Here is a 56468-nt window from a genome sequence, read left to right on the forward strand (position 1 = left end):
CGCTGGGGAACTCGTGACCGCCGATCAGCTGGCGGATAAGCATCTGGGAAAAGACGCGCGTAGCAAGGAAAGCCTCACGAATTACTTCCGGGATATCATGACCACCGAATCGCTTTATATGCGCACCCGTTGATCGGTGCAGGGGAAGCTTTATGAAACACCGTGATTTTCGCCTCTCGCGCCGCTCCATCTTGAAAAGCATCGGAGGACTTGCGATTTCCATGCCTCTGGCGCGAAGCCTCGCCATGGCTCAGAGCGAAACCGCCACAGGTCCGATCAAACGCGTGGTCTTCATCTGCGGTGAATCGGGAGGCTCCAGTCTCTGGTGGCGTCCACGCGGTGGGGAAACCGACTTCAGCATGGAATTCGATGGGGCTGTTCTGAAACCTTTGGCTCCTCTTCGCTCGAAACTTTTAATCCTGAATGGTGTCGGCAACTATGCGGCCGCCTTCGGTGTCGAAAATCACGAGGCGCGATCCACGACATTCACCGCCTGGGCCAATTCCAAACCGGGTGAACCCAACTTTGCCCGCGGTCCTTCGGTGGATCGGGCGATCATACGCGAGCTGCAGGAAACAAGGCCGCTTTACGCGATGATCGGTGGCGACGGTGGTCCGGGAAGTGAATACTATTATGCGGGACCGGGTTATCCCATCAGTGCAGTGGGAACGCCGGGCCGTATCTTCGATGCGCTGTTCGGTGATTACGCGCCGCCGACGCAGGATACCTCGCTCCTGGCTCTGCAGGAATACCGAAGGTCCCTCGTTCAGCAGCAGATCGCCGATGCCAAACTCCTGCGGCAAAGGCTGGGGGCTGATGCCCAGATGCGACTCGATCAGTATCTGATGACCCTGGAAGGGCAGCTCGATGCTTTGGCTGTGAAACCGATCGTGACGCTGCCGATTCCTGTTCCCACCCGCCCGCTGGGTCTGCCTGACTATAAAAAGCATATCGCGATCGAAGGGCCTTACGATCATTATACGAAGGACCTGGATCTGATCGCGGATGGACTCATCCTGGGTCTGACGCAGGTCGCCTGTCTTAAAATCCATCATGGTAATGTCGAGGATGGTTTTGTCGGCAAGCCGGTCGATACCTACGATAATCGCGGCGGCCGCATCGGTTCGATGACCATCATGGATTATCATCAGCATGTGGCCCATGCGCAGCTGGTCGGGGATCAGTACGCGGGACTTGCCCCGCAGCTTATGGTGCGCGATTGTCAGACCGTGGTGGCCAAGGCTGTCGCCCGTTTTCTTTTGCGCCTGGATGCCACGCGGGAAGCGGATGGTTCCACTGTTCTGGATAACACCCTCGTGGTTTGGACAACGCAGCTCGCGGACCAGGCCTCGCACTTCAGTGGTCGGCTTCCTTATGTTTTGGCCGGCGGTCTTGGGGAAAAGATGGGAACCTTCAAGATGGGCCGCTTCGTGGATTACGCGCCCGGTGGGATTCAGGAGATCACGCAGCTTCGTGCGGAGAACTGTCCGGTGGCCCATCATCGCCTGCTCAACAGCATTCAGAAAACCTTCGGGGTGCAGCAGGACGTCTTCGGCGAAAACTTGAACCAGGAACGCTGCATGGGTTATCTGCCCCGGGCGACGGGCTGAATCCAGGCGTTTCTGACGCATTGACGGACCTTGCGCCCGTCCTCTCCTTCTCACATCAAATCACGTCAGCACCCAACAGTTGCTGGAAGTGGATCTTCGGCGGGCGATCGCCTAGTTTCGGACCTGCCTGATAGGGCAACTCATCTCGAAATAAAAGGATAGCCTTATGAAAACACGTCTTTCCATGATCGCCGCCGCCGTCTCCTTGTTCTTCGCTGCAAACGCCGCCATGGCCCTCACCATCGCCCCCACCTTCTTCAAGGTCAAAGGCGACGACGCCAAGGTCATGATCACCGCTCTGGAAAATTCCGGTCTGCAGGAACAATCCTCGATCGAATCGTCCTTCTTTCAGGCCGATGAAGCTTTCTGTGAAAACTCGACCCGCCTGAAGACTTGTCAGTTCTCGGTTGGCGGCGGGCTGTTCGTGGCGACGGATGTGGATGATACCGATGCGTTCATCAAAGTCCTGCGGAAAAACGCGGCTCTGTCACGCGCAGTGGAAGGCGGTCGCCGCTGGGAACTCCGCAACCTGGAATGCTCGACCCGCTTTGACCTTGTGAAGAGACAACTCGTGAGCACCTGTACGTTCGAACAATAATCCCGGCTTCAAAACTCCAAAGCGAATCGGAAGGAGTCAAGGCTCCTTCCGTTTCCGTTCGTCCTCAATTCGGCACGAAGACATCATAAAGAGCGCGCAGCGCTTTCTCATAATCATCCGGCATGACACCGACGATAATATTCAACTCGCTGGCCCCCTGATTGATCAGCCGCACGTTCACGCCGGCATCACGCAGAGCCACGAAAACCTTGGCCGCAATCCCGATGGTTTTGGCCATGCCTTCACCCACGACCGCAATCAAAGCGATCTGAGGCTCCAGATCCAGGCGATCAGGACGCAGGGTATTGCGAATTTCATCAAGGACCTGCTCGGTTTTGCCTTCAAGCTGCGAGGCTTCGACGATCACGCTCATACTGTCGATCGCGGAAGGGCAATGCTCGAAACTCACGCCATGACGATCGAGGACCCCGAAGAGACGGAAGGCGAAGCCGACCTCTTTATTCATCAGGTTCTTTTCGATGTTGATCATCACAAAGTTTTTCTTGCCGGCAATCCCCGCGATCTCGGTGGACTTATCCACTTCGGGACTCAGCTTGTTGACGATGCGCGTGCCGGGATGATCAGGCGCGTTGGTGTTTTTGATCGCAATGGGAATGCCCACTTCGCGGACGGGAGAGATGGCTTCGTCATGCAGCACGGTCGCGCCCATATAGGAAAGCTCGCGAATTTCAGCATAGGTGGCCTCTTCCATCGGCTTGGCATTATGCACGATCCGAGGATCCGCCATCAAAAGTCCGGACACATCGGTCCAGTTCTCATAAAGCTCCGCGTCCGCCGCGCGGGCCACGATAGCCCCGGAAATATCCGAGCCGCCGCGCGAGAAGGTCTTGACCTGACCCTGCGCATCGCGGCCGTAGAAACCAGGAACCACGTAACGCTTTTCCTTCTGAGAAAGACGCTCGCCCAGCATGCGGTAGGTATCCGGATGTACGCCGCCGTTGGCCGTCAGCAGTATGCAGTCCTGGGGATCAACGAATTCCGCGCCCAGGTATGCCGCCATCAGAAGACCGTTCAGATATTCACCGCGGGAGGCGACGTAATCCTTGCTCACCCCGCCCGTGATAGCATCGCGCAGCTGCTCCAGGTGCATCGTCATATTCGCTTTCACGCCGAGTTCACGCTCGATTTCCAAAAAGCGTTCGCTCACACGGGCGAACACGGGCGTGAAATCACTGCCGATGGAAGCACTCTGCTGGCAAAGATACAGAAGATCCGTAAGCTTGGCATCGCTTGGCACCCGTTTACCGGGGGCGGACGGCACCACGATCGTGCGGCGTTTGTCAGACTCAACGATCGCGCGGACTTTTTTGAATTGATTGGCATCTGCCAGACTTGTACCGCCAAACTTGCTTACTATGCGCGACATATCTTTCACCTTCGTTGATAGAGGCTTTCAGGGTGGAGGCGATTCTATTGAAGGCCTTGGGAATGGCAAGATTAAAGAGGGGAGCGCGATGAAACACGAAAGGAATGACGACGCGAGGGAATCCATCGTGAGCTTCATTCTGACCCGGTTGACCCAGGCTTTCTATGGATGCATGCTCCCTCTACAAAAAGGGAGAGTCTATGCTTGGAAATAAGATCGTAAATGCGTTGGTTTTGGGTTCCTTGGCTCTGGCCGTTCCGGCTCTCGCCAGGGCCGAGTCCGAGGACGATCAGCTCATTGAATTTCAATACAGGGTTCAGGTCCCCGCGATCAAAGCCAGCGATCTGCCGGTGCAGATCATGGTGCCTTTGCCTCCTTCGAACGATCAGCAGTCGATCATCAGCCGCAGCATCGATCTGAAGCCGGACCTCGCACGGAATCAGATCGAGATTCGCAAAGAAAGCAGCTATGGCAACGAATTCTGGGCCTGGACGATCGACAAGCCCCAAACCCTTCCAACGACCGTGACCTTCCGCTACAAGGTCCTGCGGCGCTTTCATAGCGTCGGACCCTGGCAGAAGGCTGAAAAGCTTGATTACAAAGTCGGCGAGACGGCTCCCTTCCAGCAGTTTTTGAAAGCGGATGAACGCGTGCCGATCGATGGGGAGCTGATCCTCAAACTGAAGCAGGAAATTCCCAAAAGTGCGGTCACGCCGGTTCAGAAGGCCAAGGCCATCTATGATTATGTCGTCGATAACATGGAATACAAAAAAGTGGGGACGGGCTGGGGCAACGGTGACACGTACTGGGCCTGCAGTCAGAAATATGGCAACTGCACCGACTTCCATGCGCTCGTCACCTCGATGGCCCGGGCCGAGGGCATTCCCGCTAAATTCGCGATCGGATTTCCCATCCCGGAAGGCAAGAGCGAGGGTGAAATCGCCGGCTATCATTGCTGGCTTGAACTTTATCTGCCGCAGCTCGCGTGGATGCCACTTGATGCTTCAGAAGCGAAGAAGAATTTGAAAAAGCGTGAATTTTTCTTTGGGCATCATCCTGCGGATCGCATCCTTTTCAGCGTCGGGCGTGATCTGAGACTGCCGGGCATGAAGGATAGGCCTTTGAACTTCTTTATCTATCCCTATGTGGAAAAAGAGGGGAAGGCGAGCAAGGATTTTGTGAAGACGGAATTCACATTCCGTCTTCTCAAGCAGGAGCCGATGAAGGCCAGCAATGATTAGATAGGATCAGCCGCCCGCAGAGGCGCTCCGTAGAGACTGCGGATCGCTTCAAAATCCCAGGCGGAAATGCTGGTCGTTCCCTGGCTGTAACCCATGATGCTGGGGTGCAGCGCCTTGTCGTTTTCATCCTTGCGGAATTCATGGCCGAGGCCCAGGAAATGGCCGATTTCATGAACGAGGGTCTCGCTTTCGCCGAAGATCAGCTGCTGACGCACGGGAGCATGATCGACGAAAAGGAAGATATCGCTGTCGATCAAAGCCTTGCTGGCCGTGTTCACAGACGATGCGGCCAGTCCAGCCACAAAGAAATCATCCGAACTTTCCGCCTTGAAGTTCCGAACCAGATGGATGCACTGCTGATTCAAATCAGAGAAGGGTGCATAGCTGGTGGCGAAGCTGAAAGCCAAAGGCGCAGGCACGAGGGAATTGATCGGAGTCTGGTCTTTGAACCAGGACTGAACGCTCTGTTCAATCGAGGCTTTTTCATTCGCATTGAAGGTACCGCAGGCCTGGAGTTTCATCGGCTCTTTCCAGGCGACTTTCGCGCTGCCATGAAGGAAGGAGTAACCTTCCGGAGCGAAGACCAAAGGTTCTTCCTTGGCATTCGATGCAAAGCTCAGGGTCAGAAGAGCGTTGCCTTGATTGGATGTGGGAAGGGTGAAGAGCACGCTGAAGGCGCTGCCGTCTTTTTTCAGACTGTAGTGCTGCACCTGAACGGGATAATCATTGAAGGTCTTGAGTTCAAGGACGCCGTCCTTGTCCACGAAGCCGAGTTTTTCACCCTCGGGATCGCTGCTTTCATAGGACCAGCTGGTCTCGGTCCGCTTCACGAATTTATAGTCGCTCAGCTTGAAGGCTTCGCGAATCTGATCCTCTTCGGATTCGGTGCTGTTGGCGTCTTCGACGTCATCCCAGTTCTTGGGGGGATCCTTCAGGGATTTTTCGACGAAGCCCGTATAACCGGATAGGGTGAAGTTCGCATAGCTCTCCACGTCCGCTACCTTCAGGAAGCTTTGCTTATTCTGGACAGAACCCTGAATCAAAATCAAAGGGTTGCCATGGACAAAGTATTCGACCTTTGTCGCGGGACCGGAAACGTCACGTTTTTTACTCTTTTTAGCGCCGCAGGCTGGCAGGGCCAGAAGGCTTAGAATGGCTGGAATGATGGCAAGTTTGGTCAAATGCATGTTGGATTTCCTTTGCGATAAAGATCAAGCTGCAAGCCTTGACGTTTCCCCATCAGATTTATTGCAAAAAATCAGATCTATCACTATTGGCGTGCCAGGGAAGATAGACCATGACGCCGTCCGGCGTTGAACCCGGATTGTGGCCGAGGCCAGGACTTTCAGCAATCCTTCATCGAAATGGAATAAGGTAAAGCATGTGCAGAACATCATGTATCGCTTGCGCCGCAAAGTTTTGTGAACATTCGCCCTGATTGACAGCACAGATTGTGAACGCTAAAACTAAAAGGCATAAAGATTTCCCAGTTAAAATTGTTTCCATTTCAGGACAGCACGCACTCGCGGAGCGAGTGTCGCGGCATTCTCTCACCAGTAAGGAGTAAAGTGCATGAAGAGGCTTCTATGCTTAACGGCAAGTCTGGCATTCTGGGGCTGCGGAAACCAGGGCGCGAACGAAACCGAAAACACAGCGCTGCAATCCCTCACCCGCACTCAAGAGTCCAGCGTGGATGCTGTCACGCCACGCGTCATCAATGGTTCGATTCCCAAAGCAGGCAGCTACGAATCGGTGGCTCTTTTGCTTTCCGAAGCGGATGTTTCCGTCGCCGGCGCACCGGCCGCGCGCCGTCAGCTCAGTATCTGTACTGCGACTCTGATTTCGCCGACCGTTCTGCTCAGCGCCGCGCACTGCGTGAATGAGATGCTTCTGAAAACAGCCATCGAGAGAGCCACGGGTCCGGACGGCAAACCCTTGAATGCCAAGATCGTGGGTTCGGTGAAATTCCGCGTGGCCTTCGTCCCGAGCATCGGTGCCTTGACGGCCAAGCCTGAATTGGCTCTTGAAGTCAAACGCGTCGAAGAGCATGAGGACTTTGCTTTGACCAAGCGCCCCTGGGTGGCCTTCCAAAAAAATCCCGGCCGCTGGGATGATGTGTCGCTCGTTTATCTTGCCAGTCCTGTCACCGGCCGCCGCGTTCAAAAGCTTGCCACCGCCGATCAGATCAATGCTCAGGCCAGCAATCCTTCGCAGGGCCATCAGTTCGCTGGCTACGGACTTTCCGATGAAAAAGATCCGAAAAGCGCCGGCACCTTGATGGAAGGAACAGCCCGCCTGGGTGAAATCGGCGGCAACGAATTCACTGCCGGCGCCAATGATGACCAGGTTGCCTGTCATGGTGATTCGGGCGGACCCATCTTCCTCGATGGCACCGACGGCTATCAGATCGGGATTGCCTCACGCATCAACAAACAGGTCGGCCTCGGCGATCTGTGGGGCGGAATCAGCGGCAATGTCAAGGCTCCTTCCTGTGAACTGGGCCTTGTCTATACCCGCGTCGATGTTTACCTGGATTGGATTAAAAAGCGGGTTCCGGATTTGGGAAAAGCCGTCCTTTGATGATATAAGGTCAGGGGAAAACACGAGGGACCCGTTCAAGGGTCCTTTTTTTATGGCAGAGGAGGCCGTTATGAAACCTTGGGATGTGGGTTTGGAATCAGTCATTCGCGTGGAAAAGGTTTCACTGGTCGGCCCTGGCGTTCTCATTCTGACAGGTCCATCGAGCTGTGGCAAAGGGCAGGTGGCCAATGCCATATGCAAGCTCCTCTCGGTTGATCAGAAACATCACCTTTCGATGGGCGAGATTCTGCGCAGTTCCACGGCACTCTACCGCCAGGGCGAATTCCCCGCGCATCTGGAAGCGGACATCGAGGATTATTTTCGCTTGTCGATGGCAGGCATGGAACGGGAGAACGAGTCCCTCCGCAGTAAGGTCGTGCAGAACCTCGAAGGTCTTTCCTCTTACTTTAAAAAGGCCGTCGACCTCGATCAGCTGCGCGGCATGGATTGGCTGGAATACAGCACCTACAACGGGCTTTTGATTCCCAATCACTGGACCGAGATCCTGCTTGAGCATCACATAGATCAGCTGCTCGCTTCCAATCCCCGCAGCACGCTCATCCTCGATGGCTATCCGCGGACCATCGAAGCCGCACAGCATCTGATCGCCTATTTCAAGCGCGTGAACCTTCCCATCCTGAAGGTCATCCACCTCAGCATCAGCCGCGAAGAGATGCTGCGCCGGGCGACGATTCGCGGGCGTGAGGATGATTCGATCGCCGCCATCTATCGGCGCTTTGAATTCTATGTGGAGAAGGTGCATCCTTCGATCGACTATCTGAAAGAAGTCCTCGGCAGCGATAAGGTGGCTCTGGTCGATGCGCACCAGCCTGTCTATGAAACCAAAGGCAACGGCGAAAAAGAACTCGATGTGAAGAAAAGCATCCTGCGCATCTGTGTGAGCAGTCTAAGAGCCCTTGGTGTGCCGCGGATTGTGATCGCCGACCTGCTTGCGACCTACGAAATTTAAAAAAGATTCGGGAAGAACAGGTCATCTGCGTCTTGTGTGACGCTCTTGACTTGGATTTTCAAAAGGGGTGTAGTCGCATGTGGATGAACGATGCGAAAGGATCAACTCGTGAAAATGCTTCCCGTCCTGATTTTGACCTTAATGACTTTCGCGGCTTGCAGCACGGCACCCGATACGCAAGTCGCTCCCCCCGCTGCAGGTCTTGCGGATAACCAGCTTCCCGTGGGTGGAAGTCGCCCGGTCGACGTGAAGACTCCCGCAGGATTCAATCCCAAGTCGGGTCAGACCTATCCGCTCCTTCTTTTACTTCACGGCTATGGTTCGAGCGCCGCGCAGCAGGATCGCTATCTGGGCCTGAGCGAGGTCGCACTCAAGCGAGCTTACGTCTTTGCCGCTCCCAATGGAACGGTCTCAGGTTCCAGTCGCCGCTTTTGGAACGCGAGCGAGGCCTGCTGTAACTTTGAAGCGAATACCATTGATGATGTCGCTTATCTCAGGAAGTTGATTGAAGATATCACAGCCCGCTATGCGATCGATCCCAAACGCGTCTATGTCTTCGGTCACTCCAATGGCGCGTTCATGGCGTATCGTCTGGCCTGCGATGCCAGCCCCATCGTGACGGCCGTGGCCGGACTCGCTGGCAGTCTGCGTTCCGATCCGCAATCCTGCAAGCCCGAGCGTCCGGTTTCGGTTCTCGCCATCCATGGCACTGACGATCGCGTCGTATCGTATCGAGGCGGGCAGTTTTCCAAGGGCGGTGCGACCTATCCTTCGGCGGAAAAGACCATAGCCCGCTGGGCCGAGCTGAACGGCTGCCAGCCCCAGGCTGTGAGCAGCGCGCCCATGAAGCTTTTGCGCCTGACCCATAAGCCCGAGACGACAGCGCTTCGTTATTCCGGCTGCAAGGACCAGGCTCGTACCGAGCTTTGGAAAGTGGAGGGCGGCAGTCATATTCCGATCTTCACGGCCGATTTTGTGCCCAAGGTCCTGGATTTTTTTGAGGGCCGTTGATGTCACGCCCCAGCTCGCCGTTTCCTTCCACAAGGCCGACAATTTTGGAACTCGATTTGCATGCCCTCTGTGCCGGTATCGTCCCCGCGCCGGACAAGGAGGCACATCATGCAGAGCCCAAGCAGAACAGTTGTCGGTGTCACAGTTGTCGGTATCTTCCCTGATATTGCCGATGCCCGCAGAGCCACAGATGACCTGCATAGTCAGGGCATTTCCACAGCCCGCCTGGTCGAAAACGAGCTGGCTGTGACATTCACCGGAACTGCGGAGCGCGAAGGCGCCAGCAGCGGCGATCACGGTAAAGGCATCAAGGGATTCTTCGCCCGGCTCTTCGGATTGAATGATCATCGTTCCGATTGGAAGCTGAGTGAAGACACGGAATCCTATTTCAAGGATGCTTACGATAAAAAGCATCATCTCGTGATTATTGAAGACTGCAAAAACGTCAGCCTCTGCCGCGAAATCATTAAGGCTCACGGCGGCATCTCGGAAGAGCAGGGTGGACATCACTATCAGGCAGGCGCCCGTGCTCGCATCACAGGCGAAAACGCCACCGATTCAGGGTTCGGCGTGGATGTCGATCGCATGCCTTTCTCTCATACTCAGGAGCATCACAGCCGACCCGAGACCGATCGCGCGCTGTGATGGTCAGGAGCTGATTGCAGGTGAACGCAGCTCCTCTGAAAACCTTGGCAGCCCTGCAGTTACGCCTGGACCTTGAGCAGAAAACTTCGGAAGGATCCGTGTCTCTGCGGATCCTCACTGTCTCCTCCGCCCGACTCCAAGGCCTTGTCCCTACCCACCGACAGTTGATTTTGCAGTCCATCCGATGCGATAAGGGCTTGGGATTTCAATGGACAGCACATGAGGGCCTTTATGCTGGAAGATCTTGTGATCAATTTTAGCCAACAAAGCCGTGCAGCAGAGATTCAGCAGATGATACAAAACAAGCTGATGAATTTTGATCTGCCCGCTCATCTGCGGCAAGCAGCCATTAAAATCGCCCTGGTGCAGAATCGTGAGAAACCGTTTCTGACCCAACCCATGATTTATACCTTCTTTGGAGACCATGGCATTGCCGAAGCAGGACTCTGCAAACGCAGCAGCATGCCGCGCATCGAACTTGTGCGGCATTACCTGTCGGGAAGCAGCGCCCTCAATATTTTCAGTCGGCAGAATCGCATCGAACTGCGGCTGGTGGACTCTGGACTGGCCTTTGATTTGAATGATCCGAAGCTGATTCAACGCAAAATCGGCCAAGGCACGCGGAATTTTTCCCAGGACCAGGCCATGTCCCAGCTGCAGCTCGAACGCTGTCTGAAGAGCGGTCGTGATCTGATACGCACCCGCCGCAATCAGGCGAGCAACACGGTCGGCATCGGCATCCAGTCGGTCGGTTCGGAATTCGCGGCCCTGATGCTGCTCTGCCGCCTTGGGGGACTGGCGCCGGAAACCTGTCTGCAGGATCATCCGGCCTTCAGTCCCACGGATTTCCCCTGGATCTTGAAAAAATTCCGCAGCGTTTTGAACGCCAGCGGACCTGTGCAGAGTCCTTTGATCGAGCTGCAGAATTTCGGTGGCCTTGAAATGGCCACGGCCCTGGGCGCGATTCTTCAGGCCTGTCATCAGCGCTGCATTGTGCTGGTGGATGGCCTGGTCGGCAGTTGCCTCGCGTGGCTTGCGACGCTGCTTTTTCCCGCCTGCGCCCTGCCCATCATCATCGCCCAGAATAGTCCCAGCTTCGCCGACACTTTCCTTGCCGAGCAATTGAAGACGGAGCCCCTGACCCAGTTCAACAGCTATGTGAGCGATGGCAGCGGCATTGCCCTGAGTTTCCCCCTGATCCAGGCGGCGTGCAGTTTTCTGAATGAGAGCACGGCCTATGGTCTGCAGTCCGGAGCTTCGTAAAACCCCAAGCCACAGCACCATTCTAGCGCAATAAATAAGGATTGTTCCTGAGCCTGCTCGCGGCTACCTTGGGCGTCAGAAATCTGAAAGGAGTGTTGCCCATGGTCACGTTTTCCAAGTGCCTCAGCGCCGGCCTTCTGGCCCTGGTCCTGACGGCCTGTGCGTCAGACGGAGGAAACAAACGTATGACGGATTCCGCTTTGAGTGCTGAAGCCCAAAAAAATAACGCCCTGCTGGCCCCATGGTCTGGACCGCATGGCGGAGTTCCTCCCTTTGATCAGGTCAAGCTTGCCGATTTTAAACCGGCCTTGGAAGCCGGCATGGCACAAAAAAGAGCGGAAATCAAAGCCATCGCCGAGAATTCCGAGGCCCCGACGTTTGAAAATACGGTCGCCGCTTTGGAAGACAGCGGCCGCACCCTGGATCGCGCGATGACCATCTATTCGATCTGGGCCGGGACGATGAGCAGCCCGGAATTTCAGGCTATTGAAAAGGAAACGTCAGCACCCCTGGCTGCATTTGAAGATGAGATCATTCAAAACGAGAAACTTTTCAAACGTCTGGAAACCGTCTATCAATCCCCTGCATACAAAACGCTGACGCCCGAGCAGCAGCGTTTGACCTGGAAATATTATACCGACTGGACCAGGGCCGGTGCCAAACTCAATGCCAAAGACAAGCAGCGGCTCAGCGCGATCAATCAAAAGCTGGCCGATGTCTTCACAAGCTTCCGCCAGAACCTCCTGGCTGATGAATCCACTTTTATCCTGCTCGAAAGCGAAAAAGATCTGGCCGGCCTTCCCGAGGCTCTCGTCAAATCCGCCGCCGCCGATGCCGCCACCCGCGGCGCGAAAGGCAAGTGGGCCATCAGCAACACGCGATCGTCGGTCGATCCTTTCCTGACCTATTCCAGTCGCGCCGACCTTCGCGAAAAAGTCTGGCGGGCCTTCGTCAATCGCGGGGATAACGGTGACACGCATGACAACAACCGTTTGATTACCGAGATCCTGCAGCTGCGTGCGGAAAGGGCCAAACTCCTCGGCTATGAAACGCATGCGCACTGGCGTTTGGAAAATGCCATGGCCCGCACTCCCGATGCCGCGATGGCTTTGATGGTGGAAGTCTGGAAACCCGCCGTCGCACGCGTGCAGGAAGAGGTGAAGGACATGCTGCCTCTTGCGACCCGTGAAGAAGGCAAAAAGGCGATCGAGCCCTGGGATTACCGCTACTATGCGGAAAAAGTGCGGAAGCAAAAGTACGATCTGACGGAAAATGAAGTGAAGCCTTATTTCCAGCTGGAATCCTTGCGTGAAGGCATGTTCTGGGTGGCGGGCGAGCTGTTGAATTTTGCCTTTACCCCGGTCACGGGTTTGCCCGTGGTGCATCCCGATGTTCGCGTCTGGGAGGTGAAGGACAAAACCAGCGGCCGTTCGATCGGGCTTTGGTACTTTGATCCTTATGCTCGTCAGGGCAAGCGCTCGGGAGCCTGGATGAATGCCTATCGGAACCAGGAACGATTCCGCGGTGAGGTCACCACGATCGTTTCCAATAATTCCAACTTCATCCAAGGCGCTCCCGGCGAGCCGGTCTTGATCAGTCTCAGTGATGCGCGGACTCTCTTCCACGAATTCGGTCATGCCCTGCATGGTCTGGCCTCGAACGTCACCTATCCCGGGCTTGCTGGTACAGCTGTGCCGCGTGATTACGTGGAATTTCCTTCGCAGCTTTTGGAAGAGTGGCTTTTGACTCCCGAAGTTCTGAGCCGCTTCGCTTTGCATTATCAGACCAAAAAGCCGATGCCCCAGTCACTGGTCGCGAAGATCGACAAGGCTTCGAAGTTCAACCAGGGCTTTGAAACCGTCGAGTATCTGTCCAGTGCGCTGGTCGATATGAAATTCCACCTGAAGAAGGCCGATAGCATCAACCCGGATGCCTTCGAACGCGAGACCCTGGCCGAACTCGGCATGCCGAAGGAAATCGTCATGCGCCACCGCTCGCCGCAGTTCGCGCACATCTTTGCCAGCGATGGCTATTCAGCCGGATATTACAGCTATCTGTGGTCGGATACCCTGAGCGCCTCGGCCTATGAAGCGTTTCTGGAAGGAAAGGGGCCCTATGATAAAACCGTGGCGCAGCGCCTCGTCAAGCATGTTCTTTCCGTCGGCAACTCGGTGGATCCTGCCGAAGGATTCCGGGCGTTCCGCGGCAAGGCACCTGGCAGTGAAGCCCTGATGCGTAAACGCGGTTTCCCCTTGAGTAAGAAGTAAAATGTCAAAGTCATGGCCTGCCCCCAGGGGGATTGGCACGAAATCTGAACCGGAGACTTTCGGTTGATCAAACCAGGAGACAGGTCATGACCCAGGATCGCCTTCGTATTCGCAATGTCCAGGTCCTTTCAAGCGACTACTACACGCTGCGGAAAACCACCTTCGATTTTCTCCGCAGCGATGGTACCTGGCAAACCATGAGCCGCGAGAGCTACGATCGTGGCAACGGCGCCGCGATTCTGCTCTATAATCGCCGCAAAAAGACCGTTATTCTTACAAGGCAGTTCCGCTATCCCGCCTTTGGGAATGGCAGTGATGGCTTTCTGATTGAAGTCTGTGCCGGGGTTCTGGATGAAAACGATCCCGAGGGCGGCGGCAAGCATGGCGAAGGCGAGGATATCGAGGTGCTGGAAATGCCGCTGGCCGAGGCCCTGCAGAAGATCCGAACCCGCGAGATTATGGATGGCAAGACCATCATGCTCCTGCAGCACCTCGAACTGTCCGGACGTATGAAGGACTGAGCCCAGCCGTTACTGATGCTGGCTGATGACCTGGGAATCTCTGATGTAAAAAAGGATCTCCTTGGGATAAATGAGAGAACCATTTCCCAGATGATTCAGATGAGCCAGTTCCATCCAGCGGCCCGGGGTGCCGTAAATCTTTTTTGAAATCGTCCCGAGCGTGTCACCCGGTACGACTTCATAGGTGTTCATCGCACTGCCGACGGGACTGCCCACGGGAACAAGGCTTCTGGCCTGGAGTCCAACTGTGGCTTGAAATGAAGGAGCGTCGAGACTTCCTGCCTCCACTCCAAATTGCGAACGGGCAAAGAGCGGTTTTCTCCTCTCGACGTTTTTGGCTTCCCGCGTATTCCGCGGCGCAAAATATTCGCGCTGCAAAAGTTCCGGCACGAAGACCTGAGTTTGACCGAGCGCCCAATTCTTTTGATCCAGGGGCAGGTGCATGCCTTTTTCCATGTCTTCAAGCGAGGATCCTCGTGCGGCCAAAAGCTGAGCATCATTCTCCTTCATGGCCAGCAAGGCTTCCTCGGAAGCCTGTCGGGGCGAAGGCAGGCTGTCTTCCGGTGCCGCATCCCAGAATGTGAGGCGCGTGGTTGCGCAGTCATCATCCAGGATGGTTTTTTGAATCGACTGACAGCCGATGGCTCCCGAAAAAAGACCGATTAGGACAAGGAACGAAAAGCCGGGTTTTCGCACGAATGATCCTCCACGAATATTTTTAAAACGTCATGGTGTACACTGAATACGGGCTGACTTGTTTTTCAAGAGCGCCTCGCTGCAATGAGAAGCGCTGACTCCTTTGATGCTCAGACCCGGAGAGTGGCCGCTCATTTCAATACGACTGCTTCCCAGCGAAGCCTCACTGATTTGAATGTCACCCTTCGATTCATCCCCTGCTGCAAGGTAGACGAGCTTTTTCACATCACTGGCGGTGGTGAACTGCGCGAAGCTCTCATGACCACGCATGACAAAGCAAATCCCGGCCAGAGGATGACCGGCACCCAGGTTCAGGCTCAGCTGCGATTGACGACCAGTCAGGCGAACGGCGATGGCCGTGTCGGGACCGATATTCAGAGAGGTTAAAGCCTCGCCGGCACTGATCACCCGGATGCGGGTGGCAAAGCCTTTCAGATGACGACCACAGGCTGCGGCTATGCCAGCGGCATCGTCCGCTACGACAGCAGTTTTCACGGGCCTGGATGGTTCAGGGCGCGCGGTCCTGCCTTTGTCTTCTTCCATTGCAACGCTGTCATCTTCGGCTTCATCGTCCGCGGTCTCGGCATCGTCCGAGCCCATGCTCTCCTCATCAGTCATACTGGAATAACCAAGGGAACGAACCTGAGCCCCGGCCTCTGACTCTGCTTCTTCGTCATTGATAATAAACTCGCTGCCTCTAGGACCTTCTTCACCGACTTCGGAAACGGTCAGAATAATGGGTGTAAGTCCTTGCTCTATGAAGGCAGGCGGTTCATTCTGACAAGCAGTAAGACTGATCGGGATAAAGGCATAGAAGGCGAGACGACGCATGTTGCGATGCATGCAGATCCTTTCTTCATCTAACGATGAAATTTTTGTGTCTTAAAAGTAAAGATCGGCACATCTTTGCAGGTAAAAAATAATCATCAAATCCTCTGGGATTTACGGGCTCTAGCCTGGTCATTAAAGATCGGCAAACGTCGGGAAACGAAGGCGTCTCAGGCGATTCCCGCCTTTTGCCCGCTTTTTCTGTGTAAATCGTGATCTTAGGGCAGATCTCGTTGAGAGCTGCGGGTATTCCCGGCACTCAGGGGACGAGTGTGCTATGCTCAGTCGGAACCAGGAAAGAAAAGGCGGATTGTTCCATGCCAGTCTATGATGTTGCTTGCTCCTTATGCGGATATGCCGGTACAGCCACGATCAAAATCAATGATCTATCCAGCTGGGATGCCGAGGCTCTTTGTCCCAACTGCAAAAAAGGTGATTCCAGTTTTCGGCGTATCATCAAGTCAGCGCCGGCCACGACCGGATCGGCCGCTCATAAGGCTGAGTTCAAATCCAGCGATCGCGATGATATGCGGCATAAGGAATTTCAGAGACGTAATCCGGATCAGGTTGCGGCCGCGATCGAAAGCGTCCGCAAAGGGGAAAACGAGGGTTTCACGTGATGCCCTTGGCATTCACCTCGAAATCTATCTGCTTTTGAACCATATCTCGGAAAACATGCAGAAGCCGATGATGCTCCCCCGATGGGTGAGTTCCCATCAGCTCGATGATGTGATGAATCGTTTCAATGGTGGAAAAGCAGTCGATGTGCGGCTGCTTGCGAATGATAAACTCCGAAGGCTTCGGCGGATGGAACATGACCTGGGGCAAAGCCTGAAGGCACCGGCTCTTTCTATACATCGACCCGGCCATGCTCCAGGTGGCATCCAGGATAATGAAAACGTCCTCCTGCGCCGCGGATGACTCGGGTTTCTGCCAGGTGGCGATGTCCTGGGCCATGGGGCCGGGGAAGAGCAGAAAGCAGCGTTTTCCCGGATCTTTCAGGAGTTTTTGCAGGGGCTCGTGATCATCGAAGCTGCTGTCGGTCATGAGCCTCGCGTTTTTCAGGTGAAGAAAGGCCATGCGGCCCGTATTGATGGCTTTGCGCGACTCCTTGGGATGCAAAAGAATAACGAACTGCGGCTGGCTACTGAAAGGCTCGATGTCCTTGCAATAGCACATGATTTCCGCCTTGCGGCAGGTCAGGCAAAGAAGTCGCGACATGGTCCAGCCCTTCTATCGAACAGGAAAAAGCTCACAGTGGCCGGGAAATATACTGTATTTGCCCGCCCAGGTGAAGCCAAGGATCCGCTTCGGTAGGACGCGCCCTTAAAAGTCAGTTTGACATAAAGCCTTGCCCAGAAGCCTGTGCTAGAGAATTTCTGGACACTTTGCGTAAAGGCTTCACGCTTTGCTTCTTCGCCTGCCTCATCGCTACTTTATGTGCCCCTGGACCAATCCATTGGTTGCGGGGGAAGAGTCGTTACAGCGGTGTTCACGCTCACTCTTCTGAAGAATCAGGTCCAGGGGAAAATTTCCAAAGGGCACTTCAACGTCCGGAGATTTCCATGGAATCACGTGATCCGATCCATCTTGATCCTATGATTCAGCAGCTGCGCACTCATATTTTAAACCTCTGGCCCTGCCAGTCCCTGCAGCTCAACCTTCATCCCATGCTGGCTCTTAAAGAACTCTACGCGCATTCCTGCAGCCCCCGGCATGTCAGTGAAGAGGAGCATCGTCATAACCTTGTCGCGCCTGATCGCATTCTGCGGCGGCAGATGGCGGATTCCATCACCCCTTTTCTGAAAACACTCGCAAAAAATCCGCCTGAAGACCTGCTTCTCGTCTGTCCTGGTCTCGTTTATCCGCATGATGCCGCCGGTCTCCTGCAGCCGCGCAATGAAATCGCCCTATGGCGTCTGACGGCTCAGAACATTCCCCTCAGCTCACTCGATGATCTTCGGGAAGCAGCTGCAGGCATTCTGCCTCGCGGCATGCGCCTTCGCACTCGTCGCACGAGCCAGCCTTATCTGGTTTATAGCCAGGGTCTTGAAGCCTACTGCGGCGGGTGGAGATGGATCGGGCACTGTGGACTGCTCAATCCCATGCTGCTGATCGAATGCGGTTTCGATCCGGTCACCACGGAGGGACTGGCTTTAAGCCTGGACCTGGATCGTTGCCTCGCGCTTCGGGATAAATGGGACGAAATCTGCTTAAGGCGTCGATCCTGAAGCCTCTATCATCTGGGGAGCCAGCGTCGCGGCGAGTTTTTTATGCCCATCGACGCCCGGATGAAAGCAGTCAGCGGCAAGGAGGGACTTGTCGATGGTCAGGTCCTTCGGCAGGCTGATGAATTTCATGCGAGTGTCCTTGTCCTTGGATTCGGTGACCAGTTTTTTGAGCCCCTCATTATAGTCCTGAAGAATAGCGCCCGCATTGTCCGCATAAATGCGGTCGCAGTAAAGCCTTTGCACGCTTTCGCAGGTCACCTGGCCCAAGAGGGGTTCGGCTCCAAGTTTTTTAAGCTGATCGATCGGAGGAACGGCGGCCATAAATAATTGAGCCTTGGGAAATTCAGCTTTCAAAAGTTTCAGCGCGCCCGCTGTCGCTTTTAGAAAGTCATCCGGGCTTTTGCCCTGACAAAAATCGTTGCTGCCGAGCATCAGAAGGATGACCTGCTCCGCCTCTTTCTTGCTGGCGCTTTTCATCCGCTGAACAAAAGGCGCTGTGACTTGACTCATCATGCGCCCAGGTGCGGACTCATTATTCAGAGTCAGGTTCGCGGGAGACAGCCCTTTTTGAGCGAGAAGCTGGGCTCGAAGGCTCCAGCTCCCGTCACCTTCTGGATAGGCCGCCTGGGGATTCAGCGTGGCGTTCAAAAACTCGCCGATATCCCGGGTAAGAACAGCCCCGACGATACCTGCGATCAGCTCCGGCGATGGCGAGCCGAGCCTGGTTCCCGCCAGAGCGCCTGCAGAAATACTGTCGCCTATGATGGTCAGCTGAAGGCTCTTCGGAGTCGACGGACTGGTCTTTTCTATACGCTTTTTCACGTCAGCGCTGGAAGGCAGCGCAGGCGCCTTGTGAGAAGCGAGAACCACAGCGCAGGCCATCAGCTGTTTCATTCGAATCGGCATGGCAAACCCCCATGAAGGTGAACAACAGCAGGCCATCGTTTGTAACATCAGGAGGGTCGTGGAAGCAATGAGCTAAGGACAGCAAAAGGCCAGGACAGCAAAAAGCCAGGACAGCAAAAAGCCAGGACAGGATGCCCTGGCTCTTCATGCACTCTCACATTCGTTTTTCAGAGCTGGTGCGGGTGGACCGGTGATCATGCCGGCCCGCTTTCTTCAGAGACCCCGCTGCAGGGTGATCGCGCCCCAGGTGTTGAACTGCCCCGCGGAGCTGGCATTTTTCGCCGAAAACTCCAGGGTTTGCGTGCTGTCCACGGCCGCCGTCGGATCGAGCTTATAGATGGTTCCTACGAGGCCGCTGCCGTCTGGATCCAAAAGATTATAGGTGAGCGTCCAGGTTCCATCTGCATTCACGGTCAGATCCGAACTCTTGATCGCGCCTGGATTCGCGCTATCGTAGTTGCCTCCCTTCATGATGGTCCAGGCATTGTCATCATCCGGCATGACACTGATGGCCAGCGGTTTGCCGCTCGGATCCTCGATTACGGTCAGCCAGCCATTCACATAGTTGCAGTCATCAACCGTAGGCGTGCAGGTCAGGCTTCCCTGGGCCGGCACGGCGTCGGTCATGCTCTTATCTTTGATCGCACGCAGACCATAACGGTAGCCACGGATGCCGCCCGGCTGTCCGACGAAGACGAAGGTGGAATCTTCAAAGACGGTCGAGAAAAAGTAGGCCTTATTCCCGGGCAGTCCGGGCATCGGGTTCGGACCCTGGGATGTTTCTCCATCAAAAAAGCGAAGCATGCGGCCCTGGTCGATCACCATCGTCAGCTTCGGAGATTCTCCATCGGCTGTGATGCTGATCGTCGAGCCGATGGGATAGGTCTTGGAAAAGCTGGCATTCGTGCTCTTGCCCTCTTTCGACCAATAGATGGTCGCGGCTGTTGCGCCGGTGGATGGATAATCAGCCTTGGTAAAGCTGCCGGCCGCGTCCAAATCCTGACCGCTTTTGGTGCAGAACGTCGTCGCACCATACGAGAATTTTCCAGACACGCAGCCTCTTGCCTCGCCCTTATTCAGATACTCCACAGTCAGCTGATCAAAGTCACCTTCCTGATCCACCTCCATCACACCAAACGGAGGGGTTTCCCCTTCCTTGAGAGGCGGACAGGCCATGGATTTCGTGCCATCTTCCGCGGTGACTTCTTCCTGCTGGATCAGCTCGCCATTGCCATTCACCCCGCATTTGCAGGTCTGGCCCTCGGGCGGATCTATGACCGTTCCGTCCTGCTTAATGCATTCGATCCGCGTGAAGAAGCTGGAGACATCCACGCTGGATCCTTTGATATCGATCGCTTTGCCCTCGGGATCGCTGAAAATCGGCAGGTTTTTGCTGTTATCGGCCTTGGAAAGAGTCATTTTGGTGATCAGGACTTTCATGGAATCCGGCGTTCCCGCTGCGATATGGCCGTTCGTATAGTTGGAAAAGTTGACCGGATCCACAAGGCGGCTGCGAAGACCTGCTCCCGCGCCGGCAACATCACCCGCGGCCACCAGCGATATCCGTAACGTGCCGGTCGCCGTTTCTTTGGAGTCGCTGGTCGTGGAATCGTCTTTCTTGCAGGCTCCTGTTAAAAGGCCGCAAAGCAGGGACGAGGCAAGGAACGTTTGTTTCAAAGTGATTCGCATGGGCAGCTCCCGAGAGGATTTCGATTTACGAAAGTTGTCGGCAGGAATCTGCAAATATGAAGGCGAATGGGAGTGAGGGATTTGGCTTTCCTGAAAAAAAATCCGAGAGGTCCAGTCATAACCCAATGATATGGGGGGAGGCTCGGCCCTGCTTCGGGCCGAAACCATGCGGCTTTCCCTTAGAATGCAGTCGAGGCGCTGACCGTTTCCTTTTGAAAGCGGATCTTAAGCTCCATTTCCTTGATCTCGGCTTTAATGGAATCTTCGTCAATATCGCTCGGCAGATCGAAGGAGCTCAGAAAGCACGCCGGCTTCCAGCCTTTCGACGAACCAGGCGCGCGTTCATAAGCGCTCAGTGTCAGTTGATGATCTTCAACCCAAAGATCAAGACTGGTTTCATCCAGATGGCTGAAGTTGACCGTAATCACGAATGCTGCCGCCGTGTCTTCAACGGAGACTTCTCTTGAATGAGAAACCTTAGAAAAACCGGATTCATACGAAGCAAATCTGTTGAGATTCTGGCGAGAAAAATCATCTGTCCCATGGCGAAGCATAATCATTCCTCTGTTGCCTGCATTCCCGGCAACTCATTGATTGTGAAAAGTGCTGACACGATCCGCTCAACTGACTCCATAAATTTAGCACGGAGTCAGAAAAAACAAGAGAAAAAATTTGATGAGAAAAAACTTAAGATTTTCGCGGCGGGATGCAGGAAAAAAGATACAGTGCAGAGTTTTTGCTGTTCAGGTTTTCTTCCGGTTCCGAACTTGAGCGGCGATGATCTCGCGCAGCTCATCCGAGCGAATCGCAGTCACCCGATTGGAGGGACGTGCATCAATGCGATTGCCACAGAGTGGACACGCGAGAAGTTTATCGTCCACTTTATCGTGCGTAACGAAGCTGAGGCACTTGTAGCAAACGCGTTGGCGCTGGGCAATTTTTTCATCATAATAGCCGTTACCCATCCCATCTCTCCTGAGTGTACCCTTGCGATTATGACGCCAAAGTGAATTGGGGACAAGGTCTGGCTTTTTTCAGAAAAAACTGGATGAGCGCCGGCTGCGTGTTTTCTCGTATCAAAACACTCTTCGCTTTCGTGAGGCTATCGTATTATGCTGCCCTATCGTGAACAGAGCCGGAGACAGCAGCCATGAAAACCATTATCGAGACCATCGGCAGCATCGGGAATTTGAAAGTTCTGGCCCAATCTCTTGAGTCCGCAGGTCTGGTCGATGACCTGAACGAGGCCGGACCCTTTACCATCTTCGCACCCAGCGATGAGGCCTTTGCCAGCATGCCCCCGCACAGCATGGAAGCCTTGCTCAAAAACATTCCCTATCTGCAGCGCATCCTTTGGAATCATGTGGTCCGGGAGAAATATGATTCCAATCACTTCGTCAAACTCAAGGATACGAAGACCATGGCAGATTCCGGTCTGCATGTGGTATCCAAGCCCAAGGTCACGATCAACGGAGCCAAGGTCGTGAAACCGAATCTGATCTGCAGCAATGGAATCATCCATATCATCGACCATGTTCTGATGCTCAGTATGAAAGCCCCGGCCACGGGAACCTACTGATGGACCTGACCTGAATTGACATAGTCTTCCCCCAGGCTGCTCGGGAAGGTGCAGAGCCAACTGTCGCTCGAATGCATTTCATGCTATGACTCGTGTGTAGCCTTTTTTTGACCCCAAAAAAACATACGAGTCCTATGAAAATACCAAAGCGCCTCCAACCCCTCGTGAACGCTCAAATGATTGAGGACGTCCTCGGCCAGCTGCAGAGCGGCAAAGAAGCCGAGGTTTATATCGTTCAGGCCGAGGGGCGCCTCTGCTGTGCGAAAATCTATAAGGACGCGAAGAACCGTTCTTTCAAGCAGAAGACCCAGTACACCGAAGGTCGCAAAGTCCGCGGTTCCCGCCGCGCCCGCGCCATGGAAAGCGGCAGTCGCTATGGTCGTGAGGAGCGGGAAGCGGAATGGCAGAATACGGAAGTCGATGCGCTCTATCATCTGGCCGCCGCCGGCGTCCGGGTTCCGCAGCCGCTGGGCTACTATGAAGGCGTGCTGCTGCTCCAGATGATCACCGACGCGGAAGGTCAGCCCGCACCTCGCCTCAGCGATGTTGAGCTGACCCCGGAACTTGCGCGCCACTATCATTCTGTTTTAGTACGCGAGACCGTGAAGATGCTCTGTGCGGGTTTGATTCATGGTGACCTCTCGGAATTCAATGTGCTGGTTTCGCAGGACGGGCTCGTCATCATCGACCTTCCCCAGGCGATCCAGGCGACCGCAAACAACGCTTTTGGCCTTTTTGAACGCGATGTGGATCAGCTCGCAGCCTATTTCGGTCGCGTGGCACCCGAGATTCTTGACACCCGGTACGCGAAGGAAATCTGGAAGCACTTTGAAAACGGCCGTCTGAAACCGGATACTCCTCTGACGGGACAGTTTCAGGAAAGTGGCCGGAAGGCGAACGTAAAAGCCGTCCTCGACGAGATCGAAGATGCTCGTGAAGATGAAATGATGCGGCGGGGGCTACGGAAGAAGCCTGATTCGAATCGGGAATGATTTTAGCATGTCGAAGCGATAGCCGGGCTGATCGCCCGACTCGCTATTGACCCTAATTCCGATCACGTCAGATTGCCTATTCAGATCCGCTGCAGCCCTCAGCTTGCAGCGGTTTACTTTCCGATTTCCATCAGGACTCAAAAGGGTCCAGATGATAGAACTCCGGAAACTCCTGGATCGCCTTCCCCTTAATCTTCCGAAGAATGATCCCCATCATAAGAGTCGATGAGATCGCCGAGGAAACGGCGAGCTGGGGGTCATAGCTCTTCCTCTCACCTGCTTGATAGCGTGCAAAGGCCTCATGCAGATAGGGATGAGCGCACTTCCCGGCGATGTGCATGAGGATGCTGTTCTTGAGCGCGACATGATCCTGCCCAGGAAAATACGTTTCCCAGGTCGGACTATCAGGCAGGAAAACGCAGACGGAACTGCCAAAGCCCAAATTCATGGGAAAAAGCTCAAGCTTTCGATACTCACGGCACAGGCGGCCGGCGACGGGAAAGGCGGGCGAATCAAAGTCGATTGTATTGATCACCACATCGGCCTTGGGGATATAAGCCTTCATGGAGGCCTCATCCAGATAGCTGTCGATGACCTCAATCTGAACATCAGGATCTATAGCCCGCAGTCGAGCCGCACAGGCATGCGCTTTGGACTCTTCAATGTCGAGCTTCGTATAATTCTGACGGTTCAGGTTGCTCGCATCCACCGTGTCGCCATCGGCGAGAATGAACTTTCGAATTCCCGTGCGTAAAGCCAATTCCGCAAATACGGAGCCAATGCCGACACCCATGATGAAGACGGTAAGTTCAGCCAGGGACTGCTGTTCTGCCGGTTCAATAAAAAGCCAGTTTCTTGAATAGTTGATCATTTCATGCTCCCCTGGTTTTTTCCATAGGCGGCCGGGGCTATGCTGGCCGCGATGTTCTTAAAGCGCTCCACGAGCGAATTTTTGGAAAGTTTCAGCGCGTAGAGAAAACGCCAGAGCATCATTTTCTTGATGACCTTGCTGTCAATGATCCCGACCTGAAGCAGGTCCTCTTCCTTATGATAATCAAGCCAGCAGAAGCAGAAATTCAGATAAAGGAACGACGATGATTTGGACACCTGGCGAAAGTCGGTGTTAAAGCCCATGTTCCTGGATTCGGAGCGAAGCACAAAGCGCTTCTCATCGAACAGAATCGACTCGGGATTGGGGAAATACTTTTTCACGTAACGGTTCACCAGCGCGTTGGCAATCTCACGATAATGCTGGGGTGGCCGAATCAGGTTCGCCTGGGGGCCCGGCCAGCAGTCCGCGGTCATCATCGTAAAGTTTTCAATGATGGATGGAGTGCTTGATATATTCGTGCTGTAATACGCCCCAAGCCTTTCGTAGGCAAGCTTCGCCGTGCCTGTCCCGGCCAGGGCTAAAAGGTTGGAGCCTTTGTTGTGGTTGATCATGACGAGGCCCGCGTGCACGATCCAGCGAGTCCCCAGCTGCAAAATAGGGCTCAGGAGGAAGCCGCTGTCGACCCCATCCACCTTGATGATGCAGACGATCATGCTGCTATAGCGTTCCCGAAGTTCGACCATTTCGGGTGCTTGATCCAGGAGCTTATGCTCAAGGGGACTTTTCGCCTGATCGTTGATACCCAGGATCGCTTTGTGCAAATCACCTAGCTCGGCATCGTTCAGGTGTTTTCCCGGGTTGAAATAGTGATAAAAATGATCCTTTGAAAATTTTGAAATGACGACATGGGTCATGGGAAAGCTCCTCGTCTTCGGTTTTGGGTTCACCACTAGGTAACCGTGACGTCTGAGCTTGGGTGCCAAGATGCGTTGCGTATCGACTTTCGTTTATGAAAAATCTAAAAAAATTGAAAACGATCGCGAATACCGTGGTTTAAACGAAAGGTTTAAATTCCGGAAAAAGGAAGGGCTATTTTCCGAGAGGTTTACTTTTCGCGGGTTTCTGCCGATATTCCCTAAGCAAGCGTGCACGTTTACTGTGCGCGTACGGTTAGAGGACGTCATGTTGGATTTCGAGTCATGAAAGTCATAGACTTCTGGCATCCCCTGCCAGCGAGCGAACAGGCGCGCCTCCAACAAAGAAGGCTCATCGTAGCTTTCAGTTACTTCAATATCCTGATCAGCGCTGTCTATATCTTCGCGAACATGAAGTTGGGCATTGATGTCCTCTGGGTTAACCCCATGCAGATATTTGGGAGCATCGTAACTCTCGTCACGCTTCGATTTTCGCGAAATCACAGGCCTGCGGCCCATCTTTTTTTGGGACTGGCGGCCCTGAATCTGGTGACTCTGGTCACGCTTTTTCATGGCTTTCCTTACACGATCCTGATGTGGGTGCCTGTTTACGCGCTGGTGGCTGTCTATGTGCTGGGATCTCTTCAAGGAGGTGCCTGGACCGCGCTTACGCTGGTGCTCTTGGCCATGGCCGTTCGCTATGGGCAAGGCTGGGTGGGTCGGGCGATTCCGGTCAATCCAGGCGACTACCAGGCGATCACCATAATCTCGATGATTCTGACGGGAACGGCATCTCTTGCGGCATCCCTGCTGTTCGCCCGATCCATTCAAAAACTTTCCGATTCGGTCGAGCAGCAGAACATCGAGTTGAAAAATCAGAATGCCACCATCGCTCAATACGCTCAGGATAAATCACTCCTGGTTTCCATCGTCTGTCACGATATCGTGAACCCTTTAACCCTGGCCGTGTTTTACAGCGAAAAAATCGCCGAGGATCCAGTCCATGCTGAGACGTATATTCCGAAGGTCGTGAAAGGACTCAAAGCCATCGAGGCCATAACCGTCAGCGTTCGGGATTTTGAAGCCATCGACAGCGGTAAGAAAGCGGTCAAGATTCAGCCCGTCAACCTCAAAGACATCTTCGAACAGGCAAAGGTGACCTTCGCTGAAAGACTGGCCGAGAAGAACCTTACTTTGGAATTTTCGGTTCCTGATCGCATCAATACCTGGGTCCAGGCGGAAGAAACCTCGCTTGGCAACAGCATCGTCAATAACCTGATTTCGAATGCGATCAAATTCTCGCAGGAGAACCAGAAGATTGTCTGCTCCGTCGATGAGGAAGAAGAATTCGTGGTTCTGAGAGTCCGTGACTACGGAATAGGCATGACCGAGGACGCCATCCCTCACATCTTTGACAAAAGAAGCCCCACGACTGGAGTGGGTACACGCGGGGAGCGAGGAACCGGCTTTGGACTTCCCATCACCAAGGCGCTCATGGACCGCTTTGGGGGACGCATTGAATGCCTGTCCCGTGACCAGAAGCACTTTCCTTCCGATCATGGGACGACATTCGTCTTAAAATTCCGCAAGGCTCAGGCAGCCTGATCCTTCCTGGAGCATCAGGCCTCAGACGTGATCACCACCAAACTTCGGTTTGGATGCCACCACTCCAGCCCTTGCTTTTGTTCGCATAGGTCGATCCACCGACCAGACCTTTGAAGTCATCCGACCAGGACGCCTGGGTTGCGAACAGGCGAATGGTGGGGCGTGACCAGTAAAGGTTTTCCGGGGTGATCTGATAAGCGAGCGTGCTTTTCGTCACCGATCCCGAGCGATCTGTGATCTCGTTCTTCACCTGATCAAGGCCGACTTCCAGAGCGAGACTCGTGGATTTCGTCAGGTAATAGACGGGACGCACACCGGCGCTGTTCCACTGAATCTTGTCACCTTTCACACCGTCCTTGCCCGTCTCTTCCTGATGAGTCAGAAGCATAAGTTCGAAGGCGTACTCGTCGACATTGATCTGGTAGTTGTCAGCAACTTCCCAAACCTTGGCTTTGCTCAGGTCATAACCTGAACCCGAGTCTTCGCGGATGGGCCGCGCGTTGGTGGGCGCCTGAGCGATACCCAGACCCTGACGATAGATCGCCATCAGAACGTTGCTGCTCCTGCCGATATTCATATTCAACCAGGCTGCGCCTGCAGTGCCGTCTTCGCTCTTGTAACCCAGCGCCGTATCTTCGGGACGCGCGGTGTAAGAAAGGAAAGTATTCAGCTTCATGCCTTCACTGAGCACGATGTCGCGATAGCGAGCTTCGAGCATGCGGGAATGAAGGGTTCCCGAGGTTCCAGGCGTGACCGTGGAGTTGACGTTGGGATCTTCGTAACCTTGGACGGCCAAATCAAATCTTCCGGGGCCCAGCGGCAAATCTTCGATACCCGCACCAATATGAGCACCCTGCGCTGTGTTCAGCCAGAAGTAATCGTTCATATTGAACTGCTGTCTTTGATAATAGCGGCGGCCGGCCCAGATATCGAAATCCCCGAGATAACGGGACATCTTCACATAGGCCTGAACGATGCCCGCACCATTCAGATCCGAGCTGTTCCCGATCGCGGCATAGCCATTCAGCATGAAGACGGCCTGCAGATAGCTGCCTGCCGGTGCTCCAGCGGGTTGCGCGAGGCGGTGGTCAATGCCCGCTTCAAACACGGTGTCGTTCTCGTTGCCAAGACGATACTTGGCGGCAGAACCGGGTGCCTGGAACGCTGGCATCGGAGCGCCAGCTTCAGCGCCACCCAGTGTGCTGCGGAAATAGCCGATGAAGGTCGATGATGATTTGCTGTCCTGCGCTGCAGCCGCACTCGCGGTAAGCAGACAGAAACAAGCGGTCATAAGTTTGGTTTGCATGAACTCCTCCTGAACGTTACTAAAGTATAAAATTGGCAAAGCCCGGCCAAACGGGTCACTTAAGAAAGCGATCCCGTGTGCAACTGTTTGAAAAGGGCAGCAGCCTAATTGAGGCTTGCCAAGGACTGCCCGCTTTGTTTGTCAAAAAGATGAAGCGTATCCAAATCAAAGGAGCACTGAACGGTCCGCCCCAATTCAGGCCGCTGCGTGAGCGGCACATGGAAATTGAAAGCGTTGTCTCCAGCTTTGGCTTTGATCATCACTTCGGAACCGTGAATCTCGGTCGCGACGACCTGCGATTGCAAAAGAGCCCTTTGGCCCGGCCCGCTGTCACCCAGGCCGATATCACTCGGTCTGAGTCCTGCCGTCACCGGAACCCCAGGTTTCAGTCTGGGCTTCAGGCGCGTGGGCACCGGAACCCGAATGGATCCGGCTTCGACAAAGCAGGTGCCATCACGTTCCGCGACGATGGCATCGAAGAAATTCATAGCAGGGCTGCCGATGAAGCCCGCGACGAAGGTATTGGCAGGATGAAGGAAGACGTCCGTCGGCGTACCGATCTGCTCCACGATCCCGTCCCGCATGATCACAATGCGATCGGCCAGGGTCATGGCCTCGATCTGATCGTGCGTGACATAAATCGTGGTGGTCTTCAGCTTCTGATGGATGCTCTTGAGTTCGTCCCGCATCTGCGCCCGCAGTTTGGTGTCAAGGTTGGAAAGCGGTTCATCGAAGAGGAAGAGCTGGGGATTGCGCACCATCGCGCGGCCCATGGCCACCCTTTGCCTTTGTCCACCGGAGAGCTGCGAAGGCTTGCGATTCAAAAGCTCAGTCAGCTCCAGCATGCCGGCCGCAGTCCGGACTTTGGTGTCGATTTCGGACTTGCTCATGCCGGCGATACGCAGGGCAAAGGAGATGTTTTCGTAAACGGACATGTGGGGATAGAGCGCATAGGATTGAAAGACCATAGCCAGGTTTCTGTCCTTGGCTTCCACATGGTTCACGAGGCGATTGCCGATATAAACCGAGCCGCTCGTGATGTCTTCAAGTCCTGCGATCATGCGCAGCGTCGTGGATTTGCCGCAACCGCTGGGGCCGAGGAACACGATGAACTCACCATCGGCGATATCAAGGTTCAAATCTTTCACGATATGGGTCTTCCCATACCATTTGTTGACGGATTCAAGTTTAACGCGAGCCATGGTGTGCCCCCTTAAGTTTTCACAGCGCCGCTGGTCAGGCCGGCGATGATTCTCTTTGATGCAAACATATAGAACACGAGCAGCGGCAGAATCGCGATGGTGGTTCCCAGCATCACGGCTCCCCAGGGCGCGTTCGGATTGTTCTGGATACTGCGCAGGGCCAAAGTCACAACGTACTTCTCCTGACTGTTCAAGGCGATCAAAGGCGTCAGGAAATTGTTCCAGAAGAATACGAACTGCACGATGCCGAGCGTCGCGAGCGAAGGCTTGAGAAGAGGCAGCACAACGCTCCAATAGGTCCGGAACTCACCGGCACCATCAAGTTTCGCGGCTTCCAGAAGCTCCTTCGGAATCGACGACACCACATACTGCCGCACGAGGAAGATCCCGAACGGCGTCGCGGTGAACGGCAGCCACACCGAAGTCAAAGTATCCAAAAGCCCCAGCATCTTCACGATCAGATAGAAAGGAATGAGGCCCACCACGGGCGGTATCATCATGGTCGCCAGCATGAACGAGAAAAGAGCGTTTTTTCCCTTGAATTCATACACACCGAAGGCATAGCCGCCGAGGCTGCAGAACAGAAGGGAGACGCTGGTTCCCATGATGGCGATGAAAAAGCTGTTGGCCATGGCTCGCCAGAAGGGGAGCATTTCCATCAGCTTGTCGTAATTCGCTCCCAGATGGTCGCCGATATAAAGGGGAATGCCCCCGCCGAAGATCGTGCTGCGATCATGGGTCGCGAGAATCGCCGACCACACGAAGGGAAACACGGTCATGATCGCGGCGATGATAGAAAAGATCATCAGGATGACGAGCAGCGTTTTTTGTATGGCGACCTTCACGCGATCGAGGCGTTCGGCCCTTTCGAGTTCCGCGCGTTCAAGTTCAGTGATCATTGCGCAACCCCTTTTTCCCGAAGAAAATAAATTGGAGTGCCGTCAGAACACTGATCAGAAGGAACAGGAGCCAGGCCAAGGCCGAGGCCGTTCCCATCTCGTACCACTCCCAACCGATCCGCATCAGATAAGCGGTGATCGTCAGGCCGGACTGCGAAGGTCCACCGAGTCCCCGGGTCAGGACGTAGGGTTCTTCGAAGAGCTGAAGCTGTCCAATCAGAGTGAGCGTCACAGCAAAGAAGATGAATGGTCGTAAAAGAGGCAGTGATATGTGCCAGAATCGTTTGAATGCTCCGGCGCCATCAATGCGTGCGGCTTCATAAAGATCTTTGGGGATGGTCATGAGGCCGGTGGAATAAAGGACGATATTGAAGCCGGTGAACTTCCAAAAGACGACGAAGGAAATCGACGGCTGAATCAGAGCCACGTCCTCAAGCCAGCGAATGGGCATCGCGTCATGGACCCAGGTGAAAGCCCAGCCGGCCCACTTCGAATCCGCGAGGAGCAGAAGGGTCTGATTGATGATGCCGGACTGCGGGGCGTACATTTGGAAGAAGATCAGGGAAACAGCGATACCCGAGGTGATGTAGGGAAGAAAGTAGGCCGAAGTCAGCACGTGCCGGATTCGTCCACCGAAAGATACCAGGACGCAGGCGGCGGGAATCGCGATAAGATGCTGGGAAAGCCCAGCGTAGAGGCCCATGAAAACCGTGTTTTTCAGAGCGGTCCACATCCACGGGTCGGTCAGGGCCGTCTTGAAATTCTCAAACCCTACGTACTCCATCGCCTCGAGACCTTCGACCGGATTCCACGAATGAAAGGAGAGGTAGATGGAAAAGAGCAAGGGAAAGAGCCCGAAAACCAGGAACAGAAGGAGATAGGGCGCAAGGAAAAGGTAAGGAGCCGCCTTGCGCGACAGCCGAAAGAAGCCCCGCTTCGGTGTTGGTTCGTCCTTGCTCAGTTCCATTGAGGAAGCGACCGTAAGAGTATCAATGCTTTTACCCGCCTGCATAATTGAAACCCATCCGAAAAGTGTTTCGGGACGGGCCGCACCCGTCCCGTTTCATCCTTCAGCGCAACGACTTGGTACGTCGCGCCAAAAGCTGATCGGCCTGTGCGATCGTCTGATTGACATCTTTGCCCTGACGGATCACTTCCTCAAGGGCATTCTGATAGATCGTCACAGCAATCAAATCACCTTTCGCGGGTTTGGTCGCGCGAATTTTTTTCGCAATGTCAGCGAACAGAAGGCGGGCTTTCTGGCCTTTCAGATACTCCACAGGTTCCTGGAAGGCTTTATCGTTGTAAGTCTTCACATTCGCCGGGAAGGCCGCGATGCCGGTCAGGCCGCGCAGCTGGGTATCGGGCTGAACCAGATACTGAATCACGCGCCAGGCTTCCGCTGGGTTTTTGCTCTGTTTGGGAATGGCGACGAAGGAACCGCCCCAGCTGCCATAGATGCCGTTCGGCAGATTGCTGGCGCCCCAGAGACCAACGGACTTGGGAGCGATCCAGTTTTTCAAGTGCCCGAGGAGCCAGGCGCCCGACAGCTGCGTGGCCACCTTGCCTTCGCGCAGGGCTTCGTACCATTCGTTGGTCCACGATGTGATGCCCAGATCAAGTCCGGCGTCACGCACTCGCTTGGCCAGCGTGAAGGCTTTCACGAAGCGCTCGCTCTTCAGGAGGCTTTTGCCATCCTTGTCGAAGTAGATGCCTTCGCCTTCGGGGATCGTGGCGTTCACGATGAGTTCGGCGATATCCGCAGCGTTGGCGATCAGAGCGATGCCTTTCTTCTTCTTCAGTTCGATTCCGAAGTTAATGTAGCTATCCCAGTCTTTCGTGACGTCTTCGATCTTGTAACCCATGCCTTCGACAAGGTCGCGGCGGTAGAAAAGCACGCCCGGTCCCAGGTCGATGGGAATCGCGTACTGATTGCCATCCGTTCCCTTGCCCTGAGCCCAGGAGTAAGGTGCGAACTGATCGGCGATCTTGTCCGCATTGTACGGCGCAGCGCTGAGATTCACAAAGCCGCCCGCGTTCACGAACGCTCCCAGACGGCTGACGTCGACGAGGGTCACGTCACCCGCGCCGGATCCCGTGGCGAGGTTGTTCGTCAGTTTCTTGTGATGATCTTCGTGATTGTTGATGAGAAAGGTGACTTCAAGATCAGCATTGGATTTCATGAAGTCGGGCAAAACCGATTTGAAATGCGTGTCGTAATCAGGAAAGCCATCGATGCGAACTGATTTTTTTGGCGCAGAGTAGGCTCCATCCACCAAAAGAAGGCTTAAACTAAGACCTAACAAAGTCTGTAAACAGCGGCCCACCTTCATAAATACCCCCCAGACGGTCAGAGATGAATTCCAGGTTTGGGCATGAAACAACCTGGATGCTTTATAGTAGCTGTGTAGAGGGCCTGAGAGAATATTGCAACTTTGTTCGTAAACTCGAAAGCTCATCAGAAGCTCTTACGATAGCCGAACGGGAGTCGCCTGAAAATCTCGAATTTTTCGCAACTTAGGTCCTATCTGAGGAAGAGGAAAAAAAGGCCTTTGTTAAGGAACTTAATAAAGTCATTGATATCCAAGGGCTCCATGACTTAGAAAAGAGTCGCATCTGCAAAAAATATAAAGTCGAAACACGAAACCTAGGCCCAAACAGCGTTTCACTGTGTTTTCTTGGCAGGCACTCTGCGTCCGAGAACTGTGGATTTTGTCATTTACTAGAGCTGCGCGGCTTTTCGGAAGGATTGCGGCAAGGCAGAAAAAAGCGGCAAACGTAGATCATGCATGGTCTGGCATGCGCATGGCTGGGCCCGCAGAAGGCATGTATTTTAGCCGGTTTTGGTGATGCCGATCCGTAGCAAAAATCGACCGCTCCTGCCGGCTCAAATCCTCCCCCGGACTTTATCCGAGGGGAGGACAGTTCTTATTTCAGCAGTTGAAGCGCGTGGTCGTGGAACCACTCGCCGGCCAGCGGCGCATTCGGCATGCTGTCGACGGAAGCGCAGGATGGATCGCGCGGCTGCGTGCTCGATTCCAACAAGGCGCTGCCATCGGATTCTCCCGGCGGTTTGATCCAGACAAAAGCATCAATGCCTTCGGCTGGATTCACGGTCGGTGCCGTGCCGAGTCGGGCGTTCTGGATGTTGCACCAGTTACCCCAAACTGTGCGTGACCTCGGGTTCCCGTTACGACCTGTGTCGATGATAAAGTGTCGATTGTAGATGCCTTCTGCTTCAAAATCGCGGCGCAAAAGGCTCACATAAGTGAGTTCGTCCATGGCCGGGTTCCAGTTGAAATAGGGACCGCTCTGGTTCTGAATGGATTTGTCCGGCTCCACCAAGGGACTGTAGTTGGACACATTGGTGGCAAAGCCGCGAATCAGATGCGTTCCGCCCGCCTCGGTCAGCACATCTTTGAAAATCTTCGCCATGCTGCGGCGATTGTTGTCCCAGCCGAGCCAGCCCGAGTGACCAACATCAAGATAGGTCGTGACGTTGCTCAAGGCCAGTTTTTTAAGAGCATAAATCACGCCCTCGCGATAGGCCTGGAATACGCGATCATTGCAACGACGCACACCGTTATTCGTGACGAGATTCGGCAGGGAATCCGGCTCCAGCACGACGGAAATCCGAAGGTCGGGATAGCTTTGGAAGATCGCGACGAGTGGATCTATGAACTCATGTTTATATTTTTCAAGGCCGTTTTGATCGAGCAGCAATTCACCCGCCGATGCTGAAGCAGCGCAGTCGCGTTCAGGCAGATTGTAGACGACGAAGGTGGAAACCACGGATTTTCCAGTCTCCTGCTGCTGCTTGCGGGCATCGTCGAGCATCGCCTGAGCAATGGGCACAAGAGCCCTGGTCACGATCCATACGCCCGTTCCCCCTTGCTCCATCATCTTATTGAACTGATCGGCATGCTCTGGATTTTTTTCGCGCGCCTCTTTCAGGAGCCCGACATAATACGGGTTAACGAAAAAACTCGCGCCTTCATAGGGATTGCTGCTGACCTGGGATCCTGCGCTCGCAAGGCCCCCAGTCGTCGCGCAAAGTGCCGCCACTAAACTCGTACAAAGAAGATTTTTCATGATGTTAACTCACTTGATTCTGCCCGTGTTCATGAAATGCGGATGGATCTGTCGCTTGTGGAGAAGGGAAAGCTTCAGGACATCGACCCGCGTCCGATACTCAATAACTACCGAAAGTTCGTAGGAAACGCGAACAATTTTAATTGCGTCATTGTTCAACAAATTTGGATTGATTCGAAGAAAACTCTTCACGAATTTCAAGAAAGCGCGTGGCTTTACTACAAGCTCCCCAGGTTCATTCTTCCTTGGCAGCGTAGTCGAACTCGATAAAGTCCGACCTTTGCCCCCTCGCGGCTGTCCTGACAGCCTCCATAAATCCCAGCATTCACAGGATTTTTTTATTCCCGTGAGAGCACTTGACCTGGCGTGTGGCGGCTGGTAGAACCACATTGTTAAATGCGTTAACAAAGTTAGCGATGGGGTAGGATAGGATCTTAAGCGCTAACCTCGCGTAAAGGATGAATCCATGCGATATGGCTATTTCAATGATGAGCATCGCGAGTATCGGATTACAACCCCCTTCACCCCAATCAAATGGTGCAACTACGTCGGGACTTTGGCCTTTGGTGGGATCGTGGATCAAACCGGAGGCGCTTTGATCTGCAAAGGCGACCCTGCCCTTAATCGTATTAGTAAGTATATATCGCAGATGCCCGCCTCCGACTTCAAAGGGACGACCCTTTATATAAGATGGCAAAAGCCTGACGGCACATATGAAATCTATTCGCCCTTCTTCACACCGACTCTGAAGGACCTGGATCGCTATGAATGCCAGGTCGGCCTTTCCTATTCGCGCTTTGTGAGCGAGTATCAGGGCATACGAACGGAAATCACCGTCTTCGTTCCCCGCGATGGTGAGGTCTTCCTTCAGGATATCGTGGTCGAAAACCTGGGTGCCGCGCGCTCCATTGATGTGATCCCCGTCGTCGAATTCACGCATTTCGATGCCCTGAAGCAATTGACCAACGCGGACTGGGTTCCGCAAACCATGACCCTTAAAGCACATCGTCAGGGTGATCTTTGCGTTCTGGAACAGTATGCATTCATGAAGCGGGACACGGCGGTGAACTATTTCACAGCCAATCGTCCCGTCACATCCTTTGATGGCGATAGGAAAGCATTCCTTGGTCGTCACGAATACGGTTCGTGGCAGAAGCCGCTCAGCCTGGAAGCGCCTGAATTGAATAACAGTGAACCTCTTCGCGGTGACAATATCGGGGCTCTGATGCTGCACCTGGGCGAGCTGAAGACTGGAGACCGGCAGCGCGTCATCGTCCAACTGGGCCAGGCCGCGTCTTTGAACGAAGCCGCACCCAGCATTGAAAAGTATCGTGATGAAGCGGCCGTGGACCGGGCTTTTGCTGAGCTTGGCGAATTCTGGCAGAGCTATCTGAGCCTGCTGCAGGTCGCAACACCGAGCGACTCCTTCAACACCATGGTGAACATCCACAATCCCCGCCAGTGCCATACCACCAAAAACTGGTCGCGCTATCTTTCGCTCTATCAGCTGGGTTACGGCGCCCGCGGTATCGGCTTCCGTGATTCCTCGCAGGATCTTCTTGGGGTGATGAGCCATATGCCCGAGGAAGCGCTGGAATTGGCGCTGAAACTCTTGTCCATGCAAAAGCGCAACGGCTCCGCGATGCATCAGTTCAATCCTTTGACCATGGAAGGCAGTCAGGGCGATTCCCTGGAAGAGCCCGATCGGCCTAAATACTATGGCGATGATCATCTTTGGATCGTCTATACGATGGCCGCCTATATCAAGGAAACGGGCGATCTCAGCGTCCTTGATCGTAAGGTTCCTTTTTATGACAAGGACCCGCAGGGCAGGCCTTTGGAAGAAGGCAGCGTATGGGAACACCTTGTGCGCGCGATCGAATTCACCTGGTCGGATCGCGGACGCCATGGTCTGCCGCTTTTGGGCTTCGCCGACTGGAATGATACGGTGAATCTGCCCAAGGGTGCTGAGTCCCTCATGGTCGCCAATCAGTTCGGCAAGGCCATCCTGGAACTGATTCCGATCTGCGATGCTTATGACAAGGCGGACTTTAAAGCCAAAATCATGGGCTATTATGAAAGCATGCGCTCCATTGTGAACGACACGGCCTGGGATGGCGCCTGGTATGTGCGCTGGTTCGATCACGAAGGTCGCAAGATCGGAACGGCCGCGAATCAGGCGGGCAAGATCTGGGTCAACGGTCAATCGTGGCCTGTGATCTCTGGCTTTGCCAGCGAAGAGAAACGCGATACGGCCCTGGATTCCGTCTATTCCCTTTTGAATACGAAATACGGCATCAAGCTGTCGGCGCCTGGTTATAACGGATTTGATCCCGTCATTGGCGGCGTGACCACCTATCCGCCCGGAGCCAAGGAAAACGGCGGCATCTTCCTGCACGCCAACCCTTGGATGATGATAGCCGAGACCATGCGTGGGAATGGGGATAGGGCCTTTGAATACTATAACCAAATCAATCCGGCCCAGAAGAACGATATCCTCGATATTTTCGAATCCGAGCCTTACTGCTATCCGCAGAATATCCTCGGCAATGAACATCCCCAGTTTGGGATGGGCCGCAATGCCTGGCTTTCCGGGACAGCCTCGTGGACCTATATCGCCGCCACGCAGCATATCCTTGGCATTCGACCGGAGCTTGATGGTCTGACCATCGACCCCTGTTTGCCCAAGGCCTGGGACCGGGTCACGGTCGAGCGGCGCTTCCGTGGATCCGTGTTCAGCATCACGATTCTGAATCCTGATCAGAAGATGAAGGGGGTCACGAGCCTTCTCGTCGATGGCAAAAAAATCGAGGGTAACAGAATCCCTCTGCTGCCCGCGGGGCATTATCGCGTGGAAGCTTATATCGGTCGTTAGACTCCATTCTTTTCGGAAAAGGCATCATCTTACTATGAACAAGGCTCATGGCAACCCATACGGACACTTTGATGATCAGGCCCGCGAGTATGTGATCACGCGGCCCGACACGCCTCTGCCCTGGCTGAACTATCTCGGCTCCGAGGAATTCTTTGGACTCTGCACCAACACAGCCGGTGGTTACAGCTTTTGGAAGGATGCGAAGCTGCGGCGCGTGACGCGCTACCGCTATAACAATGTGCCGATGGACCTGGGCGGCCGTTATCTTTACATCAAGGACGGGACGAGCATTTGGAATCCGGGTTGGAAGCCTGTGAAGACAGAGCTGGATGCCTATGAGTGCCGTCATGGTATGGGCTATACCACAATCAAAGCCGAAAAGAATGGGATTGAAGTCGAGCTGCTCATGTTTGTTCCCCCCGGAGAAACCTGTGAAATCTGGCAGGTGAACGTTCGGAACAAAACGCAGGACAGCCGCAATATTTCGATCTTTTCCTTCGTCGAATTCTGTCTTTTTGAAGCTCTGAACGATATGACGAACTATCAGCGAACCTACAGCATAGGCGAGGTGGAGGTCGAAGGTTCGGCGATTTATCATAAGACGGAATACCGCGAACGCCGCAGCCACTATGCGCTTTTTGCCGTCAACCGCGCGATAGATGGTTTCGACACCAGTCGGGATGCCTTCGTCGGCGTGCATAACGGTCTTCATGAGCCGGATTCTGTGCTGAAAGGCCAGGCGAAGGGCAGCATCGCGCATGGCTGGAATCCGGTGGGTTCCCATCAGATCAACCTGAATCTGAAAGCCCAGGAAGTAAGCAGTTTTGCCTATATCCTCGCTTATGTCGACCAGGGCGATCTGCCCAAGTTTGACGAAAAGGGTCGTCTGAACAAGACCAAGGGCCAGGCTCTGCTGCAAAGGTTTGCCAAAACCGAAGATATCATGCGCAGCTTCGCCCAGCTCAAGAACAACTGGGAAAGCACTCTGAATCGCTTTCAGGTCGACTGCCCCAACGCCCATGCGCAGCGCATGGTCAACACCTGGAATCAGTATCAGTGCATGGCGACCTTCAACCTATCCCGTTCCGCCAGTGGTTACGAGACGGGCATCGGCCGCGGCATGGGCTATCGTGATAGCAACCAGGATATCCTGGGCTTTGTGCACATGATTCCGGATCGCGCCCGGCAGCGTATTCTGGAGATTGCCTCGACTCAGTTGAGCGACGGCACCTGCTACCACCAGTATCAGCCTTTGACCAAAAAGGGCAACGCCGAGATCGGTGGCGACTTCTATGACGACCATCTGTGGCTGATCCTCAGCACCGCCGCTTATATCAAGGAAACCGGCGATGCAAGCATACTCGATGAGGCCGTAGGTTACGCGGATAAACCGGGTTCCCAGGAAAGCCTGCTTCATCATTTGGAGACCAGCATTCAGTACACGCTGAAGAATCGAGGCCCGCATCGTCTGCCTTTGATTGGTCACGCCGACTGGAATGACTGTTTGAATCTGAACTGCTTCAGCAAGGAACCGAACGAATCCTTCCAAACGGCAGGTGATGTGCACGGGTCCGTTGCCGAGTCGGTGATGATTGCCGGACTCTTCCTTTACGTCTGCCGCGAGATGCAGGACCTTTATCAGTGGCTCGGCAAAGGTGCGGACGCTGAGCGGATGCGCGGTCATTATCTGGATATGAAAGAGGTCGTGGAAACGGCCGCATGGGATGGCGAATGGTTTATCCGGGCCTTTGACGCCCAAAGCCGGCCGGTGGGTTCGCACGTCAATGACGAGGGCAAGATCTTCATTGAGAGCCAGGCCTGGTGTGTTCTGGGTGGAGCCGGTCAGGAGGATGGCAAAGCGCGCAAGGCTTTGGAAAGCGTTCATGAAAAACTTTACACGCAGAACGGCATCGTCCTGCAGCAGCCGGCTTATAGCCGTTACTATTTGGAACTCGGGGAAGTCAGCAGCTATCCGCCCGGTTACAAGGAAAATGCCGGTATCTTCTGTCATAACAATACCTGGATACACCTCGCCTGGTGTCAGCAGGGTGAAGGCAATCGCGCCTTTGAATATTACCTGAGCATCTGCCCCTCGGCGAAAGAGGATCAGATTGATACCTACCGCGCCGAGCCTTATGTTTATTCGCAGATGATTGCCGGTCGTGATGCCCCGACACCGGGTGAAGCGAAAAATTCCTGGCTCACGGGAACCGCGGCCTGGACCTTTGTCACTATTTCGCAGGGAATTCTGGGCATCAAGCCCGACTATGAAGGTCTTCATGTGAACCCTTGTATTCCTGAGGATTGGCAAGGCTTCACCGCGCAAAGGCACTTCCGTGGTGCGGACTATAACATCGTTGTGAAGAATCCTTCCGCTGTGTGCCAGGGCGTGGCCGAGCTTTGGGTCGATGGCGTCAAGCAGAAGGGCAGGCATATTCCTTTGGCCAAGGCCGGCAGCAAAGTGGAAGTTGAAGTGATCTTGGGCTGAAGCGATCGGCTTCGGATAAAGGATAAAGTCATGCATGCAGTTCCATCCTACTGGCAGAGTCTTTTTCAGACTGAAGCATCACCGGGTTTTGCCCGGCGGCAACTTCGAAGCGATGCCGGAATGATGGAAATCTTCCGCCTGCAGGCCGGAGACTTTACGGCCGTGATCGGCAGTTATGGGGCCCGCCTTCTCTCTTTTGCCCATCGGCCGGGTCCCGACATTGTGGTGTCCCCGCAGAGTCTGGATGCCGTTCTTTCCGATCAGGCTTATATGGGAGCGACCGTCGGACGGGTATGCAATCGCATTCGAAGCGGTGAGTTGCCGCGTCCCGGAACAGAAGCCCTGTTTTTAAGCCGTAACGAAGGCCCTAACCACCTTCATGGTGGGCTGGAGGGTTTCGATAAAAAATACTGGCGTCTTTTGGAGCAGCAGCATGATGCCACGAGTTCGCGACTGACCCTGGCCTATCTCTCGCAGGATGGTGAGGAAGGTTATCCGGGGGCTGTCGCCGTCAAGGCTGTGTTTGAGCTGAATACCCAGGGTCAGCTGCGCATCGACTATGAGAGCAACAGCCTGACTCATAGAACGCCCATCAACCTGACCCAGCATGCCTATTGGAATTTGGGCGGTTTTCAGGCGGAAGCCATCGGCACGACCCACAGTATGGTGAGCCCCTGCGATCGTATTCTGGAAACGGATGCTGCAGCTTTGCCGACCGGGCGTATTATATCTTTGGATGGGCATCCCTTTGATTTTCGACTGCGGAAGCCGTTGATTCCTGCGGATAGCTCGTATCAGGGACTCAATCACTTCTTCCTTCAGCCGGATCATCTGCAGGATGGAACGCTGCGGACAGTGGCCGAGATCATCCACGAAAGTTCAAAGCGCCGCCTCGTCGTCAGCACCAATCAACCCGGCCTTCAAATCTACACCGGAGACTATCTGCAAAAACCCATGCGTCCCTTCCAGGGCTTTTGTCTGGAAGCCTCGGGTTATGTGGATGCGCCTCATCACGAACACTTTCCCAGCATTTGGGTGGACGCCGGCAGCCGCTTGCAGCAGACCACGGTGTATCAATTCACGCCTTCGCACGGAATCTGAGCAGCTGAACCCCAGCGCGCCTCTATGATATAATTTTCGAAAAGCGTAACCACTTTCCTCGTCAGGCGGTAAGTTCCATGCGTGACTTCGTAAAGTTATACCTTTTTCTGAACGTTATAGTGTTTTTCTCTTGGGGAACAGCGCAGGCTTCTGATGCAGGCTTTCAGGCCGTGCAGGGCACGCTTGATCTTTCATCCTGGAATCCGGCTGTACAGAAGAGCCTTCCCTTGGATGGAGAGTGGGGGTTTCGCTGGATGGAGCTCGAGGATCAGCTTGAACTTGAATCCAGACGCAGCTTTTTGGAGCCGGCCGGGCGTTTCATAAAGACCGGAAGCTCTTGGAAGCAGGCTGTGGGTGAGGACAGCAAGGGGCTCGGTTATGCCACTCATATCCTTAAAATCAAGGGTCTCCGTGCACAGCCCAATGAGCTGGCTCTTAACTTCAGTCAGTTCATATCCTGCTATCGTCTTTATCTTTATGACAGCCTGAGTCAGGAGCTGGTGCTCTTTGCGGAATCGGGGCGGGTCGGTAAAACGATCCCGGAGCAGATCTATCAGTATAAGCGTTTGCTCAAACCCTTACCCGCACTCCAGGGACAGGACATCTATCTGATCATGCAGGTGGCCAGTTTACAGGTCGAGGGAGGATTCCCGCTCGCGCCTGAAATCGGACTCCATACCGATTTTCAGAACAAGGCGGAGCATACGGCCTGGGAGAGTTTTTACATCCTCGGCATGTTTTCGTTCCTGGTCATCAGTAATCTTTTTCTCTTTCTTCTGCGTCGCGAGGATAAGCCCAGCCTTGTCATGGCTCTGTTCGCGCTCTTGATGGTGATACGCTATATGTCGACGGAAGGGATCATCGCCCGTTTCTTTCCCGAACCGGTCGCCTGGAATTTTTATATCTCCTATTACATCATCGGTCTGGCCCTCCAGCTTGGTTTTACCCTTTATATGCAGTTCTTTGCTTATACCTTCCCCAGGATCCTGCCCCGCTATGTCTTGCCAGTGGCCTGGGGGACCTGCATAACACAAGCCTTATGGACTCAAGTCAGTCGCTATGTTCCGGGCTGGCCGTCCTTGTACCTTCAGTTTCTCCTGGTCGTCTTCGCCATGGGCATGATCATGCTGGCGAAGCTGGTGCTCCTCGCCTGGCGTCGGCAGCGTGGGGCCGCACTCTCGCTCTTGGGGATCAGTTTCATCGTCCTGGCCATGGCGAATGATGTCTTCGTTTGGATGAAGCTCTATGAGTTCATTTATATCGGACACTATGGAATGCTGGCCTTTATCTTCTGTCAATCTCTGGTGGTCGCGAGCAACTTCGCCCATGCCTTTCGCACGGCCGAGCGGCTCAGTCAGGACCTTCAGATCGAGGTGGAACGTCAGACCCGTGATGTGAAGACGATACTGGCCAATATTCATCAGGGGATCCTGACTGTAAGACCAGGCCTGACCGTGGGTGATGACTATTCCCAGTATCTTTGTGAGATCCTGCAGGACAGGAATATCGAAAACAGAAACGTGCTGGATCTTCTATTCCATTCCTCCAATTTGAATCAGGAGCAGAAGGATATGGTGCGCACCATCCTGGAAGGTGCGATCGGAGAGGCGGCTCTGAACTTTGAAATCAACGAGGAAAACCTGGTTCGCGACACCCTCATTCAGGATGGTCATGGCCGGCAGAAGAACGTTCTGATCGACTGGGATCCCGTTGTGAATGAGAAGACCGATGAAGTGGAAAAGGTCCTGGTCACCCTGCGCGATGTCACGGAACTGAGGGCGATGGAAGCCAAAACCAGGCAGCAGCAGCGCGATATGGAATTGATCGCGGAGATCATCGAAGTGGCGGCAGATCGCTTCCAGAACTTCCTGGCCAGCAGCCGACGGTTCCTTGAGGAAAACGGTCGCCTGCTTCAGGCGGCCATCCAGCCCAGCAGTGAAGTCCTTAAGATCATTTTCATCAACCTGCACACCATGAAGGGAGCTGCGCGGACCTATCGTTTCACGTCGATGACGGCGATTATCCACGATGCGGAGCATTTCATCTCTTTGGTGCAAAAGCAGCAGATGCCGTGGGATGCGGAACATGCCTGGCAGGACCATGAGCGGGTGCTGGCGATTTTCCAGGAATATGAGCGGGTCAATCGCGACCGACTGAAGCGGGTGGATGCCAAGGATACTGTGCGTTTGGATTTGGATACCGTGCGGGAAAACATTCGGGCCCTGGAAGCCATCGGTGAGATTCGCCTGGATGATCGCCTGACGCCTTTTGTGGATCAGGTACGGAAGACCTTCTTTCAGCTCTATTATCAGGATGTGGACCATCTTTTCGCGGAGCTGGTCAAGATCCTTCCCCAGCTCGGTCGCGACCTGCAGAAACCTGATCCCGAGGTCATCCTGCGGAGTGTTCCGGCTGGTTTAACGAAGGAAGCGGCCGATGTCCTGCATGATGTGTTCATCCATATTTTCCGGAACATCATGGATCACGGCATTGAAAGTCCTGATGAACGTCAGAAAAAAGGCAAGGCCGCGCAGGGTCAGATCAATATCGACCTGAGCGTCAATCGGCAAGGGGAGCTGCAGATCAGCATAGAAGACGATGGGCAGGGAATCAGGCTCGATCGCGTGAAGGATATTGCGGCGCAAAGGAATCTGCTCGATCCGAAGCGGGACTATGGGTTCCGTGAAATCGCCGAGCTGATATTCGTTCCGGGCTTTTCCACTGCAAAAGGAGTCACGGAAGTATCGGGCCGGGGTGTGGGGATGAGTGCTGTTGTGGAATATGTTAAAAATCTGGGCGGGCGGGTTGAATTGAGGCTGACCGAGGAGCTGTCTGAGCTTGGACCCTGTCCCTTCCGTCTTGAACTGTTCCTGCCGCATGCCTGCTTTACGCTTTATCAGGCGGCACGGCGGGTTGCATAAGGGCAGCCCCGAAGCAGGCTTCGAGGCTGTAAAAAGGGGCCTTGCGGCCCTTCAAGCTTAGTGAGACTTCGGAAGCAAAACGCTTTCGATCGGGTAAACGATACCGTTTTCAAGATCCAGACCAGGCAGCGGCAGACAGATGCCGTTCACGAAGAGGTGCGAACCGAAGCGGGCAATCTTCAGCTTCTGGCCATTGGCCGTGGTGAGGAAGCGGCTCGATTTAAGGGCCTTGGCATCCAGACGGCCAGGTACTGCGTGGTAAGTCAGGATATTGGTCAGAGCCTTCAGAGTTTTGGCATCGAGCTGATCCAGACTTTTGACGCCACGCGAGCGGAAGAAGGCATGGAACGCGGCGTTGGTCGGTGCGAATACGGTGACTTTGCCTTGGGCGATGACTTCCGTCAGGCCGGTGCGGGCCAGAAGATCACCGAGGATGGAGAAGTTAGGGTTGGCCTTCACAGCATCAACGATATTCGGTTTGGTTTGCGGCAGTGTGAATCCAGGAGGAACCAGCACTGTGTCGATGACATGCACGACGCCGTTGCTGGCGAAGACATCGGTTGCGACGATCTGCGAGTCATTGATGAAAGGTTTGCCGTTGCGCAGGCTGATGTTCAACGCAGGACCAGCGGCGCTGGTCAGTGTGGGACTTTGCAGAACCTTTTCAGCTGCGTTCGTGCCCGCCACGACATGATAGAGCAGAACCTGCTGCAGCGCCGCCTTGTTGGACAGAAGATAGTTGACGACAGCTTGGGGCAATTTTGCAAAAGCCGCGTCGGTGGGAGCAAAGACGGTGAATTCCCCGTTCTTCACAGCATCAACCAATTCCGCTTTGCCCAAAAGAGTTTCGAGTGTCGAAAACTGGTCGCCGTTGACGACAAGGTCCACAAGGTTGGGAAGTGTGGGCGCGGAAGGCAGCTGGAATCCAGGGGGCACGAGCACGGAGTCGATCACGTGCACAACGCCGTTGCTGGCCAGCACATCGGTTGCGATCAAAGCCGAATCGTTGATAAAGGGTTTGCCGTCGCGCAGATTCACGTCCAGCGTGTCGCCGTTGGCAGCGGTCAGAGTTTCGCTGGCCAGGACAGCTTCAGCTTTGGCCGAACCGGCAACCACGTGATAGAGCAGCACATCACGCAGAGCTTCTTTATTGGATAGTAGATAATCCACCACAGCCTTGGGCAGTTTCGCGAACGCGGCATCAGTAGGAGCCAGAACTGTGTACTCGCCTGACTTCACAACATCCACCAGATCAGCCTGAATCAAGAGAGCTTCGAGAGTCGAGAACTGCTCGCCTTCCACAACCAGATCCACAAGGTTGGGGAGCGCAGGGGTTGCAGGGATTTCAAATCCAGGTGGTACAAGCACAGTGTCGATGACATGCACCACACCATTGCTGGCCAGGATATCGGTCGTGATGATGCCGGAGTCATTGATGAAGGGTTTGCCATCACGCAGGTTCACATCCAGAGCCTTGCCGTTGGCAGCAGTCAGGGTATCACTGGCGAGTACGGCTTCAGCTTTGGCCGAACCAGCGACCACATGATAGAGCAGCACATCGCGCAGAGCGTCTTTATTCGCAAGCAGATAATCCACGACAGCCTGGGGCAGCTTGGCGAACGCGTCGTTGGTCGGTGCCAGAACTGTGAACTCACCCTTTTCCACGACCGAAACAAGATCGGCAGCCGTGAGCAGGCTGGCGAGTGTCGAGAATTGTTCATTGCCCGTTACGAGTTCGACCAGATTTTTCCGAGTGGCTGCATCGGCAAGCCTGGCTTCAACGTTTGAGCTGTTGCCTTCGGATGGAGCAGGAGCGGAATCCGAGCTTTGTGACGAGCATGCGTTGAGACCCATGACTCCTGCCAGCATGAGGGCGAGGAATTGTGGTCTTTGAAGCAATCTAACCATCGCGAATCTCCTTCGTACGATTGTGAATCCATAACCCTTTGTTCACAGGTCTGTGCGGTATGTGAGCTGACCACTTTATTGCATAACCTGTGCACTGAAGAGGTTATATCTTGTATACGGAAACCCGTCAATAGAATTTGTTATCTATTCGTTTTTATTAAATATTATGTCATGCAGATGTGATTTTGTGAATTTTTATGGCCAAATCTTGTATACGGGATACAAAGTGAAGGGGCTAAATTTTTGCGTCCCTCATTAGCCTCTCCCTCAGCACCGGAGCGTTTGCCAAACCCAAGGCTCCGACTCTGAGTCCCGCCGAATGTAAAATTCTCGGGCAAACAACGATCATCTATGATTACGCCACTGATTCCTGGCAGTGCTGCGATTTCAGCAATCCCAAGGACTACATGTGTGGAACGACCTCGGCCCCGAAAAGACGGACTGTGGTTTCGGGGGATAATACGTCCCCTCCGAAGGGGTCACATGAGGAATTAAAAAAGAATACCCGGGACTGTAGTGATGCGAGATCACGTTTTATCCTGGAGCAGCTTTCAACGATACGGGCCTGAAGTTTGAAAAATTCAATTCCATCCCGCGAGCCATAGCAGCCAAAGTAGATAGCTTTGAGAGATTCGTTTTCTAAAAGAGTGTCCAGCACATGGTCATCGTTTTCAAAGGACACTCCGAACGTCACAAGTGTGCCGTCCTGCGTTTTGAGTCGCCTTAGGCTCTCATGCAAATATCGGGTTTCATCGGTTTCAATATGGGCTTTTTTACGTGCCGCTGTGCACTCGCTGACGACATGACAGGAGCCCTTTTCGATATCCAATTCAATTTGCTCGAAATCGGCAGTGGAATGTTTAGTAAGGCTATGAGCTTCTCGGTTTGAGGAGCATTCTGCGCGATTTCTATGGACACCGATAGCTTTTCAAGAGCTTTTTCAAACTGATTCTCGCTGATTTTCAGAAGAGCCTCATCAAGCGCGTCGAGCCTGGATTGACAACAGCTTACAAGGTTATCCCAATCGAATTTTCTGCCATACTGCGGCAAGGCCCGATTGAAACCATTGCCGATTAATATGGAAACGTTTTGATGGGTGCCTGGCAGTTCGAACAGCGGCTCCTCGAAAAATTTTCCTAGCATGGTCTGTCCTCGACTCGGGTTATCCCTTCATAAAACGCTTCGAACCCGTGGAAGGCAAGCTGGGAACATAACCTCCGAAATACTGTGCACAGACCCAATGGGTAAGCCGACTCCTTAGCCTCGATTCATAGCCTCAAAAATCCCATCCAATTCCTGACGCGAAGCCAGGCTGCTGCGCAGCGAGCTTCCATAGGCGATTTCCTTCCGGCCTTCCCTTAGTCCAAGGATGGCTGCATCACAGAATTCTGCCAAAGGCACTCCGAAATCATGCAAACCCTTGCCGCCAAGATCAGTGTTGACAGCAGGCGGAATGATTTCGATGACCTCAATGCCGTCCTTCTCGAGGGCCATCCTGAGGGAAAGCGTATAGGAATGCAGAGCCGCTTTGCTCGCGCAATAAATCGGCATCATGGCCATGGGCACAAAGGCAAGGCCCGAGCTGACATTGATAACCGCTGCTGCGGGCGACAGACTGAGATGAGCTGTGAGCAGCCGGGTGAGATGAATAGGCGCCTCCAGATTGATGGCGAGCTCTTCATGTGTATGGTCCCATTCTTCATTCGTAGTAAGTGGGACACGACGCTGAATGCCTGCATTGTTGATAAGGATATTCAATTCCGGGTATTTTTGCACAACTGTCCTGGCCAGCTGCACGCGTTCTTCAGGATGGGATAGATCACAGGCGATGTATTCGAGTTGAGGATAATCATGAACGGCGCGGGTGAGCTTCTCTCGATTCCGCCCGCAGAGGATAACTCTATTTTCCGACATCAGACGTGTCGCCAGGCCAAGGCCGATTCCTGATGCGCCGCCTGTGATCAATATGGTATTCCCGCTCAATCGCATTGCAAGACCTCCTTTTACGTAATCGGGGGGATATTCCCATGGTATCCCGGTTGAATTCAATCATTTCCTGCTTTGAAACCCAAACGTGCTCAACTATAATCAGTCGATAAGAATCCATAGCTGGAATGCTTGAAGGTTGACATGCCTATGCGTTATACCTTTCCTGTTTGGGTTTACCTTTTCGTCCTTTGTTTGAAGTCGCCTGCCTATTGCGCAGATGAATCCGCAGAGAAGAGGGCGAGTCAAACATGGTCTTTTGAGGGTTCATCGGTCGGCTGTGGACCAATCGTGTGTATTATGGCAATAGAAATCACTGGAAACTGGATGGTCATAGTCTGGCTGTGAGCTATAGGAAATTTTTCGGCAACTCGTTTTTTGGCGAGGCCGGCCTGCTCGCCGAAACGTTGAGGGCCTAGGCTCCGACTTATGCTCGCTTTGATGAAATCGTCGAAACGGAAGATTTTGGGCGGGCTCAGCGTTTGGCTATGGTGATTCAGTTGGGAAACCAGTGGCAGAGGGAATACAAGAAGAGTTAGCGATACCTTTTTTCGTTCGTATTTGCGTTCCTCGTCCAATCTCGGACTTCGCTTGTCCTTGGGATGGGCCATTCAAAGCTTACAGGAGGTAAGGCTTGGGCCAGCGTCTCCAGTTTGCTGGTGGAAGATCCGATAAGTCACCGTTCTGAGTGAAGACCATTTGGAGATTTCTATGCAAGGCCGCTTCCCAAGAGGAGCATTCATAATCCTGGCACTGGCGCCTTTCCTTCTTCAATGCACACACGGCACGTACAAGTATGCGGGCCAGTTCTATAGTAGCGACGGTCAGCTGCGTGGATCGTTCGATGCCGTCCATGTTCAGCCGCACTATAGCAATGCCGCCGGCTGCGCGCTGACATTCTTCGCTTATGGGGGATGGTGCTGGAGCTATCTCTTCGAGCCGACGAGTGGGGTCGCGCTTTCGGCCTATGAAGCCACTCAAGCAGAACTGTCGGCCAAATTCGGTCGGGCTATTATGCTTTCTCCCATCCCTCCGGTCCTCTTGAATTGGGGGCAGGGGATTCAGCCGCATATTAATTATCAGCTGACGCAAGGTAAAGAAATCGCCGCTTCAACCAAGGCGCCAGCAACGGAACCGGCGGCGGCCGCTCCGGAACCTGAAAAACCGCAGGGAACGCCGGAATACGGTCGGATCAATCCTGCGGATAACGTGGCATCTCGCTCGAATTTGCAGAATCAAACCGGAGTCAAGTTACTCCTTCCTTTCGTTCTTGGACTTGGATTGGGTTTTGAATACGTGAGCCCGTTTAAAACGTCGGTGGAAGTGGGTGCAGGTATCGTGGTGGGGAATCATCGCGGTCTGTTTCAGCAGGTCAAGCATCCCTTGATTCAGACCCGCTACAATATTTTGAAGGTCGGCGCGGCCGTGGCGCAACTCCAGACGCCGAAGGTGGAAGAGAAAGAGAATCCATCGGATAAATCCCGATATTATTTCTATAACGAGAGTTCATACGGCCTTGTTCTTGAGCTGGAATCCAAGGATATGCCTTCGTTTCAATTCCTCTACTTTCTCGATAAGTTCGAATATCAGATCACGCCCTTCGTGCTCAATTTTGTGATTCCTCTCCGCGATTGAGATCTGGAAAGACCTGACGGTGCAGAGTCCATTACGCGAAACTGCACCTAGGGGATCTACGATTCCTTATTTTGACCAGGCCCCGTTGAAAAACACCAGCCGATAGCCATCAGGATCCTCAAAGGTGGTGCCGCCTCGGTCCCAGTAGGGATTGAAAGAGCGCTTTGCAGCAAATCCTGCCCGCTTCATGCGATTCACAGCCGCGTTATAAGCATCCTTATTCGGAAGATAGAACACAATCAGGTTGTCTTCGGACGGGGCATTGGGAACTTTGTGCCCTTTCTTCAGCGTGAATTCGAAGTGATAGGGCGCGCCTTCCTTCCCGAACATCATGCCGTCGAATCCCTCATGATTATCAAACTGCCCAATGACATCCAGACCCAGGCCGTCCCGATAAAAGGGAATGAGGCGTTTAAGGTCGTTGGTGGGTCGTGCGACGCGCAGTGTTGGCATGATTCGCGCTGATGGCGGCCACGCTTCGGCAGCTGCGGATGGTGTAATGACAGAAAATAATTGGATTAAAAACGCATAGATCTTCACGTTAGACCTCCTTACCTCATTAGTTTGACATTAAATATTTTGACTTCAAACTATTTTTTGAGAGAGGATAGGGTATCGGGGCCTTCAATCCCTCTCATAAGGAATTCACGCCATGAACTATCAGGATCTTCTGATGAAGATTGCGGGCGATTGGAAGGCCAAACGGCCTGATATGGATTTCGAGGACTCTCTTTTGATTCTCGCGATCCTGCGGTGCGCGGTCGAGTTGCAGACAAGAACCGAGGAGGTGTTCGTGCGCTTTGATTTGAATACGGCGACTTTTGGGGTTCTCGTCACGCTCTATCGGTCTGCGTCCCCGGAGGGTATGACGCCTGGAGAGATCAGTCGGCACGTATTGGTCAGTCCTGCCTCTGTTACGAATCGCCTGGATCGGCTTGTGGAACGTCGGCTTATTTCACGGCATCCCTCGGTTGAGGATCGGCGTGTGCAGTATATTCGGCTGACGGACGAGGGGACTGCGCTTGTCGAGACGGTGTTGCCTCTGCACCTTGAGAATGAGAGGAAATTATTGGAGGGTTTGAATCCGGCGCAGAAAGGAAAACTGAAGGGGCTGATTCTGGATGTGTTGGGTGATTTTCCTGTTTCTGAGTCCAGGTGAGGGTCTGGACTTAGGTTCCTGCTACTGAAGTGACGGAAGTGTTGTATAATTGTCGTTGAACTTGGAATGAGAACCAGTGGCCGCTGTGGGCCTAATTCAAAGCTCGCGACAGAGTTGAGGCTTCAAGATGAAACTGCCAGCTTTATTCATTGTCCTCGCCGTGGCTGCTTGTGGGTCTGGCGAGAGTGAGACGAAGGAGGTGCCTAAGGACGCCCTCTGCAAGACACTTAAGGACGGGTCCGTTCAGCGTTATGAGATTGCGCCCGAAGAGACTGCATTGCGTGAAGTCATGGCAAACATGGGCTTCGTCCCTTGCGAGTGATAAAATTTAGAGGCTCTTTTTTACTCCGGTAAGCTTCATCTTTCCGTTTTCTGTCCTTGTGAAAGATGCTTCCCCGATATACCCCGAGTCAGTACCAACTTCATTTTTCCATGACACGAGTTGTTCGAGAAGCTGTATGTCTTCGGCAAGGAAGTGCCTCTGCCAAGTCTTTGGATCGGAGGGATAGTAAGCGGCGGGGTTGACCCATTGTGTGACTTCGTCGCCCTTGCCGAAGCTGAGAGGACTTTTCATGTGTTGGACGGCTCCATTCGTCTGGCATTTCTGGCTCTGGGTCTCAACCAAGGTGATTTCAGAAATAGTCAGTTCGACCAATCTGTTGGGATTGTTTTTGTAGCAATAGCTTCCGCGTTGGTCAAAGGATGAACAAGATCCGGCTTGTGAAAACGTTTTCGACAGCGAGCAATTCTCTGCTGTTTTTTATTGGGAGCTCGCCGTCTGCGGTGCCGACGGTGCCAAGCTCTGACGATTTCCGGGCATCGGAATAGGCGTTGGTTCATTCAAGCTAACTAAATGATATAATTAGAATAAAAAACTCAGCCCGACTTGTCGATTTTCGCCTTCCCATTCGACTACTGTATGACTGATTTCCAAACCCACAAAAAGGAGTGCCGTTATGACCCAACAATTCTTCGTTAATTTGCCCGTCAAGAACGTGAAAAAATCGATGGAATTCTGGAAAGCCGTCGGTTACACCATCAATCCCCAATTAACTGGCGACGGCTTCACCTGCGTGACCTTCGGCGAAAACTTTTTTGCTATGCTGTTGGAGCATGAAAAATTCAATCAGTTTGCGCCGTCACCGATCGTCGATGCGACGAAGACCCCGACAGTGATTGTAGGACTCGGGTGTGAATCAAGGGCAGACGTTGAGAATAAAGTTCGGCGCGCTCTTGAAGCTGGAGCCAAGCGGCATGGAGAGCCCGAGGATCACGATTTCATGTACCAGGATGCCTTCGTGGATCTGGATGGCCATGGTTGGGCAGTGACTTACTTTGTGCCAGCGAAGCCTTGAATCCCTTTAAATGGTCGGAGTTGGTGAGTTAAGTCATGGATGAATGATTGAAGAAATGGGCACCTGCGGCTGATTGGATAATACAAACCTTCCATCCGCAGGGGCGAACACGCAAAGCTCCTGCCATGAAGAATTTACTTGGTCATGAAGCGAAGTAGAACGATCCCTCAAATTTTTTCTTACCGCAGACAAGATGAGAATGCATTCGCTTGCGATGTCGGATTCTTGCTCGCCGATATTTGCAGCAGTCGATGAGATTTTTATGCTAACTGGCTGAGCAATTATGTGTAAAAGTCTGGTTTTGACCTTACGATTTTTGGAATCAGATAGAATTTGCCCTGAAAATGAAGCCTAAGTGGTAGACGCCACCTTTCTGCTTGCACCTTGTTTGACCTATTGGGTTAATGGGCATATATAGTGTGAAAATTTGCTTTCGATAAGGGAAACTGCATGAAAAAATTCTTAGCAATCTTTATTGGTTCTGTTTCGCAAGAGCAAAAAAAAGCAGAAAAGCCTATGAGTCTAGAGAATCTACAAGCTGGAATGGCTGCTTGGGGGGAGTGGGTCAATCAAAACCAAAAATTCATCTTGGATATGGGAAGTCCATTGGGAAAAACCAAACGGATTGATCGAAATGGAATAACTCAATTTGAAAACCGAGATACAGCTTACGTCGTTGTTCAGGCAGAATCCCATGAAGCGGCTGCGAAGCTATTTTTAAATCATCCGCATTTCATGATCTTTCCTGGTGATTCTGTCGAGGTCATGGAATGCTTACCCGTGCCGGGAGCATAAAATCAAGCAATCTGTTCATCTGAGCAAGTTCTTCGCTGTATTTGCAATGACATTTGTCCGTCCAAGTGTCCGATGGAATCGCAACTCCGTTTCAAAGCTGTAAGATCAGAACCTACGTTCTACAGCTATGACTCCTCCATCCTTGGATATCTCATATTGTTGAGATACAGGGCCATACTTGAGATTTCTTAAGCTAGGGGTTTGTTTGATGAATTACTTCAAAACTCCCATCGAAGGCGTCGTTCTATCTTTCTGACTTGATCAACCTCAACTGCGTTGGCATCTTTTTCACAGTTGTTGGGCCACCCCAAAAACTTTCGCGGTCTCTTCGAGTGGTGAGGACATTCCTAGGGGGCTGCATGGTGTATCGCCCAAATGCCAAGTCATCTGATCCAACGGAACGCCATGATCCAGCATCGCGTCAAGGATATGCAAGAAGTCATTCATTGATCCCAGGAACTGCCTTTTTGCTGTTTTCGATATAACGACATCTTCCAACTCCGTGGGGTTGCCCCCGACAAAACATACACATCAATCAGCTGATATAGTTCGGCGATATTCTCGCGGTGACATCATCTTTAGGCCCTTGTGGGGGGCGTTTTCGTTGTAATCTTCAAACCATGCCGGCAGTTGACAGAGAATATCCTCTTCAGACTTCAGGCCACTAAGAAGCATCGTCAACTCTTTGAACTGGCTTCATAACGGTCTCTTCCAGATTGAGACGATGGAATAAGTTTGAACGGGATACTTCGAGAGTGTCAGAGATTCTTTAGACTGGTAGCAGATCTTCAATAATGCGGGACTGCTCAGCTGATAACTCATAAAGTTTCACAGGCGCCTCCATGCGCGTGGAACGCTATCCTACCGATCCTTGCGGATTCGTCAAACAGACCCTAACTGGATGGCATTCGTGCTGCTATGCTCAGGCCTTGAAAAGGCACTTTGATACTTAACGAAGAGACCCAATTTGGACCTCTGAATCACTGATCCCCAGACTCCCTACATTTGAACCTGAATTTCACCATTGACGACCACGCCATTTTAACGATAGAGGAGGGCTGCAAACCCAAGCGGTGCAATATCTTCAGAGCAGGCGTGTCATCCGGCCCTGACTGAACGATTGTCAATGACCTCACAAAAGGATTCAAACACTATGCTTTCGATGAACCGTCTCATCTGCCTGACCTTGCCTCTCGTTTCCCTGCTGATGACCCAGGCCTGCGTCGATGAAAAGGCCCGTTCTGACAAGAAAGAGCTGCAAAAACAGCTGGCTGACGAGCAGCGCGAGAGCGCAGACCTGCTCGCGGATAAGGCCAAGATTGAAGCCCAAAAAACACAGCTGGAACTGGATGCCGCACAAGACCAAGAAACAATTGAAACCAACAAAGCGAAAATTGATGAGCTGAACAAGTCGGAAGAAGAGAATAGAGCTGAGATTGAGAAGTTGAAAAAGGCCAACGAGACCCTCAAGGCGCAAGCTGATGCAAAAGCCGCGGATGCCGCTGATCTCCAAAAGCAAATCGACTCCCTGAACAAGACGCTCAAAGAGCGTGACGACGAAATCATTGCGAAAACCAAGGAAGTCAAGACCCTGACCGATGAGCTTACAACATCCAGAAGCAACGTTGATAACCTGACCAAAGAACTCAACGAAAAGAAAGGTGTAATCACGGCACAGGAAAAAACCCTGGCTGAGAAGACTGCGAAACTTGAGCAGCTGGAAGCCGAAAACGCTGTTTTGCGCAGCGGTGATCTCGCAGCTGCTTTGGAAGCGCAGCGCGCGGAAGTCGCGAAGCTCCAGAAAGAATTGGATGCTACGAAGGCCCAGGCGCAAACACTCACAGACAGTCTGGATGCCGAGACGAAGCGCAATGAAGAACTAAGCGCTAACATTAAAGCTCTGGATGCTGCGTTGAAAGATCTGAAATCCCAGGCTAGCTCAGTTCTGCTGTTTCTGAACCACATCGGAAATCACATGCTCTTCGCCGTTGAACCATCCGCGGCTCGCAAATATTATTCACTGCCTGACGGCGAAAACTGCACTTTCATCTTCCAATTCGATCCCAAGGTGGATTACATCCAAGGTTTGGCACGGAGCACCATCCCACGTTTTAACGATCGAACCATACTCCCCCTCAAAGGTGGCTATCAAAGGGTGGCTGTTTGTCAAAAAGGTGAAGAGATTCGCGCCCAGGTGGAAAAAGGTGCCATTTATCAAACCGCCCCCAACAATGATATGGGCTCCACAATACTCATGACTGGACGTGAAGCCACGTCTTGTGTTGACGTAACCAACGAACAAATGCAGAAAACACCCTTTACAGGTGCCTTCCAAGTCATTTACCCCTACCGTGGTTACATCAGTGGCATTGAGTCGGTAGATCTGATGCGCCCGACGCCAGGGATGCTTCGCCATAATATGGCCAACGCCATCGACGATTTTATGAGCGCCAACTGCAATGAAGTTGTGAACGATGGAATCGCCTCGGATCTGAGCGTCCTCGCGTGCCGCCTGGCACTTGGTCAGGATCCTCAAGTCAATGTGACAAAAGGTTGCTTCCAGGAAGACGTTGTCGGCGGAAAAACCGTACTTAATTTCATCAAGCGCTAAGGAATCATCACCATGAAACATATCTATATCAGCATTCTCTCTGTTATTGGTCTCGCCGCATGCGGCGCTCCCACTTCGAACAGCATCCTGGATGAAGCCTGGGATCAGAGCAATAATCCTGCAAAAATCGCAGGAATCAACTATGAGGCGGACTTCAGCAAACTCCCCTTGAAAGGTGACGCCGATCACAAGGGTTGGAGTGATAGCTACTGGCCCACCTACCGGGGTGGCATCGGCTACCGTTGGCAAACCGAAAAGGCCGGCTTCAAGATCGAGGATTTCAAGCAAAAGACTGGCGTTCGATTCACCACACTTTCTCCTGCCGAGAAATATGATGTTTTACTGAACGACAACAGCTTTCCAACCCTTGAAAGTGAGCGCGTACGTACCCTCATCATGAAAACCATTCCCGCTGTGGACGGCGAAAGTAATCCCGATTACGTAGCAGGCTACGAAATCCCAGGATGGGAAGGTCTTTGCCATGGCTGGGCACCAGCAGCTCTGAATTTCCAGGAACCGACGAAATCCGTGACGCGCAAACTACGCAACGGGAACAGCGTGACCTTCTATCCTGCGGACATTAAAGCCCTGCTGACTTATTATCAGCAGGAGCCTGGCAACCGCTCCACGCGCACCGATTTCGTTTCGCAACGGTGTAACGACGACTTTAAGGCCCTTAAAGCCCAGCTGGATGCAGGTGAGATCACACGCGCTCAATACAACAGCGCACGTGAGTCCAGCGCATGCCGTGATATGAACGCCGCCTCCTTGCACATTCTTCTCGCCAATGAAATCGGTGTGAAGAAAACCGGCTTTGTAGTGGACGTCACTCGTGACATCGAAGTCTGGAACCAGCCTGTTAACAGCTACCGCTCCAATGTCGTCAGCGAAAGCGACAAAGCCAGCGTGGGTGCCGCTCCTGGTACCGTAAAAGAAGTCACGATCCGTACCCGCATGAAATACAGCGTGGAAGTGGATTACAATAAATCCACTCCAGCGAACAGCGTCGCTGGCGTTGTTGAAAGCTACGCGGACTATGAGTACGTCCTGGAACTCGATGGCGCAGGCAAGATCATTGGCGGTCGCTGGATCAGTGAAGATCGTCCCGACTTCGCCTGGCGTGAATCCACCCCTGAGTTCCAAGGCCACTTCGGTCTTGTGAAGTCGATCTACGAAGCTTCCTATTAAAAAATGAAGGCCTTTCCAGCAGGAAGGGCCTTTCCCATTTCGAAGTACTACTTGAGGACGTCGCAAAGGCAATCGTCAAGCCCGGTTATGGATATCAGTCTTTTTTAAATTTCGACTTCGGGTGTTAATGATATCCAAATTACGTGCAGATGAATCAGTATGCCCCCGACTTCTCGAACTTAGAACTGCGATAGCTGAGGAGCCTCTGACCTTAACCCTCGAATAATGCGGTAAGTAAGAGAACGGAATTTAATGTAACGTCTGGAAAATTCCGTTCTTTATCGAAATGCCGTTCCTTTTCTTGAGCCCCAAAATCGCATCTTTTTCCCAAGGTTGAAATTTGCGCACGTTTGAGCGCACAAAATAAATTCGGTTGAAAATTTGTTGTGGGTAGCTAAGGTCGCCTGAAGCAGCTCAAGGCTGACTTTTGCTGATCGCAATACAATCTTCTTAGGAAAATTTTTCAGGAGGGGAATGTTGCGACTAAGAGTTGGCTTTTGGTGGAGCAGGGAGTTGGTACCTCCCTTTCCGCAGAAACCGGAGCCTGGCAATTTGGACAAAGCAGACCCCGACGCTCCAACT

General features: G+C 53.4%; 52 protein-coding genes (1 of these 52 only partly in view). 26 read left to right on the forward strand and 26 right to left on the reverse strand.

The features are described 5' to 3' along the window. From VFO10_RS10535 to VFO10_RS10545, 3 genes are all read left to right on the forward strand, one after another. On the forward strand, positions 1 to 133 hold the 3' portion of the coding sequence (locus VFO10_RS10535; RefSeq protein WP_325139799.1) for a DUF1588 domain-containing protein. 1475 nt of this gene lie to the left of the window's left edge; only the last 133 of its 1608 coding nucleotides appear in the window; the start codon falls outside the window, past its left edge; the stop codon is at positions 131 to 133. A gap of 19 nt (positions 134 to 152) precedes the next feature. After that, complete coding sequence (locus tag VFO10_RS10540) at positions 153 to 1610, forward strand: DUF1552 domain-containing protein (RefSeq protein WP_325139801.1); 1458 nt, start codon at positions 153 to 155, stop codon at positions 1608 to 1610. A 166-nt stretch (positions 1611 to 1776) separates the two neighbouring features. Then, entirely contained in the window at positions 1777 to 2208 is a 432-nt protein-coding gene (locus VFO10_RS10545; protein WP_325139802.1) for a hypothetical protein, read from the forward strand. Positions 2209 to 2272: 64 nt separating this feature from the next. Here the strand turns inward: VFO10_RS10545 and VFO10_RS10550 are convergent, their stop codons facing one another. After that, positions 2273 to 3595 carry an aspartate kinase gene (locus tag VFO10_RS10550; RefSeq protein WP_325139804.1) on the reverse strand — a complete coding sequence of 441 codons (1323 nt, stop codon included), beginning with the start codon at positions 3593 to 3595 and terminating at the stop codon, positions 2273 to 2275. A gap of 200 nt (positions 3596 to 3795) precedes the next feature. Between VFO10_RS10550 and VFO10_RS10555 the strand changes: the two genes are divergently transcribed. Next, positions 3796 to 4836 (forward strand): transglutaminase domain-containing protein, encoded by a 1041-nt coding sequence (locus VFO10_RS10555; RefSeq protein ID WP_325139806.1) that lies wholly within the window; start codon positions 3796 to 3798, stop codon positions 4834 to 4836. Here the strand turns inward: VFO10_RS10555 and VFO10_RS10560 are convergent. Then, positions 4833 to 6023: a matrixin family metalloprotease gene (locus VFO10_RS10560; protein WP_325139808.1), complete on the reverse strand. Its 1191-nt coding sequence runs from the start codon at positions 6021 to 6023 to the stop codon at positions 4833 to 4835. The genes VFO10_RS10555 and VFO10_RS10560 overlap by 4 nt on opposite strands. A gap of 385 nt (positions 6024 to 6408) precedes the next feature. Here VFO10_RS10560 and VFO10_RS10565 point away from each other — a divergent pair, with 385 nt between their 5' ends. The 7 genes from VFO10_RS10565 (at position 6409) to VFO10_RS10595 (ending at position 14093) form a co-directional block, all read left to right on the forward strand. Then, the gene (locus VFO10_RS10565; RefSeq protein ID WP_325139810.1) at positions 6409 to 7416 is read left to right on the forward strand and encodes a S1 family peptidase; all 1008 of its coding nucleotides are present in this window, start codon (positions 6409 to 6411) and stop codon (positions 7414 to 7416) included. A 70-nt stretch (positions 7417 to 7486) separates the two neighbouring features. Next, complete coding sequence (locus tag VFO10_RS10570) at positions 7487 to 8386, forward strand: nucleoside monophosphate kinase (protein ID WP_325139812.1); 900 nt, start codon at positions 7487 to 7489, stop codon at positions 8384 to 8386. A gap of 90 nt (positions 8387 to 8476) precedes the next feature. Continuing rightward, positions 8477 to 9397, forward strand: coding sequence for a PHB depolymerase family esterase (locus tag VFO10_RS10575; protein ID WP_325139814.1), 921 nt, complete (start codon positions 8477 to 8479; stop codon positions 9395 to 9397). A 108-nt stretch (positions 9398 to 9505) separates the two neighbouring features. Beyond that, positions 9506 to 10042 (forward strand): hypothetical protein, encoded by a 537-nt coding sequence (locus VFO10_RS10580; RefSeq protein ID WP_325139816.1) that lies wholly within the window; start codon positions 9506 to 9508, stop codon positions 10040 to 10042. Positions 10043 to 10273: 231 nt separating this feature from the next. Beyond that, positions 10274 to 11305 carry a nicotinate-nucleotide--dimethylbenzimidazole phosphoribosyltransferase gene (locus VFO10_RS10585; RefSeq protein ID WP_325139818.1) on the forward strand — a complete coding sequence of 344 codons (1032 nt, stop codon included), beginning with the start codon at positions 10274 to 10276 and terminating at the stop codon, positions 11303 to 11305. Positions 11306 to 11490: 185 nt separating this feature from the next. After that, positions 11491 to 13572, forward strand: coding sequence for a M3 family metallopeptidase (locus tag VFO10_RS10590; protein ID WP_349259358.1), 2082 nt, complete (start codon positions 11491 to 11493; stop codon positions 13570 to 13572). A gap of 86 nt (positions 13573 to 13658) precedes the next feature. Further along, entirely contained in the window at positions 13659 to 14093 is a 435-nt protein-coding gene (locus VFO10_RS10595; RefSeq protein ID WP_325139821.1) for a hypothetical protein, read from the forward strand. Between the two features lie 9 nt (positions 14094 to 14102). On the opposite strand, the gene VFO10_RS10600 is transcribed toward VFO10_RS10595, so the two are convergent. Together VFO10_RS10600 and VFO10_RS10605 are read right to left on the reverse strand one after the other, a co-directional pair. Next, the gene (locus VFO10_RS10600) at positions 14103 to 14789 is read right to left on the reverse strand and encodes a LysM domain-containing protein (protein ID WP_325139823.1); all 687 of its coding nucleotides are present in this window, start codon (positions 14787 to 14789) and stop codon (positions 14103 to 14105) included. Positions 14790 to 14819: 30 nt separating this feature from the next. Continuing rightward, the gene (locus tag VFO10_RS10605; protein WP_325139825.1) at positions 14820 to 15632 is read right to left on the reverse strand and encodes a hypothetical protein; all 813 of its coding nucleotides are present in this window, start codon (positions 15630 to 15632) and stop codon (positions 14820 to 14822) included. A 302-nt stretch (positions 15633 to 15934) separates the two neighbouring features. On the opposite strand from VFO10_RS10605, the gene VFO10_RS10610 reads away from it, so the two are divergent. Further along, entirely contained in the window at positions 15935 to 16237 is a 303-nt protein-coding gene (locus VFO10_RS10610) for a hypothetical protein (protein ID WP_325139827.1), read from the forward strand. Here the strand turns inward: VFO10_RS10610 and VFO10_RS10615 are convergent. Next, positions 16230 to 16838, reverse strand: coding sequence for a tRNA-uridine aminocarboxypropyltransferase (locus VFO10_RS10615; RefSeq protein WP_325139829.1), 609 nt, complete (start codon positions 16836 to 16838; stop codon positions 16230 to 16232). The genes VFO10_RS10610 and VFO10_RS10615 overlap by 8 nt on opposite strands. A gap of 344 nt (positions 16839 to 17182) precedes the next feature. On the opposite strand from VFO10_RS10615, the gene VFO10_RS10620 reads away from it, so the two are divergent. Further along, positions 17183 to 17848 (forward strand): hypothetical protein, encoded by a 666-nt coding sequence (locus VFO10_RS10620; protein ID WP_325139831.1) that lies wholly within the window; start codon positions 17183 to 17185, stop codon positions 17846 to 17848. On the opposite strand, the gene VFO10_RS10625 is transcribed toward VFO10_RS10620, so the two are convergent. From VFO10_RS10625 to VFO10_RS10640, 4 genes are all read right to left on the reverse strand, one after another. Then, positions 17831 to 18754: an SGNH/GDSL hydrolase family protein gene (locus tag VFO10_RS10625; protein ID WP_325139833.1), complete on the reverse strand. Its 924-nt coding sequence runs from the start codon at positions 18752 to 18754 to the stop codon at positions 17831 to 17833. The two genes, VFO10_RS10620 and VFO10_RS10625, sit on opposite strands and share 18 nt — an antisense overlap. A 213-nt stretch (positions 18755 to 18967) precedes the next feature. Continuing rightward, entirely contained in the window at positions 18968 to 20443 is a 1476-nt protein-coding gene (locus VFO10_RS10630) for a hypothetical protein (protein WP_325139835.1), read from the reverse strand. 179 nt (positions 20444 to 20622) lie between these two features. Next, entirely contained in the window at positions 20623 to 20997 is a 375-nt protein-coding gene (locus VFO10_RS10635; protein ID WP_325139837.1) for an Hsp20/alpha crystallin family protein, read from the reverse strand. Positions 20998 to 21186: 189 nt separating this feature from the next. After that, a complete protein-coding gene (locus VFO10_RS10640; protein WP_325139838.1) occupies positions 21187 to 21408 on the reverse strand; it encodes a hypothetical protein in 222 nt (73 codons plus the stop codon). A 185-nt stretch (positions 21409 to 21593) separates the two neighbouring features. Between VFO10_RS10640 and VFO10_RS10645 the strand changes: the two genes are divergently transcribed. Beyond that, complete coding sequence (locus VFO10_RS10645; RefSeq protein ID WP_325139841.1) at positions 21594 to 22022, forward strand: fasciclin domain-containing protein; 429 nt, start codon at positions 21594 to 21596, stop codon at positions 22020 to 22022. 134 nt (positions 22023 to 22156) lie between these two features. Beyond that, on the forward strand, positions 22157 to 23014 hold the full coding sequence (locus VFO10_RS10650; protein WP_325139843.1) for a PA4780 family RIO1-like protein kinase: 858 nt from the start codon (positions 22157 to 22159) through the stop codon (positions 23012 to 23014). Positions 23015 to 23144: 130 nt separating this feature from the next. On the opposite strand, the gene VFO10_RS10655 is transcribed toward VFO10_RS10650, so the two are convergent. Together VFO10_RS10655 and VFO10_RS10660 are read right to left on the reverse strand one after the other, a co-directional pair. Next, complete coding sequence (locus VFO10_RS10655; protein ID WP_325139844.1) at positions 23145 to 23885, reverse strand: ThiF family adenylyltransferase; 741 nt, start codon at positions 23883 to 23885, stop codon at positions 23145 to 23147. Beyond that, positions 23882 to 24760 carry a hypothetical protein gene (locus tag VFO10_RS10660; RefSeq protein ID WP_325139846.1) on the reverse strand — a complete coding sequence of 293 codons (879 nt, stop codon included), beginning with the start codon at positions 24758 to 24760 and terminating at the stop codon, positions 23882 to 23884. The genes VFO10_RS10655 and VFO10_RS10660 overlap by 4 nt, the downstream gene beginning before the upstream one ends. 285 nt (positions 24761 to 25045) lie before the next feature. Between VFO10_RS10660 and VFO10_RS10665 the strand changes: the two genes are divergently transcribed. Beyond that, the gene (locus VFO10_RS10665) at positions 25046 to 26365 is read left to right on the forward strand and encodes a HAMP domain-containing sensor histidine kinase (protein ID WP_325139848.1); all 1320 of its coding nucleotides are present in this window, start codon (positions 25046 to 25048) and stop codon (positions 26363 to 26365) included. Positions 26366 to 26396: 31 nt separating this feature from the next. Here the strand turns inward: VFO10_RS10665 and VFO10_RS10670 are convergent, their stop codons facing one another. From VFO10_RS10670 to VFO10_RS10695, 6 genes are all read right to left on the reverse strand, one after another. Continuing rightward, a complete protein-coding gene (locus VFO10_RS10670) occupies positions 26397 to 27671 on the reverse strand; it encodes a carbohydrate porin (protein ID WP_325139851.1) in 1275 nt (424 codons plus the stop codon). A gap of 104 nt (positions 27672 to 27775) precedes the next feature. Next, entirely contained in the window at positions 27776 to 28873 is a 1098-nt protein-coding gene (locus tag VFO10_RS10675) for a sn-glycerol-3-phosphate ABC transporter ATP-binding protein UgpC (RefSeq protein WP_325139852.1), read from the reverse strand. A gap of 11 nt (positions 28874 to 28884) precedes the next feature. After that, a complete protein-coding gene (locus VFO10_RS10680) occupies positions 28885 to 29679 on the reverse strand; it encodes a carbohydrate ABC transporter permease (RefSeq protein ID WP_349259359.1) in 795 nt (264 codons plus the stop codon). Between the two features lie 82 nt (positions 29680 to 29761). Further along, positions 29762 to 30739 (reverse strand): sugar ABC transporter permease, encoded by a 978-nt coding sequence (locus VFO10_RS10685; RefSeq protein ID WP_349259360.1) that lies wholly within the window; start codon positions 30737 to 30739, stop codon positions 29762 to 29764. Between the two features lie 103 nt (positions 30740 to 30842). Continuing rightward, positions 30843 to 32105 (reverse strand): extracellular solute-binding protein, encoded by a 1263-nt coding sequence (locus tag VFO10_RS10690; RefSeq protein ID WP_325139858.1) that lies wholly within the window; start codon positions 32103 to 32105, stop codon positions 30843 to 30845. 595 nt (positions 32106 to 32700) lie between these two features. Beyond that, positions 32701 to 33864: a glycoside hydrolase family 6 protein gene (locus tag VFO10_RS10695; RefSeq protein ID WP_325139860.1), complete on the reverse strand. Its 1164-nt coding sequence runs from the start codon at positions 33862 to 33864 to the stop codon at positions 32701 to 32703. 466 nt (positions 33865 to 34330) lie between these two features. Between VFO10_RS10695 and VFO10_RS10700 the strand changes: the two genes are divergently transcribed. The 4 genes from VFO10_RS10700 to VFO10_RS10715 all read left to right on the forward strand — a co-directional run bounded on the left by VFO10_RS10700 (position 34331) and on the right by VFO10_RS10715 (position 43249). Then, positions 34331 to 36739, forward strand: a complete 2409-nt coding sequence (locus VFO10_RS10700) for a GH36-type glycosyl hydrolase domain-containing protein (RefSeq protein ID WP_325139862.1) — start codon at positions 34331 to 34333, stop codon at positions 36737 to 36739. Between the two features lie 34 nt (positions 36740 to 36773). Then, entirely contained in the window at positions 36774 to 39227 is a 2454-nt protein-coding gene (locus VFO10_RS10705) for a GH36-type glycosyl hydrolase domain-containing protein (RefSeq protein WP_325139864.1), read from the forward strand. A gap of 30 nt (positions 39228 to 39257) precedes the next feature. Further along, positions 39258 to 40328, forward strand: coding sequence for an aldose epimerase family protein (locus VFO10_RS10710; protein WP_325139866.1), 1071 nt, complete (start codon positions 39258 to 39260; stop codon positions 40326 to 40328). A 77-nt stretch (positions 40329 to 40405) separates the two neighbouring features. Beyond that, positions 40406 to 43249 carry a 7TM diverse intracellular signaling domain-containing protein gene (locus tag VFO10_RS10715; RefSeq protein WP_325139868.1) on the forward strand — a complete coding sequence of 948 codons (2844 nt, stop codon included), beginning with the start codon at positions 40406 to 40408 and terminating at the stop codon, positions 43247 to 43249. Positions 43250 to 43306: 57 nt separating this feature from the next. Here the strand turns inward: VFO10_RS10715 and VFO10_RS10720 are convergent, their stop codons facing one another. The 4 genes from VFO10_RS10720 to VFO10_RS10730 form a co-directional block, all read right to left on the reverse strand. After that, a complete protein-coding gene (locus VFO10_RS10720) occupies positions 43307 to 45157 on the reverse strand; it encodes a fasciclin domain-containing protein (RefSeq protein ID WP_325139870.1) in 1851 nt (616 codons plus the stop codon). 403 nt (positions 45158 to 45560) lie between these two features. Further along, the gene (locus VFO10_RS31400) at positions 45561 to 45986 is read right to left on the reverse strand and encodes a DUF4917 family protein (RefSeq protein WP_414697020.1); all 426 of its coding nucleotides are present in this window, start codon (positions 45984 to 45986) and stop codon (positions 45561 to 45563) included. After that, positions 45881 to 46300, reverse strand: a complete 420-nt coding sequence (locus VFO10_RS10725) for a hypothetical protein (protein WP_325139872.1) — start codon at positions 46298 to 46300, stop codon at positions 45881 to 45883. The genes VFO10_RS31400 and VFO10_RS10725 overlap by 106 nt, the downstream gene beginning before the upstream one ends. A gap of 114 nt (positions 46301 to 46414) precedes the next feature. Further along, complete coding sequence (locus VFO10_RS10730; RefSeq protein ID WP_325139874.1) at positions 46415 to 47146, reverse strand: SDR family oxidoreductase; 732 nt, start codon at positions 47144 to 47146, stop codon at positions 46415 to 46417. A 708-nt stretch (positions 47147 to 47854) separates the two neighbouring features. On the opposite strand from VFO10_RS10730, the gene VFO10_RS10735 reads away from it, so the two are divergent. Beyond that, entirely contained in the window at positions 47855 to 48778 is a 924-nt protein-coding gene (locus tag VFO10_RS10735; protein WP_325139877.1) for a hypothetical protein, read from the forward strand. 66 nt (positions 48779 to 48844) lie between these two features. Here VFO10_RS10735 and VFO10_RS10740 read toward each other — a convergent pair whose 3' ends face one another. After that, entirely contained in the window at positions 48845 to 49318 is a 474-nt protein-coding gene (locus VFO10_RS10740; protein WP_325139879.1) for a VOC family protein, read from the reverse strand. 112 nt (positions 49319 to 49430) lie between these two features. On the opposite strand from VFO10_RS10740, the gene VFO10_RS10745 reads away from it, so the two are divergent. Continuing rightward, positions 49431 to 49937, forward strand: a complete 507-nt coding sequence (locus VFO10_RS10745; RefSeq protein ID WP_325139881.1) for a MarR family transcriptional regulator — start codon at positions 49431 to 49433, stop codon at positions 49935 to 49937. A gap of 328 nt (positions 49938 to 50265) precedes the next feature. Here VFO10_RS10745 and VFO10_RS10750 read toward each other — a convergent pair whose 3' ends face one another. Further along, positions 50266 to 50511 (reverse strand): hypothetical protein, encoded by a 246-nt coding sequence (locus VFO10_RS10750; protein WP_325139883.1) that lies wholly within the window; start codon positions 50509 to 50511, stop codon positions 50266 to 50268. Positions 50512 to 50893: 382 nt separating this feature from the next. Here VFO10_RS10750 and VFO10_RS10755 point away from each other — a divergent pair, with 382 nt between their 5' ends. After that, the gene (locus VFO10_RS10755; RefSeq protein WP_325139885.1) at positions 50894 to 51292 is read left to right on the forward strand and encodes a hypothetical protein; all 399 of its coding nucleotides are present in this window, start codon (positions 50894 to 50896) and stop codon (positions 51290 to 51292) included. A gap of 450 nt (positions 51293 to 51742) precedes the next feature. Next, complete coding sequence (locus VFO10_RS10760) at positions 51743 to 52087, forward strand: hypothetical protein (RefSeq protein ID WP_325139887.1); 345 nt, start codon at positions 51743 to 51745, stop codon at positions 52085 to 52087. Positions 52088 to 52375: 288 nt separating this feature from the next. Here VFO10_RS10760 and VFO10_RS31405 read toward each other — a convergent pair whose 3' ends face one another. Next, entirely contained in the window at positions 52376 to 52585 is a 210-nt protein-coding gene (locus VFO10_RS31405) for a DUF6933 domain-containing protein (RefSeq protein WP_414697021.1), read from the reverse strand. Positions 52586 to 52618: 33 nt separating this feature from the next. Beyond that, positions 52619 to 52768, reverse strand: a complete 150-nt coding sequence (locus VFO10_RS10765) for an integrase core domain-containing protein (protein WP_414697022.1) — start codon at positions 52766 to 52768, stop codon at positions 52619 to 52621. A 445-nt stretch (positions 52769 to 53213) separates the two neighbouring features. Between VFO10_RS10765 and VFO10_RS10770 the strand changes: the two genes are divergently transcribed. Together VFO10_RS10770 and VFO10_RS10775 are read left to right on the forward strand one after the other, a co-directional pair. Then, positions 53214 to 54698: a hypothetical protein gene (locus VFO10_RS10770; protein ID WP_325139889.1), complete on the forward strand. Its 1485-nt coding sequence runs from the start codon at positions 53214 to 53216 to the stop codon at positions 54696 to 54698. Between the two features lie 12 nt (positions 54699 to 54710). After that, positions 54711 to 55886 carry a hypothetical protein gene (locus tag VFO10_RS10775; RefSeq protein WP_325139891.1) on the forward strand — a complete coding sequence of 392 codons (1176 nt, stop codon included), beginning with the start codon at positions 54711 to 54713 and terminating at the stop codon, positions 55884 to 55886. A 278-nt stretch (positions 55887 to 56164) separates the two neighbouring features. On the opposite strand, the gene VFO10_RS10780 is transcribed toward VFO10_RS10775, so the two are convergent. After that, on the reverse strand, positions 56165 to 56468 hold a 304-nt coding region (locus VFO10_RS10780; RefSeq protein WP_325139892.1), incomplete at its 5' end, for a hypothetical protein.

The sequence above is a fragment of the Oligoflexus sp. genome (genome assembly GCF_035712445.1).
Taxonomy (GTDB): Bacteria; Bdellovibrionota_B; Oligoflexia; order Oligoflexales; family Oligoflexaceae; genus Oligoflexus.

Bases quoted from the DNA above. Each gene is read 5' to 3' on its own strand.
- VFO10_RS10540 (WP_325139801.1), top strand. From the start codon at position 153: ATGAAACACCGTGATTTTCGCCTCTCGCGCCGCTCCATCTTGAAAAGC.
- VFO10_RS10545 (WP_325139802.1), top strand. From the start codon at position 1,777: ATGAAAACACGTCTTTCCATGATCGCCGCCGCCGTCTCCTTGTTCTTC.
- VFO10_RS10550 (WP_325139804.1), bottom strand. From the start codon at position 3,595: ATGTCGCGCATAGTAAGCAAGTTTGGCGGTACAAGTCTGGCAGATGCC.
- VFO10_RS10555 (WP_325139806.1), top strand. From the start codon at position 3,796: ATGCTTGGAAATAAGATCGTAAATGCGTTGGTTTTGGGTTCCTTGGCT.
- VFO10_RS10560 (WP_325139808.1), bottom strand. From the start codon at position 6,023: ATGCATTTGACCAAACTTGCCATCATTCCAGCCATTCTAAGCCTTCTG.
- VFO10_RS10565 (WP_325139810.1), top strand. From the start codon at position 6,409: ATGAAGAGGCTTCTATGCTTAACGGCAAGTCTGGCATTCTGGGGCTGC.
- VFO10_RS10570 (WP_325139812.1), top strand. From the start codon at position 7,487: ATGAAACCTTGGGATGTGGGTTTGGAATCAGTCATTCGCGTGGAAAAG.
- VFO10_RS10575 (WP_325139814.1), top strand. From the start codon at position 8,477: ATGCGAAAGGATCAACTCGTGAAAATGCTTCCCGTCCTGATTTTGACC.
- VFO10_RS10580 (WP_325139816.1), top strand. From the start codon at position 9,506: ATGCAGAGCCCAAGCAGAACAGTTGTCGGTGTCACAGTTGTCGGTATC.
- VFO10_RS10585 (WP_325139818.1), top strand. From the start codon at position 10,274: ATGCTGGAAGATCTTGTGATCAATTTTAGCCAACAAAGCCGTGCAGCA.
- VFO10_RS10590 (WP_349259358.1), top strand. From the start codon at position 11,491: ATGACGGATTCCGCTTTGAGTGCTGAAGCCCAAAAAAATAACGCCCTG.
- VFO10_RS10595 (WP_325139821.1), top strand. From the start codon at position 13,659: ATGACCCAGGATCGCCTTCGTATTCGCAATGTCCAGGTCCTTTCAAGC.
- VFO10_RS10605 (WP_325139825.1), bottom strand. From the start codon at position 15,632: ATGCATCGCAACATGCGTCGTCTCGCCTTCTATGCCTTTATCCCGATC.
- VFO10_RS10610 (WP_325139827.1), top strand. From the start codon at position 15,935: ATGCCAGTCTATGATGTTGCTTGCTCCTTATGCGGATATGCCGGTACA.
- VFO10_RS10615 (WP_325139829.1), bottom strand. From the start codon at position 16,838: ATGTCGCGACTTCTTTGCCTGACCTGCCGCAAGGCGGAAATCATGTGC.
- VFO10_RS10620 (WP_325139831.1), top strand. From the start codon at position 17,183: ATGGAATCACGTGATCCGATCCATCTTGATCCTATGATTCAGCAGCTG.
- VFO10_RS10625 (WP_325139833.1), bottom strand. From the start codon at position 18,754: ATGCCGATTCGAATGAAACAGCTGATGGCCTGCGCTGTGGTTCTCGCT.
- VFO10_RS10630 (WP_325139835.1), bottom strand. From the start codon at position 20,443: ATGCGAATCACTTTGAAACAAACGTTCCTTGCCTCGTCCCTGCTTTGC.
- VFO10_RS10635 (WP_325139837.1), bottom strand. From the start codon at position 20,997: ATGCTTCGCCATGGGACAGATGATTTTTCTCGCCAGAATCTCAACAGA.
- VFO10_RS10640 (WP_325139838.1), bottom strand. From the start codon at position 21,408: ATGGGTAACGGCTATTATGATGAAAAAATTGCCCAGCGCCAACGCGTT.
- VFO10_RS10645 (WP_325139841.1), top strand. From the start codon at position 21,594: ATGAAAACCATTATCGAGACCATCGGCAGCATCGGGAATTTGAAAGTT.
- VFO10_RS10650 (WP_325139843.1), top strand. From the start codon at position 22,157: ATGAAAATACCAAAGCGCCTCCAACCCCTCGTGAACGCTCAAATGATT.
- VFO10_RS10655 (WP_325139844.1), bottom strand. From the start codon at position 23,885: ATGATCAACTATTCAAGAAACTGGCTTTTTATTGAACCGGCAGAACAG.
- VFO10_RS10660 (WP_325139846.1), bottom strand. From the start codon at position 24,760: ATGACCCATGTCGTCATTTCAAAATTTTCAAAGGATCATTTTTATCAC.
- VFO10_RS10665 (WP_325139848.1), top strand. From the start codon at position 25,046: ATGAAAGTCATAGACTTCTGGCATCCCCTGCCAGCGAGCGAACAGGCG.
- VFO10_RS10670 (WP_325139851.1), bottom strand. From the start codon at position 27,671: ATGCAAACCAAACTTATGACCGCTTGTTTCTGTCTGCTTACCGCGAGT.
- VFO10_RS10675 (WP_325139852.1), bottom strand. From the start codon at position 28,873: ATGGCTCGCGTTAAACTTGAATCCGTCAACAAATGGTATGGGAAGACC.
- VFO10_RS10680 (WP_349259359.1), bottom strand. From the start codon at position 29,679: ATGATCTTTTCTATCATCGCCGCGATCATGACCGTGTTTCCCTTCGTG.
- VFO10_RS10685 (WP_349259360.1), bottom strand. From the start codon at position 30,739: ATGGAACTGAGCAAGGACGAACCAACACCGAAGCGGGGCTTCTTTCGG.
- VFO10_RS10690 (WP_325139858.1), bottom strand. From the start codon at position 32,105: ATGAAGGTGGGCCGCTGTTTACAGACTTTGTTAGGTCTTAGTTTAAGC.
- VFO10_RS10695 (WP_325139860.1), bottom strand. From the start codon at position 33,864: ATGAAAAATCTTCTTTGTACGAGTTTAGTGGCGGCACTTTGCGCGACG.
- VFO10_RS10700 (WP_325139862.1), top strand. From the start codon at position 34,331: ATGCGATATGGCTATTTCAATGATGAGCATCGCGAGTATCGGATTACA.
- VFO10_RS10705 (WP_325139864.1), top strand. From the start codon at position 36,774: ATGAACAAGGCTCATGGCAACCCATACGGACACTTTGATGATCAGGCC.
- VFO10_RS10710 (WP_325139866.1), top strand. From the start codon at position 39,258: ATGCATGCAGTTCCATCCTACTGGCAGAGTCTTTTTCAGACTGAAGCA.
- VFO10_RS10715 (WP_325139868.1), top strand. From the start codon at position 40,406: ATGCGTGACTTCGTAAAGTTATACCTTTTTCTGAACGTTATAGTGTTT.
- VFO10_RS10720 (WP_325139870.1), bottom strand. From the start codon at position 45,157: ATGGTTAGATTGCTTCAAAGACCACAATTCCTCGCCCTCATGCTGGCA.
- VFO10_RS10725 (WP_325139872.1), bottom strand. From the start codon at position 46,300: ATGCTAGGAAAATTTTTCGAGGAGCCGCTGTTCGAACTGCCAGGCACC.
- VFO10_RS10730 (WP_325139874.1), bottom strand. From the start codon at position 47,146: ATGCGATTGAGCGGGAATACCATATTGATCACAGGCGGCGCATCAGGA.
- VFO10_RS10735 (WP_325139877.1), top strand. From the start codon at position 47,855: ATGCAAGGCCGCTTCCCAAGAGGAGCATTCATAATCCTGGCACTGGCG.
- VFO10_RS10745 (WP_325139881.1), top strand. From the start codon at position 49,431: ATGAACTATCAGGATCTTCTGATGAAGATTGCGGGCGATTGGAAGGCC.
- VFO10_RS10750 (WP_325139883.1), bottom strand. From the start codon at position 50,511: ATGAAAAGTCCTCTCAGCTTCGGCAAGGGCGACGAAGTCACACAATGG.
- VFO10_RS10755 (WP_325139885.1), top strand. From the start codon at position 50,894: ATGACCCAACAATTCTTCGTTAATTTGCCCGTCAAGAACGTGAAAAAA.
- VFO10_RS10760 (WP_325139887.1), top strand. From the start codon at position 51,743: ATGAAAAAATTCTTAGCAATCTTTATTGGTTCTGTTTCGCAAGAGCAA.
- VFO10_RS10770 (WP_325139889.1), top strand. From the start codon at position 53,214: ATGACCTCACAAAAGGATTCAAACACTATGCTTTCGATGAACCGTCTC.
- VFO10_RS10775 (WP_325139891.1), top strand. From the start codon at position 54,711: ATGAAACATATCTATATCAGCATTCTCTCTGTTATTGGTCTCGCCGCA.